The organism is Paenibacillus sp. GCM10012306, assembly GCF_042649265.1.
Lineage (GTDB): Bacteria > Bacillota > Bacilli > Paenibacillales > Paenibacillaceae > Paenibacillus_AQ.
The window spans coordinates 576,498-634,168 of sequence record NZ_JBHRYW010000001.1 but is presented as its reverse complement, the minus strand read 5'-3'; the positions used below and the strand labels follow the sequence as shown (position 1 = coordinate 634,168).

53 protein-coding genes, 1 pseudogene and 1 riboswitch (2 of these 55 cut by a window edge) are annotated in these 57,671 nt (G+C 48.0%); of the genes and pseudogenes, 15 read left to right on the top strand and 39 right to left on the bottom strand.

The genetic code is table 11. The annotated features are described in order from the left end of the window. Positions 1–249, top strand: partial view of a TVP38/TMEM64 family protein gene (locus tag ACFORK_RS02830; RefSeq protein WP_379195384.1) — the end only. The gene continues 360 nt to the left of window position 1, outside the view; the window shows 249 of its 609 coding nt (coding positions 361–609); its start codon lies off the left edge, out of view; its stop codon occupies positions 247–249. An 88-nt stretch (positions 250–337) separates the two neighbouring features. After that, on the top strand, positions 338–1,324 hold the full coding sequence (gene msrA, locus ACFORK_RS02825; RefSeq protein WP_379195382.1) for a peptide-methionine (S)-S-oxide reductase MsrA: 987 nt from the start codon (positions 338–340) through the stop codon (positions 1,322–1,324). A gap of 1,312 nt (positions 1,325–2,636) precedes the next feature. On the opposite strand, the gene ACFORK_RS02820 is transcribed toward msrA, so the two are convergent. Further along, positions 2,637–3,920, bottom strand: coding sequence for a DUF4349 domain-containing protein (locus tag ACFORK_RS02820; protein WP_379195380.1), 1,284 nt, complete (start codon positions 3,918–3,920; stop codon positions 2,637–2,639). 328 nt (positions 3,921–4,248) lie between these two features. Here ACFORK_RS02820 and ACFORK_RS02815 point away from each other — a divergent pair, with 328 nt between their 5' ends. After that, complete coding sequence (locus ACFORK_RS02815; protein ID WP_379195378.1) at positions 4,249–4,401, top strand: DUF1540 domain-containing protein; 153 nt, start codon at positions 4,249–4,251, stop codon at positions 4,399–4,401. Between the two features lie 190 nt (positions 4,402–4,591). Here ACFORK_RS02815 and ACFORK_RS02810 read toward each other — a convergent pair whose 3' ends face one another. The 8 genes from ACFORK_RS02810 to ACFORK_RS02775 all read right to left on the bottom strand — a co-directional run bounded on the left by ACFORK_RS02810 (position 4,592) and on the right by ACFORK_RS02775 (position 14,219). Further along, positions 4,592–4,816 (bottom strand): hypothetical protein, encoded by a 225-nt coding sequence (locus ACFORK_RS02810; RefSeq protein WP_379195376.1) that lies wholly within the window; start codon positions 4,814–4,816, stop codon positions 4,592–4,594. Between the two features lie 46 nt (positions 4,817–4,862). Continuing rightward, positions 4,863–5,768 carry a GNAT family N-acetyltransferase gene (locus ACFORK_RS02805; protein WP_379195374.1) on the bottom strand — a complete coding sequence of 302 codons (906 nt, stop codon included), beginning with the start codon at positions 5,766–5,768 and terminating at the stop codon, positions 4,863–4,865. Between the two features lie 357 nt (positions 5,769–6,125). Further along, entirely contained in the window at positions 6,126–8,423 is a 2,298-nt protein-coding gene (gene metE, locus ACFORK_RS02800) for a 5-methyltetrahydropteroyltriglutamate--homocysteine S-methyltransferase (RefSeq protein WP_379195372.1), read from the bottom strand. A 155-nt stretch (positions 8,424–8,578) separates the two neighbouring features. Then, a riboswitch (cobalamin riboswitch) is annotated at positions 8,579–8,784 on the bottom strand. A gap of 91 nt (positions 8,785–8,875) precedes the next feature. Further along, on the bottom strand, positions 8,876–9,742 hold the full coding sequence (locus tag ACFORK_RS02795; RefSeq protein WP_379195370.1) for an undecaprenyl-diphosphate phosphatase: 867 nt from the start codon (positions 9,740–9,742) through the stop codon (positions 8,876–8,878). Position 9,743: 1 nt separating this feature from the next. Then, positions 9,744–11,699 carry an FtsX-like permease family protein gene (locus ACFORK_RS02790; RefSeq protein ID WP_379195368.1) on the bottom strand — a complete coding sequence of 652 codons (1,956 nt, stop codon included), beginning with the start codon at positions 11,697–11,699 and terminating at the stop codon, positions 9,744–9,746. Next, on the bottom strand, positions 11,674–12,444 hold the full coding sequence (locus ACFORK_RS02785; protein ID WP_379195366.1) for an ABC transporter ATP-binding protein: 771 nt from the start codon (positions 12,442–12,444) through the stop codon (positions 11,674–11,676). Before ACFORK_RS02785 ends, ACFORK_RS02790 begins: the two co-directional genes overlap by 26 nt. Before the next feature lie 105 nt (positions 12,445–12,549). Then, entirely contained in the window at positions 12,550–13,521 is a 972-nt protein-coding gene (locus ACFORK_RS02780; RefSeq protein ID WP_379195364.1) for a sensor histidine kinase, read from the bottom strand. Next, positions 13,518–14,219, bottom strand: coding sequence for a response regulator transcription factor (locus ACFORK_RS02775; RefSeq protein WP_379195362.1), 702 nt, complete (start codon positions 14,217–14,219; stop codon positions 13,518–13,520). The genes ACFORK_RS02780 and ACFORK_RS02775 overlap by 4 nt, the downstream gene beginning before the upstream one ends. A 192-nt stretch (positions 14,220–14,411) precedes the next feature. Between ACFORK_RS02775 and ACFORK_RS02770 the strand changes: the two genes are divergently transcribed. Continuing rightward, the gene (locus ACFORK_RS02770) at positions 14,412–15,005 is read left to right on the top strand and encodes a hypothetical protein (protein ID WP_379195360.1); all 594 of its coding nucleotides are present in this window, start codon (positions 14,412–14,414) and stop codon (positions 15,003–15,005) included. Between the two features lie 59 nt (positions 15,006–15,064). Here the strand turns inward: ACFORK_RS02770 and ACFORK_RS02765 are convergent, their stop codons facing one another. The 7 genes from ACFORK_RS02765 to ACFORK_RS02735 form a co-directional block, all read right to left on the bottom strand. After that, positions 15,065–15,736 carry a YitT family protein gene (locus tag ACFORK_RS02765; protein ID WP_379195358.1) on the bottom strand — a complete coding sequence of 224 codons (672 nt, stop codon included), beginning with the start codon at positions 15,734–15,736 and terminating at the stop codon, positions 15,065–15,067. 467 nt (positions 15,737–16,203) lie between these two features. Continuing rightward, positions 16,204–17,982 (bottom strand): glycoside hydrolase family 36 protein, encoded by a 1,779-nt coding sequence (locus tag ACFORK_RS02760; protein ID WP_379195356.1) that lies wholly within the window; start codon positions 17,980–17,982, stop codon positions 16,204–16,206. A 38-nt stretch (positions 17,983–18,020) separates the two neighbouring features. Further along, the gene (locus ACFORK_RS02755; protein ID WP_379195354.1) at positions 18,021–18,911 is read right to left on the bottom strand and encodes a carbohydrate ABC transporter permease; all 891 of its coding nucleotides are present in this window, start codon (positions 18,909–18,911) and stop codon (positions 18,021–18,023) included. A gap of 16 nt (positions 18,912–18,927) precedes the next feature. Further along, a complete protein-coding gene (locus tag ACFORK_RS02750; protein ID WP_379195352.1) occupies positions 18,928–19,830 on the bottom strand; it encodes an ABC transporter permease in 903 nt (300 codons plus the stop codon). A 28-nt stretch (positions 19,831–19,858) separates the two neighbouring features. Next, positions 19,859–21,535 (bottom strand): type 2 periplasmic-binding domain-containing protein, encoded by a 1,677-nt coding sequence (locus ACFORK_RS02745; protein WP_379195350.1) that lies wholly within the window; start codon positions 21,533–21,535, stop codon positions 19,859–19,861. Positions 21,536–21,657: 122 nt separating this feature from the next. Beyond that, the gene (locus ACFORK_RS02740; protein ID WP_379195348.1) at positions 21,658–22,698 is read right to left on the bottom strand and encodes a response regulator transcription factor; all 1,041 of its coding nucleotides are present in this window, start codon (positions 22,696–22,698) and stop codon (positions 21,658–21,660) included. Continuing rightward, complete coding sequence (locus ACFORK_RS02735; protein ID WP_379195346.1) at positions 22,691–24,514, bottom strand: sensor histidine kinase; 1,824 nt, start codon at positions 24,512–24,514, stop codon at positions 22,691–22,693. The genes ACFORK_RS02740 and ACFORK_RS02735 overlap by 8 nt, the downstream gene beginning before the upstream one ends. A gap of 334 nt (positions 24,515–24,848) precedes the next feature. Here ACFORK_RS02735 and trhO point away from each other — a divergent pair, with 334 nt between their 5' ends. From trhO to ACFORK_RS02720, 3 genes are all read left to right on the top strand, one after another. Beyond that, positions 24,849–25,745: an oxygen-dependent tRNA uridine(34) hydroxylase TrhO gene (trhO, locus tag ACFORK_RS02730; protein ID WP_379195344.1), complete on the top strand. Its 897-nt coding sequence runs from the start codon at positions 24,849–24,851 to the stop codon at positions 25,743–25,745. Beyond that, positions 25,703–26,419, top strand: coding sequence for a helix-turn-helix transcriptional regulator (locus tag ACFORK_RS02725; RefSeq protein ID WP_379195342.1), 717 nt, complete (start codon positions 25,703–25,705; stop codon positions 26,417–26,419). The genes trhO and ACFORK_RS02725 overlap by 43 nt, the downstream gene beginning before the upstream one ends. A 198-nt stretch (positions 26,420–26,617) precedes the next feature. Further along, positions 26,618–26,881, top strand: coding sequence for a hypothetical protein (locus ACFORK_RS02720; protein ID WP_379195340.1), 264 nt, complete (start codon positions 26,618–26,620; stop codon positions 26,879–26,881). A 416-nt stretch (positions 26,882–27,297) separates the two neighbouring features. On the opposite strand, the gene ACFORK_RS02715 is transcribed toward ACFORK_RS02720, so the two are convergent. Further along, positions 27,298–27,708, bottom strand: coding sequence for a hypothetical protein (locus ACFORK_RS02715; protein ID WP_379195338.1), 411 nt, complete (start codon positions 27,706–27,708; stop codon positions 27,298–27,300). A 295-nt stretch (positions 27,709–28,003) separates the two neighbouring features. On the opposite strand from ACFORK_RS02715, the gene ACFORK_RS02710 reads away from it, so the two are divergent. Beyond that, positions 28,004–29,119 (top strand): AI-2E family transporter, encoded by a 1,116-nt coding sequence (locus ACFORK_RS02710; RefSeq protein WP_379195336.1) that lies wholly within the window; start codon positions 28,004–28,006, stop codon positions 29,117–29,119. A gap of 106 nt (positions 29,120–29,225) precedes the next feature. Here ACFORK_RS02710 and ACFORK_RS02705 read toward each other — a convergent pair whose 3' ends face one another. The 4 genes from ACFORK_RS02705 to ACFORK_RS02690 form a co-directional block, all read right to left on the bottom strand. Then, on the bottom strand, positions 29,226–29,630 hold the full coding sequence (locus tag ACFORK_RS02705; protein ID WP_379195334.1) for a hypothetical protein: 405 nt from the start codon (positions 29,628–29,630) through the stop codon (positions 29,226–29,228). 30 nt (positions 29,631–29,660) lie between these two features. Next, the gene (gene ung / locus ACFORK_RS02700) at positions 29,661–30,329 is read right to left on the bottom strand and encodes a uracil-DNA glycosylase (RefSeq protein WP_379195332.1); all 669 of its coding nucleotides are present in this window, start codon (positions 30,327–30,329) and stop codon (positions 29,661–29,663) included. A gap of 115 nt (positions 30,330–30,444) precedes the next feature. Then, positions 30,445–31,104 carry a ribonuclease H gene (gene rnhA, locus ACFORK_RS02695; protein WP_379195330.1) on the bottom strand — a complete coding sequence of 220 codons (660 nt, stop codon included), beginning with the start codon at positions 31,102–31,104 and terminating at the stop codon, positions 30,445–30,447. A 157-nt stretch (positions 31,105–31,261) separates the two neighbouring features. Then, positions 31,262–31,837, bottom strand: a complete 576-nt coding sequence (locus ACFORK_RS02690; protein WP_379195328.1) for a TetR/AcrR family transcriptional regulator — start codon at positions 31,835–31,837, stop codon at positions 31,262–31,264. A gap of 167 nt (positions 31,838–32,004) precedes the next feature. On the opposite strand from ACFORK_RS02690, the pseudogene ACFORK_RS02685 reads away from it, so the two are divergent. Next, positions 32,005–32,763, top strand: a pseudogene (locus tag ACFORK_RS02685) (creatininase family protein). 128 nt (positions 32,764–32,891) lie between these two features. Here the strand turns inward: ACFORK_RS02685 and ACFORK_RS02680 are convergent. The 12 genes from ACFORK_RS02680 to ACFORK_RS02625 form a co-directional block, all read right to left on the bottom strand. Beyond that, entirely contained in the window at positions 32,892–34,148 is a 1,257-nt protein-coding gene (locus tag ACFORK_RS02680; RefSeq protein ID WP_379195326.1) for an outer membrane protein assembly factor BamB family protein, read from the bottom strand. Between the two features lie 193 nt (positions 34,149–34,341). Further along, on the bottom strand, positions 34,342–35,148 hold the full coding sequence (locus tag ACFORK_RS02675) for an AAA family ATPase (protein WP_379195324.1): 807 nt from the start codon (positions 35,146–35,148) through the stop codon (positions 34,342–34,344). A gap of 54 nt (positions 35,149–35,202) precedes the next feature. Continuing rightward, the gene (locus ACFORK_RS02670) at positions 35,203–35,952 is read right to left on the bottom strand and encodes a class I SAM-dependent methyltransferase (RefSeq protein WP_379195322.1); all 750 of its coding nucleotides are present in this window, start codon (positions 35,950–35,952) and stop codon (positions 35,203–35,205) included. Between the two features lie 6 nt (positions 35,953–35,958). Further along, a complete protein-coding gene (locus ACFORK_RS02665; protein WP_379195320.1) occupies positions 35,959–36,711 on the bottom strand; it encodes a class I SAM-dependent methyltransferase in 753 nt (250 codons plus the stop codon). Positions 36,712–36,714: 3 nt separating this feature from the next. Then, entirely contained in the window at positions 36,715–38,409 is a 1,695-nt protein-coding gene (locus ACFORK_RS02660; protein ID WP_379195318.1) for a nickel ABC transporter substrate-binding protein, read from the bottom strand. Continuing rightward, the gene (locus ACFORK_RS02655) at positions 38,406–39,275 is read right to left on the bottom strand and encodes an ATP-binding cassette domain-containing protein (RefSeq protein WP_379195316.1); all 870 of its coding nucleotides are present in this window, start codon (positions 39,273–39,275) and stop codon (positions 38,406–38,408) included. Before ACFORK_RS02655 ends, ACFORK_RS02660 begins: the two co-directional genes overlap by 4 nt. Positions 39,276–39,501: 226 nt before the next feature. Next, positions 39,502–40,290 (bottom strand): ABC transporter ATP-binding protein, encoded by a 789-nt coding sequence (locus ACFORK_RS02650; protein ID WP_379195314.1) that lies wholly within the window; start codon positions 40,288–40,290, stop codon positions 39,502–39,504. Between the two features lie 26 nt (positions 40,291–40,316). Further along, a complete protein-coding gene (gene nikC / locus ACFORK_RS02645) occupies positions 40,317–41,138 on the bottom strand; it encodes a nickel transporter permease (RefSeq protein WP_379195312.1) in 822 nt (273 codons plus the stop codon). 24 nt (positions 41,139–41,162) lie between these two features. Continuing rightward, on the bottom strand, positions 41,163–42,101 hold the full coding sequence (gene nikB, locus ACFORK_RS02640; RefSeq protein ID WP_379195310.1) for a nickel ABC transporter permease: 939 nt from the start codon (positions 42,099–42,101) through the stop codon (positions 41,163–41,165). Positions 42,102–42,389: 288 nt separating this feature from the next. Next, on the bottom strand, positions 42,390–42,512 hold the full coding sequence (locus ACFORK_RS02635) for a hypothetical protein (protein ID WP_379195308.1): 123 nt from the start codon (positions 42,510–42,512) through the stop codon (positions 42,390–42,392). A gap of 169 nt (positions 42,513–42,681) precedes the next feature. Further along, a complete protein-coding gene (locus ACFORK_RS02630; protein ID WP_379195306.1) occupies positions 42,682–42,969 on the bottom strand; it encodes a Dabb family protein in 288 nt (95 codons plus the stop codon). Continuing rightward, positions 42,970–44,097 (bottom strand): DNA alkylation repair protein, encoded by a 1,128-nt coding sequence (locus ACFORK_RS02625; RefSeq protein ID WP_379195304.1) that lies wholly within the window; start codon positions 44,095–44,097, stop codon positions 42,970–42,972. Positions 44,098–44,429: 332 nt separating this feature from the next. Between ACFORK_RS02625 and ACFORK_RS02620 the strand changes: the two genes are divergently transcribed. Then, positions 44,430–44,957: an RNA polymerase sigma factor gene (locus ACFORK_RS02620; RefSeq protein ID WP_379195302.1), complete on the top strand. Its 528-nt coding sequence runs from the start codon at positions 44,430–44,432 to the stop codon at positions 44,955–44,957. Then, positions 44,932–46,545, top strand: a complete 1,614-nt coding sequence (locus tag ACFORK_RS02615) for a DUF4179 domain-containing protein (protein WP_379195300.1) — start codon at positions 44,932–44,934, stop codon at positions 46,543–46,545. Before ACFORK_RS02620 ends, ACFORK_RS02615 begins: the two co-directional genes overlap by 26 nt. A gap of 104 nt (positions 46,546–46,649) precedes the next feature. Here ACFORK_RS02615 and ACFORK_RS02610 read toward each other — a convergent pair whose 3' ends face one another. Next, complete coding sequence (locus ACFORK_RS02610; RefSeq protein WP_379195298.1) at positions 46,650–47,180, bottom strand: GNAT family N-acetyltransferase; 531 nt, start codon at positions 47,178–47,180, stop codon at positions 46,650–46,652. 297 nt (positions 47,181–47,477) lie between these two features. Between ACFORK_RS02610 and ACFORK_RS02605 the strand changes: the two genes are divergently transcribed. Next, the gene (locus ACFORK_RS02605; protein WP_175372965.1) at positions 47,478–47,696 is read left to right on the top strand and encodes a hypothetical protein; all 219 of its coding nucleotides are present in this window, start codon (positions 47,478–47,480) and stop codon (positions 47,694–47,696) included. A 223-nt stretch (positions 47,697–47,919) separates the two neighbouring features. Here ACFORK_RS02605 and aldA read toward each other — a convergent pair whose 3' ends face one another. After that, on the bottom strand, positions 47,920–49,365 hold the full coding sequence (aldA, locus tag ACFORK_RS02600) for an aldehyde dehydrogenase (RefSeq protein ID WP_379195295.1): 1,446 nt from the start codon (positions 49,363–49,365) through the stop codon (positions 47,920–47,922). Between the two features lie 176 nt (positions 49,366–49,541). Between aldA and ACFORK_RS02595 the strand changes: the two genes are divergently transcribed. From ACFORK_RS02595 to ACFORK_RS02585, 3 genes are read left to right on the top strand one after another with little or no spacing between them, the layout of a single operon-like run. Beyond that, complete coding sequence (locus ACFORK_RS02595; protein WP_379195293.1) at positions 49,542–50,291, top strand: (Fe-S)-binding protein; 750 nt, start codon at positions 49,542–49,544, stop codon at positions 50,289–50,291. Continuing rightward, positions 50,288–51,715 (top strand): LutB/LldF family L-lactate oxidation iron-sulfur protein, encoded by a 1,428-nt coding sequence (locus ACFORK_RS02590; protein WP_379195290.1) that lies wholly within the window; start codon positions 50,288–50,290, stop codon positions 51,713–51,715. The genes ACFORK_RS02595 and ACFORK_RS02590 overlap by 4 nt, the downstream gene beginning before the upstream one ends. Further along, complete coding sequence (locus tag ACFORK_RS02585; protein WP_379195287.1) at positions 51,712–52,383, top strand: LutC/YkgG family protein; 672 nt, start codon at positions 51,712–51,714, stop codon at positions 52,381–52,383. Before ACFORK_RS02590 ends, ACFORK_RS02585 begins: the two co-directional genes overlap by 4 nt. A 279-nt stretch (positions 52,384–52,662) precedes the next feature. Here ACFORK_RS02585 and ACFORK_RS02580 read toward each other — a convergent pair whose 3' ends face one another. The 4 genes from ACFORK_RS02580 to ACFORK_RS02565 form a co-directional block, all read right to left on the bottom strand. Continuing rightward, complete coding sequence (locus ACFORK_RS02580) at positions 52,663–53,637, bottom strand: alpha/beta hydrolase family protein (RefSeq protein WP_379195285.1); 975 nt, start codon at positions 53,635–53,637, stop codon at positions 52,663–52,665. A 393-nt stretch (positions 53,638–54,030) separates the two neighbouring features. Continuing rightward, positions 54,031–54,663: a carbohydrate-binding family 9-like protein gene (locus tag ACFORK_RS02575; RefSeq protein WP_379195283.1), complete on the bottom strand. Its 633-nt coding sequence runs from the start codon at positions 54,661–54,663 to the stop codon at positions 54,031–54,033. A 659-nt stretch (positions 54,664–55,322) separates the two neighbouring features. Next, positions 55,323–55,991: a beta-phosphoglucomutase gene (gene pgmB / locus ACFORK_RS02570; RefSeq protein WP_379195281.1), complete on the bottom strand. Its 669-nt coding sequence runs from the start codon at positions 55,989–55,991 to the stop codon at positions 55,323–55,325. A gap of 51 nt (positions 55,992–56,042) precedes the next feature. After that, on the bottom strand, positions 56,043–57,671 hold the 3' portion of the coding sequence (locus ACFORK_RS02565; protein WP_379195279.1) for an alpha-L-rhamnosidase-related protein. The gene runs 576 nt beyond the window's last position; the window shows 1,629 of its 2,205 coding nt (coding positions 577–2,205); the start codon falls outside the window, past its right edge; its stop codon occupies positions 56,043–56,045.

Below are 57,671 nucleotides of genomic sequence, written 5' to 3'. Positions count from 1 at the left end.
GTATTGGCCCGGCTGCTACCAATCATCCCGCAGACTGCGGTTAATGCTTACGCCGGAGCGGCAGGCCTGCCCTTCTGGAGCTTTCTGCTGGCATCGGCCTTAGGCAAAATCCCTGGTATCGCCCTGTTTGCGTATCTTGGCGGGACTGGGCTGAGCAATCCGGGCAACGCCATTGTCGCTATCCTGCTGTATGTAGTTGTGATTGGCCTAGCAGGACTGTCATTACGCAAGCGTCCAAATGGGATTTGATGGAGGCAACTGCTGGCAGGCGGCCCATATTTGTTTTATAATTAAATTGTGATCTATTTAATTGCATTATCTGAATGGAGGGATATTAATGAGTGAAGTTCACAACAATCATATAGAATCCAAGACGGAACAAGCCACTTTCGCAGGTGGATGCTTCTGGTGCATGGTATCCCCTTTTGAGGAGCTGCCGGGCATTATCAAAGTAGTCTCCGGCTACACCGGCGGCCATACAGAAAATCCTACGTATGAGCAAGTATGCTCCGAAACCACGGGTCATGTGGAAGCGGTGCAGATTACGTTCAATCCTGATATTTTCCCGTATCGCAAGCTTCTGGAGCTGTTCTGGCAGCAAATCGACCCTACCGATGAAGGTGGGCAATTCTACGACCGGGGAACTTCCTACGGCACAGCGATCTTCACCCATTCCGAGGAGCAGCGGGCCGAAGCCGAAGCTTCCAAAACCGAGCTTCAGGAAAGCGGTCGCTTCTCCAAGCCGATCGTTACGCCGATCCTCCCAGCGTCCAAGTTCTACCCGGCCGAAGAATACCATCAAGGCTATCACCACAAGAATCCGGGGCATTACATACGCTATCGTAAGGGCTCTGGCCGGGATGCTTTTATCGAACAACATTGGTCTCATAAAGAGGACGAGGAAAGCCTGAGAGCACGTTTGACTCCGCTTCAATATGAAGTGACACAAAATAATGCTACAGAGTCTCCTTTCCGCAACGAGTTTTGGGATCACCACGGGGATGGCATTTACGTAGACATCGTGTCCGGCGAGCCGTTGTTCAGTTCTGAGGACAAATACGACTCCGGCTGCGGCTGGCCGAGCTTCACCCGTCCGATCCGTGATTATTCTGTCAAGGAAAAGACCGACCTCAGCCATCTGATGGTCCGTACGGAAGTCCGCAGTAAAGAAGCCGATTCTCACCTCGGCCATGTATTCAACGACGGCCCAGGCCCTAACGGCCTGCGCTACTGCATCAACTCCGCAGCACTGCGCTTCGTGCCCAAAGAAGATCTTGAGGAAGAGGGCTACGGGGAATATCGCGTACTTTTTCCGCAAGCTTAACGTAGGGAGTAGGAGTAGGGCTTGAGCATGGTCAGGGCTTGAGTTTGAGTTTGGGCTTGAGCTTCAGTATGGGTCAGTGCTTCAGTATGGAGCCGAGCTTCAGTATGGTCTGAGCTTCAGTACGGTCTGAGCTTCAGTACGGTCTGAGCTTCAGTATGGGTCTGAGCTTCAGTATGGTCTGAGCTTGAGCATGGTCTGAGCTTAAGCATGGTCTGAGCTTAAGCATGGTCTGAAGCTTCAGTTTGAGTCTGTGCTTGAGCATGGGGCCGAGCTTCAGTATGGTCTGAGCTTGAGCATTATTCTAAGCATGAGCACAACTAAAATTTTCGACATATAAGTTCAGGAGCTATTAAGCTGTTCACAACCACCATCTAGTACGATTAGCTGATCGACCTTTATGTCTTAACAGTAGTACCAAAACAAAGCCGCCAAGCCTCACGAAACACGTGAGACTTGGCGGCTTTTTAGTCTAAATGCGCGAACCTAGGAAATCTGTGACTTTATATATGCGTATATGGATGTATAGTAATATAGATTTTCGTATTTTATTGTAGGATTGGTTAAGTGTTTGGCGAATTCATTGAGCAGGCATGAAAATGGTGAAGTGATACAGATTCAAGCTCGGGTTCGGGATACGAAATTTAGGATTCTGTATTCCGAAAACAACCTCTACTGAAGATCAGCCCCGTGCTGATGAGCTAACTGGAAATTTTCAGACTGTTGAGAAAGTTGTTGTTTTAAGAAAATCCATAATTAAACCCTTGATTAATGAACCTATCTCGAAATCAGGACTGGTTCTTGTTCCAGCTGGTAACGGACCTCAGATCCGTTATTTCCTAACAACTGACCGTCCCAGAAAATAACGGACTCCAGAGACGCTATGAGCAGAAATCGGGTGTAAAATCCACGTTTTGGGAGGAAATAGCGGCACCTGAGTCCGTTACATGTTCCAGAAGCTGCTTGATGTGTAAATAACGGCGCTGGGGTCCGTTAGCCCCCATGCATACGTCTCCAACCTTCTGAAGCAGTGGTTTTGACATGCATTGATGATGAAGCTGAGCCTGATTTATAAGGCTATTTCGCATCAACAATCGTAGAGAATGGTGTTTCTCGACAGTCTGAGTTTTTCCAGTTATTTTTCAAGTGAGCATGGTCTGATCTTTGTCGGCTAATTCTTCGTTACTGTTTTATCCCTCAGCCTGCTCTCCGTTCGGCACAACACTCAACAATGTAGCGTCTTATATTCCAACTTAGCTTCCGCAACATAAATAGCAGGTCCACGTCCCAGGTACAAATTTCTCACCCTCATACTTTACTTTTTATCCTGGTTGTCATTATCACGACTGTCAGTAGGATCAGCACCGCCCTGTGTCGATTGCGGATCTTCCGATTGCGCATGCTCTACCTTTGGCTGCGCTTGCTCCGCTGTTGATGAGGTCTGCTGAGCCTTGGGTAGTGCTTGCTCCACCTTAGGCTGTGTCTGATCCACCTTCGCTTGAGCCTGTGGAATCTCCGGTGACGGTTGCCGGATTTCCGGCGCATTCGGTTGCTTTCCTCCCAGCTGCCGATTGGCGTCTCGAATCAACTGGGATTGCTCGTCGTGGCCACGCTGTCTTCTTTTACGGAAGGCGAAGACGATTATCAGAATAATGGCTGCAGCTATCAATATGGGCAGGGCACCAGCTAGGATCACCACAATCCACTGAAAGGTGACGGACAATGCATTCAGACTGCCACTCAGCGCCTGTGATGCGCGTGTGCCAAGTGGATCCTGACCCTTTTTCTTCATCACATCTAAACTTGCGTCCGTTTGGTACAAGCGCAGCTCTACAGTTGAAAACGAAACATTCTGATCAATATAACGCATTCTCCCTTTTATCCGTTCAATCTCCTCCTGGATGGAACCCAGTTCGTTGGCAAACGCGACAAGGTCGGCGGGCTTGGTCGCTTTTTTCATAAATTCGGTGTATTGAGCTTCCATCATCTGCTTAGCCTTCAGTCGGGATTCAAGATCTACGTATTCTTCAGACACGTCCTGCCCCTGGATACTACGCTGGAGTTTCACATGCTTCACTTTCTCAAGATTACTCAGAAAAGACGAGAAGCCGGATGCCGGTACTTTCATAATGAAATTCCCACCTTGCTCGTATTCAGACATATTCTCATCAAATCCAATGATATAGCCTTGAGCAAGAGTAACCATATTTCGTACTTCTGTCTGAGCCTTGGCGTAGTTGTCCACTTCCATGTTCAGGTTGGCTTTATAGATCAGCTTCTTGTTCAATCCAGCTACAACATCGCTGCCAGTAAACCCGGCACCCGTTTTCCCGGTATCCACTGCCGAAGAATCTTCTGCGGAATCCGTACTACCAGCTCCTGATTCTCCCCCGGCTTTGACAGCCGAATCAGCATCGACACTCGATTTCTCTGCTACCGGAGATGTATCACTAAGTGTCTGACTTTCAAACTTACTCACTGAGTTAGCCGTACCCGAATCCGCAGCCACATTGTTACTCTTGTGATCAGCCGAGCCGCAGCCCGTGACGACAATAACCAGAATCAATAACCATACTCCATACAACCCCCATTTTCGCATCATCAAACCCCCATAATTTAGTAGAATACTTCTATGTATCCCTGACGATTCCAGAAGATGGAATGTTGCATGACTATTAAATGTTTTGCATATATTGATCCAGAGTACCGGGTAAAAACAAAAAAAGCAGTACCCGGATCTGGATACTGCTGTTTGCGAACAATCAGTTTGTTTGGTACAATTACGGTGTCTTAACAGACAAATAACACCAAAAACCCTCACATCCATTCAGATGAGGGCATGGTTCTGTTCGGACAAGCTCCACCTTGCCGAGCAGGGCATTCCATTTAGCGATGAAGTCATTTTACTAAAGGGGAGGTGAACCCTTATGGCAAAAGACGTAATCTGTGAAGTCAACTCCTGCACGCACTGGGCAGCGGAGAACAAATGTCAGGCCGATTCCATCTTCGTTGCTTTCCACAGCTCCAAGGAACCAACACGTGCGGAAGAAACTGATTGTAAAACATTCGAGAGCAAGTAAGCTATTCAGAAGGAACCCTCCACGGTTCCTTCTTTTCTCATTTATTCTATCAAGAATGAGAATTATTATCAAGTGTATCATTAAAAAAAGAATCCCTAATAATGAAGGTGTCCCAAACGCCAGGAGGTGTATGGTACCCCTTTTACAATCTATACAACCTTGCTTACTACTGTAGGCTCTTGCTTGTCTGCTAACTCTTGCCCACCTGATGCATTCTCTCGCTCCCCTGTTGTATGTACTCGATTGTATCTGTTCCTCGCCCACTCCATGCTCTGACTCTTCTGCTGTGCCCATACTCGCCTTCCCCTACGCCCTTACTCACCTGCTGGATGCTCTTACTCCCCTTTTTCACTCCCTGCTCACCTACTGGTGTTCTGCGAAAATAAAGTCGTAGACTGCCTCTTTTGTTGTTCAATTATCGTTTCCCGTTAGCTTAATTGGAAAAAAATAAAATTATAACGCTAAGCATGCGCTAGTACAGGTACACAGAACTTTGAATTTTTATCTATGGCAAAGTTAGCCTTAATAAATAGCATATCGTCATTATTATCCATCGGCTCATACTGAGCTTTCTCAGTGAATTGATCTGGTGTGAAATGAAATTGAATACTCTCTGTCTGTTCATTAGCAATTCGGTTAAGTAAACTATTTATATGAACATCATCTTGACTAACTATATCGTATAGATGAAGCGTATGACCTTCTTGCTGATAGACGATAATAGCTTCGTCCTCTTGCGAGTAATAAATTGATTCGGGAAACACATTTAAAGCGTAAAACATAAAAAGTCCTTGGTTATTGCTAACACCAAATTGTCCTGAAATAGGTTTGCGGGACAAAACCATTCGTTTGATAAATTCCAAGTCTTCTTCATTGGAACAATTCAGCTTGCATATGGTGGAATCCTCATTTGGAACGGGATTAAATTTCAATTTGAATTGCGATTCACCAAAGGATTCAAATCCGAATTTCGGATAAAAGTTAATCGCAGTACTATTAGCGAATAAGAAGAAGATATCACATTCTTGCTCGTAAATATTAAGAACATGATTCATCAATGCTCTAGAAAGCCCTTTTCCCCTGAAATCAGGGTGAGTAATAACTGTTCCAATTTGAATCGCTTTCTTGTTTAACCCATTAATCACTACGTCCATTTTGCTGACAGAAACATTAGCGATGACTTTACTATCTCTAAGAAATGAATAGCAGATATAACGATCATCCCAGAAACCTTTCTGATACCAAACTTCAAAGTTAATATCAAAAGCTAAAGTCGTTAGTTGATTAAAACTATCTCTGTAAGCCTTATTATCTTTGTAAGCGGAAACTAGGTCTATTCCAACTTCTATATTTTCATTTAAAAACACAAATATACCCCCTATCGTATTTATGATAAGTAGCTTCAATTTTACCACATCAAAGCACTATCGGTTACAGTAAATAACAATTATAACCAAACTCCCTATTGGCTTAATGAAGCATCGTCAGTATAATACTTTATTTCCTCCTTACAACCGGATGCTCATACTTATCCACCCAACGCCCTTACTCTCCTGCTATATGCTCTTGCTCACTTCCCGTTTGGCTAGACTCAACCAGCTAAAATGGTCTAAGCGAACCGAGCCAGTTCTAGTTCCCCAATAAAAGAAACCAGCAGGCCTCCCCACGAAGAGAGAGCTGCTGGTTTCTTTTATAGTTCTATATTGTAGCCTACAGCGCTACATTTAAGCTTTGCTTACGCTAGTCTTTGTTCTTGCGATCGAAGCAGCCTCAACCATGTTGCGCAGGGCGCTTTCGGTTTCTGCCCAGCCGCGAGTCTTGAGTCCGCAGTCCGGATTGATCCAGAACAGTTCTGGGTCCAGTACACGCAGAGCGCGGTCGATGTTGACAGTCATTTCTTCTACAGCCGGTACGCGCGGGCTGTGGATGTCGTATACGCCAAGGCCGATGCCTTTGTCGTAGTCTTGCTCCTCGAAGCTTACGATCAGTTCGCCGTGGCTACGGGAAGTTTCGATGGAGATAACGTCCGCATCCATATCGGAAATGGAATCGATCATGTTGTTGAATTCGCTATAGCACATATGCGTATGGATTTGCGTCGTATCTTTGACATCGTAAGTGGAGATACGGAACGCTTTAACCGACCAATCCAGGTAATGCTGACGGTCTTCTGGCTTCAGCGGCAGACCTTCACGAATCGCAGGCTCATCCACTTGAATCATTTCAACACCAGCGTCTTCCAGTGCCTTCACTTCATGACGCAATGCAATCGCGATTTGGTTCGCCACTTCTTCACGGCTCAGGTCATCGCGGACGAACGACCAGTTCAGGATCGTTACCGGTCCAGTCAACATGCCTTTTACCGGAAGCTTGGTGCGGGATTGTGCATAAACGCTCTCTTTAACTGTCATTGGCTCGATGAAAGCAACGTCAGCATAGATTACCGGTGGCTTCACGCAGCGGGAGCCATAGGATTGCACCCAGCCATTGCGAGTGAACAGATATCCAGCCAGCTTCTCACCGAAGAATTCAACCATGTCTGTACGTTCAAATTCGCCGTGTACGAGTACATCAAGTCCCAGCTTCTCTTGGAATGTGATGACTTCGTCGATTTGATCGCGGATATATTGATCATAACGCTCTTGGTTCCATACACCTTTACGCCATTTGAGACGTGCTTGACGAACTTCCGGTGTTTGCGGGAAGCTTCCAATCGTTGTTGTTGGCAGCAGTGGCAGGTTCCATTTCTCTTGTTGTACTTTCACGCGCTCTGCGAATGGCAGGTTACGGTTTGCAGGAAGTACAGCCAGCTTACGCACCTCTGCAGCGATATCTTCACGGCCACGCTCAGGCAGCGCACGGAAGGTAGCAAGCGCATCGCGGCTAGCTTGCAGCTCAGCAGCAACTGCATCACGGTTTTCCAGTGCAGAGCTAATCAGCTTCAGTTCAACCAGCTTCTCGTTTGCGAATGCCAGTGCGTTCTTGATTACCGATTTTACTTTATCTTCGCCTTCTACGGTTACCGGTACATGCAGCAAGCTGGAGGACGGTTGCAGGAATACACGATCCAGGCTAACATGAGTCGCCAGTTTGTCGAGCAATGCCAGCTTGGCATCCAGGTCGGAGCGCCAAATGTTACGGCCGTCGATGATACCAACGCCAAGAATCTTGTCTTCCGGCCAGCCAAGACGCTCGATCGACTCGAGGTTTGTACCGCCATCGTGCACGAAGTCCAGACCCAGACCTTGTACAGGCAGCTTGAGCAACGCTTCAAGCGGTTCAGCAGCTTCGAAGTAGGTTTGCAGGATGATGTTCAATCCAGGCACAGCTGCAGCGATTTCTGCATAAATCGACTCAAGCAAGCTGATGTCTTCATTGGTAAGCCCAGTTACAACCGCAGGCTCGTCCACTTGAACCCACTTCACGCCTTCTTGCTGAAGCTCTTGAAGCAGTTGTACATATACAGGCAGGAAACGCTTAGCGATTTCAGCTGTTTCAGAAGACTGGAAGCCTTTGGAGAGCTTCAGGAAAGTGTACAGACCGATGACAACCGGCTTTCCTTCGATTCCTGCTTTCTCTTTGGCAAAACGATATGCTGCAAGTGGCTTGTTTTCGGTCAAACGCGGCGTTTGATTGCCGATCTCCGGAACGATATAGTGATAGTTCGTGTTGAACCATTTTGTCATTTCGCAAGCAGTGGCTGTAGCATTACCACGAGCCATTGCGAAGTAAAGATCCAAGCCGATATCTCCGCCGTCGTAATCATAACGTGGAGGCACAACGCCGAACATTACGGCTGCATCCAGGACGTGGTCGTAGAATGTGAAATCATTGACCGGAATCAGATCAATGCCAGCTTCCTTTTGAGTTTGCAAATGCTCAAGCTGGATTCTCTCCATTTCGGAGCGGAATTCCGCTTCATCTTTTTGACCAGACCAGAAGGTCTCCAGGTTCTTTTTCCATTCGCGGTTCTTCCCGATTCTCGGGTACCCGAGGTTGCTCACTTTTACTGTTTGCGTCATTCCTAGGTTCCTCCCCTATCTCACTAATAATCTATATACGTCATGTTTTATACCCAAAAAAGGCGTCTCTCCCTGTAAGAAGTCAGAGGGAAAGACGCCCTAGTATTATACATACTTGTAGCTGGTCTAACACCATCCTATCTTCCGTAGGTAAAGCTGTGCTGTCGAAACAGGCAGGTCTCCTGGCTGCGGCGTCTACATCTTCAGCCGTCTTCCCGAACAGCATATGCTGCCAGTGACGAGGGTTGCTGAAGACTCTTCCGTTACAGTGGCGGGACCGCGTCGGTCTTGCACCGAACTTCCCTATTAAGCCATCCGGTATGTCTATCATCCGGCAGGCACCTGTATCCGTTATTCAGTTTCGGGAATGAATATAACGTCATGATACTGGAATACCAAGTAAACCGCAATAGATTATGAGTGTAACAGTTATACGGAATCCTTATAGCCAGTTAGAAGAAAATAATATACACCACTGCTGCTAGCACAATTCGGTAGATAGCGAAGGGCAGCAACTTAACCCGATTGATCAGTTTCAGGAAGAAACGCATCGACAATAGGGCGAAGACAAAGGCGCTGATGAAGCCAGCGATGAAGAACGGCAGCGACTCCATCGTGAAGTATTGCCAGTTCTTCATTAAAGAAATCAGTGTAGCTCCGGCCATGACCGGCACGGCCATAATGAACGTGAAGTCGGCTGCTGCCCGGTAGCTCATCCCGAGCAGTACGCCCCCGGAGATGGTTGAACCGGAGCGGGAAAAGCCCGGCCACAAGGCGAAGCACTGCATCAGTCCAACGCCTAGCGCTTGTTTGTAAGTCACTTGATCGACCGTTTCAGTCTGCACCTTCTTCGGCGCAAAACGGTCGGCACAAATCATGAATACAGCACCTATGACGAGTCCAATCAATACAGTTGCCGTCGAGAACAGATGGTCATCAATATAATTCTCTGTAAGTAAACCTAGGACCGCGGCAGGAATCAGGCCGATCAGCACCATACGAAGCTTCAGATGCCCTCCTTCACCGGAAGACTGCTGTGGCTGTCCATCCTGTATAGGCTGCATTTCTTTGCGGCTGAACCGCTTCAGACCCAGCAGATCAATGAATCTTTTCCAGAAAATAACGACAACCGCCAGGATAGAACCCAATTGAATAACTACTTTAAACGTATTCGCCGTATGTTGGCCCAGAAACGCCTGTGACTGCAGCCACATATCATCCACAATAATCATATGACCTGTAGAGGATACGGGAGCAAACTCGGTTATACCTTCGACGATGCCTAGAATAATTGCTTTAATAATCATGAGCAGGTCCATGTTACATCCTCCTTAAATTTTTATGCAGATTGCGCAGATAGCGACTTCGGATGAAGAAGAAGTAGAGTACCTGTGCGACAAAATAAACCGCCAACACCGCTCCTGTCTCCGTCACAATCGACAGGTAGAACAAACGCTGCAGCGCAATAAAAGCAAACAGACTATGCAGTATAGCCAGTCCAATTGGCACAAAGAACATCAGGGACATCTGAAATGTCACAATTCGGTCCAGTTCCCGGTCCGTTAATCCCATCTTAGCCAAGGTGGAATATTGCAGACGATCATAATCCAGATCCATGTACAGACGGAAATAAAGAAAACTGCCAGCTGCAATGAAGAATACTGTGCCCACAAGCAAAGAAGCGAACAGCATTGTACTGTACAGTGTCTTGTGGATCTCAAACAATGTGCCGCTGACCGCAATCGCATAAGGGTAATCGGCCTCGTACGCCTTCTTGCCCTTGACGGAAAGATCAGTCGCGATTCCAACTGTCTGCAGCAAATCTGCGACATAGAATCCTGTGTACTTATCTGTCTGCACGGGGTGGATAGTGTCATATAGCTCATCACTAACCACAATGCCGCTAAAGTCACCCCCGTCAACGCCGTTCAGCATCGGGAGCAGATGGTTCGCAATCGGTAATTCCTCCGTGTAGCCGATCTCCCGAATTATGCTCCCCTGCCGCAGTGTATACGTAGCCTTGACTCGTTCACTCGTCAGACTACGATCCCGCTGGGAACCGATCATAACCAGTCCGTCATGCCCTTCAAGCGGACCTTCGAACGAACGGAAGCCAGCCTTCAGCAGCGCCTGCTTATAAAGGCTGTAAGAGATCAGCGGTAGCAGCCGGGTCCGATCCGGGCCAGTCTGCGATATCACTTCTGCATATTTAATCGGAATGCTAAGTGTATCAAAGGGCAGACCACGGCCTTGGAGCTCTCTGCGAATGCTATCCAGGTGCTGTTCTGTTTCTGCCGCGCTTTCCGTACTTTTAGCCACATAGCCCACAGCCGCCGGATAATTAAGCTTCAGTTCCCGGGTCAATGTCTGAATCGAAGCAAATACACCTACAGAAGTGAAGGACACAGCCGAAATAATCGTGATGATAAAGAACATGCGTCCGTTCTCTCTCCAGCGGGATGACAGACCTGAGAGTGCGATCAGATTAATCCGATGCCAATAGAACCGCCGAGTTCTCTTCAGCAGCTTCACAATGTAAAGACTCAGTTGGGTATAGAACAGATAAGTTCCAACTACCGTAATAGCCACAACAGGCAACATAATGACATCCACCAAAGCCGCGCGCACTGTAGCAGCCATTACATACCCAACGATTAGGCAAACTGCTGACAAAAGCGCAAGCACTATAGAAGCCTTAGGTTCTTCTTCATTCTTGCCTTCACCCTGGAACAGCGGCATCGGGTCTTCAGGACCCGTTAGAGCAAACGTACACAGCGAGATCAGTCCAAACAACAGCACAAAGCTGCAAATGGTCAGCACTGGGGCCTGCCAGGGCAGATGAAAGGGAAGCGGTTGAATGCCAAGGAAGCCGGAGCCGATCATCAAAAACAGCTTGCCAAGCAGCAGGCCCAGTCCGGTACCGGTGACAATTGCCGTGCTGCCGATCATCATATTTTCCAAAAAAACCATCAGGTGCAGCTGCCGCTTCGTCATCCCGTGCATCAGCAGAATACCAAATTCCTTCTTGCGGGACTGCAGAAAAGAGCCCACCGATACAAGTACAAACACAGAACAAAATACAAAAATGGACCCTTCGGCTACCATCATTGTCCGCGTGGCGGTACTGAAAATCAGATCCTTAGACAAATCCGGGTGATAAATAAACAGAGCGCACAGAAAGAAGATCATCACCGAGAACGAGCTGCTGACAAAATAGGCGGCGTACTTCCGCTTGTTACGAATTACATTTCTATAAGCGAATTGCCGAAAGGTCATGGCCCGCGCCTCCCAGCAGCGACAGCATATCAATGATATTCTGAAAGAAGGCGGCCCGGCTGCTGCCCCGGTACATCTCGCTGTGGAATCGCCCGTCTTTGATAAAAATCACCCTGTGACAGAAGCTCGCGGCCACGGCATCATGTGTAGCCATCAGCACCGTCGCCCCCTCCGAAGCATTGATCTGCTCCAGCATACCCATCACTTCAGTCGATGTTTTGGAGTCCAGATTGCCTGTAGGCTCGTCGGCCAAAATCAGCGCAGGTCGGTGGATCATCGCGCGGGCGATGGCCGTCCGCTGCATTTGCCCGCCGGAAATCTCGTACGTCCGCTTCTTAAGCAGATGCCCGATGCCAAGTGTTTCCGATACCTGTAGCAGCCGGCTTTCCATCTCCTGGATAGAGGCTCCAGCCAGTGTCAACGGCAAGATGATGTTCTCTTCCACGGTGAGCGTGTCGAGCAGATTGAACTGTTGAAATACAAAACCCAGCTCATGACGGCGGAACAAGGCCTTCTCTTGTCTGCTGAGCAGATTAGGGTCTCGTCCACCAATCGAAATCTCACCGGAGGTAGGCTGATCGATGGTGGCGATAACGTTCAGCAAAGTCGTTTTCCCGCTTCCTGAGGGTCCCATAATACCGACAAATTCGCCCTTTTCCACAGCAAACCGGATATGATTCAGCGCATGCGTGGACACTTGGCCCTCATAAATTTTGGATAAATTATTGACTTCAAGTATGGGCAAGTGTCGTCGCTCCTTCCGTGGCCTGGAATGGTTTTATTATACAAACACGTCACAGGCGCTAGCTATTTCTGAAACTTACAGTTACCTTACACAATTGTAAGGTGGTTAGAATACAATCCGTACTGTGGTGCCTTTTCCTACTTCTGAAATGATGCTTACCTCATAACCGAGCTTGGTACAGATCTGCTTGACCAGGTACAACCCCATTCCGGTGGATTCCTGAAAATTCCGGCCATTTACGCCAGTAAAATAAGGGTCAAACACCCGCGGCAGATCGCTCGGCGGAATGCCTACCCCCTCATCACGTATATCCAGCACTACCCTGTTATTCTGCAGGTAGCCTGCAAAATGAATGACTGCTCCCTCTTTTACCGTGTATCGGACCGCATTTGTAATGATTTGGGTCAGCACAAAAGATAGCCATTTCTCGTCCGAGGTCACAGCAATATTGTCTTCTACTGTAATAGACGGATATACACGACTACGGATGAACAGTCGCTTCTGCTCTGAGGTGATTCGCCGCAGGACGGTCTGCAGCTCCATCCGCTCCACGTAGAAATCATGCTCGAACGTATCCAGTCGTGCTGTATACAGCACGGTCTCCAGTCCTTTCTTCAGACGGTCCAGCTCGTCTCCGATCGCCGTGAAGGGCGGGCCATCTTTATCTTGAATAATTAGATGAATGACAGACAACGGGGTCTTCATGCCATGAACCCATTGATTGATGAAATGAATATGCTCCTCTAACTTGTGGCGGTAGCTGTGCAGATCATTTTTATAGAGGCGAAATTGATGAGTTAGCAGCCCGCGCAGACTCTCAGCCAGCGGCGTATCCTGCGATGGCCCGCCCGTTTCATCCAGCGTGGAAGGCCGAGCAGTCATTCGTTCGTAAAAGGTCCGGTTGGAGATGTAACGGAAACCGAGGTAGACAAGCAGCAGACAAGTGCTAAGAATATCGGCATACAGACTGACACTGACGTCACTGCCACCATCCAGTCTGTACACCAGTGTAATGACTGCTAGCTGGGACAGATATACAAGGATTAACGTCTTTTGCTCCCGTAAAAATAGCTTCACTCCCCATTCCCCCAGTTCGGTGTCAGCCGGTAACCTTGGCCGCGCACGGTCTGCAAGCCGTCATGGATCTCCAGCACCGCTAGTTTTTTGCGGACACGGGTCACGTATACATTAAGCGTGTTGTCATCGACAAACACCTGATCATCCCATATCTTCTCCAGCAGGCGGTCACGGGTGACGATGGCTCCGGCTTTTTGCATCAGCTCGTCCAGAATCTTGACCTCTGTATGGCTGAGATCTATCCGGTCATCGCCCCGGGATAACACCAGCCGTTCCACATCCAGCGTCATTCCGGAGACTGTAAGACTCCGTTCATTAAGGTTTCCCGCGTAAGTGCCATAGGCGCGCCGGAGCTGACTTTTGATTTTGGCCATAGCGAGCTCGTAATCGAAGGGTTTCGTGATATAGTCGTCCGCACCGTTCTCCAGTGCCATCACCTGATCCATCTTGCCCGCTCTTGCCGAAATGAATAATATCGGACAGGTAGATACACCTCGAATCTGGCGGCACCAGTAATACCCGTCGAATTTAGGCAGATTGACATCCAGCAGCACCAGATGCGGAGCAAACGCCTCGAACTGCTCACGCACCGTCTCAAAATTGTCCACCGCCTGTGTCTCATAACCGAATTTATGTAAGTAGTCCTGGAGCAAAGATACCAGCCCCTGATCATCCTCAATAATGAATATTTTAAACATACTAATTTGCGCCTCCAATTGACCCAGACCTCTTTAGCCGGGGGTTTGCCAACTAATATATACAGCACCGGTGATGTACGTCAAATTACGCGCTATGAAATACGCAGCAATTACTTTCTATGGTATCCTATAATCACAAGTAAAATAATGGAATATCGTTGCAATTATAAATTGGATAGGAGCTTTAGAGATATGAACGCTATGAAACCAATTAAACTACTGTTCTTGGTATCACTGGTCATGTTGTTTGCAGGCTGTGAATTCAAATCGGTCCCCCAATCCGTTGATACACCCATGTACAGTGGCAAAGGCTTACGCCTGGCAGTTATAGGCGAACCGCCGATCGTGAGAGAAAGACATGTGACCTTCACTGAAATTACTTTTGATGATTTGAAAAGAGGGGCTGAGCTTGCGTCCCATTACGACGCTGTCTTTATTATGAAAGAGCATCTTCGCGAAGCCGCTGAAGGACAATATGCGAAAAAGTACGGGGAGACGAGGCTGCCCATCTTCTTCGTAGAATCCAAGCAGCCCGCCGCCTTTTTTACTGTCGAGGATCTGGAATACGGCACTTTTGACATAGATCCCGGTATGTATATTTCCGGGTTTCTTCTGCACCCTGAGGATCAACCCGGTGGAGATCCGCCAGTAATGGCGCGTCAGGATTGGGGGTTTGGACTTTACAATAACATTGTGAATGATACCAACATCAAAGATGTGTACTCGCGGGTATTCGAGACGATTGCATCCATTAAAAATCAGCAAGAGACCGGCCAGAAATTCTGACCGGTCTCTCTAATATGTCCATATCCATAGCTGACTGATGATGCAGCCCTGGTTCACATTTATCGCACATTCTGGGGATTACCCAGTGGTGTTGGCAATTTCGGCTTTGGCGCTTTCGCCAGCTTTCCTTTGCCCAGAGAGGTTGTAAAGGTAATTACATAACCTGCCACAACGACAGCCATAACCGTGTATAGCGTCTCTTTTAATGGCATGTAGAAGAGGGACAATGCTAGCACGATAACATCCAACAGGATGAAGACCGTACCGACCTTAATTCCTTTCCATTCACTGATCAGCAGCGACAAAATATCATCACCACCGCTCGCCCCGCCTGCGCGAAGCACCATTCCAGCTCCCAGACCTGTCAGTACCCCTGATAACAGAGCCGCAACCGGCAAATTATCATGCAGATTGATGACCCACCCGGAGTAATGTTCCATCAGTCCGTAGAAGAGCGTAAACGCTCCTACAGAAACACATGTATTCAAGACAAACGCTTTTCCTTTGAAGAACCAGGCAATCAGAAGTACTGGTATGTCTAGGATCAAAATAGAAAGTGAAGGCGAAATGCCCAATACATATTTACCAAGCAGCGATAATCCTACGAACCCGCCCTCGGTCAAATGGTTCTGATAATTAATGTGATAATACGTAAATGCAAGCAACAATGTTCCTAACAAAATGACTGTCAACCGCAGCAGAAGCTCTGCTCCGTGATTGTGTTTCCTCATACTGGTCTCCCCTTATCGTAAATGGCGGCTAGACGTCCCACCAACCTCTACGACGGGTTGAACCGGAGGTGTTCCTTCGCATAATGCACTCCCTTCCCTCGTACGTAGAGCGGCTTCGTCAATTAACGGTACGCGCATCTTCGACAGGGAAGCTAAGTATAAGACAGATCATAACGTTTCCAAATCGTCCTTTGGGGATTCGTCCTTCGGGGACACATGGTATCCTGATCCTTTCTTTAATTTGATAAGTTCTGTTGACATTATACCACGCGAAGAAGATACTCTAAACACCTTTGTGTAAAAATGATGATTTCGCCCTTTCTGTTTTTCTCCCATTATATTTAAAAAAACATTAAAAAATACATCGAAATGCGGTAACAATGGCTATATTTCGAGAAATACGCTACGGTTTGTTAAGCCAATGTAAAAAAGAGGGAATGCAGACATCTGCACTCCCTCTTCACCTTTTATGACTGTAGTCGGGTCAAAATAGCTACGCCAGCACGTGGCACCGACAACTCCAGCAGTCCTTCCCGCAGTTCCAGCGTCAGCTGTTTCGTGACTTGCCCACGGCAGTCCTTAATCACTGCCACATAAGCGGCAGGTTCAGACGTCCATTTGACGATCACATTGTCGGTATAGGTTCCGTTGACAATCGCCAGACGCTCAGGCGTTCCCTGTGGCGTGATGACCATTTCGGCATAGCAAGCGATTACCTGAACGTTGTCTTTGCTAGCCGTCACCAGCGGATACAGCAGTTCCGGGTGCTCCGGTAACAAGGTTCCGCTCAGGAGCACATCACTGTATTCCCGGCTGAAGCCGGTCCAGAACCGCAGCATCTCAGTCTTCTCTTCACCGATCTCTGCAAGCCTTACTGATATCTGCAGCACAGAGAACAGGCTGTTGATGAACTGCAAAGCCGAGCTGGCAGTTTCCTCATGTGGGTTGAACATGATCATATCGGAGTGCACGGCCGTATTGCCGGACAGCAGCCGAAGATCGAGTGTACGGACACGGTTCTGAATGGAATCATTCGGACAATCGCCTGCTCTGAAAATGTTACCGTACTTGCGCATTAACGGTCCGATATAGCTCTGACGGAACTCAATCAGAATATCCGGCTTGATGGCCTTAAGCGATTGCATGATGTCAGTGAACAACCGGTCTACAGCCTCCGGGATGGAACGGTAATCGCGGCCGCCCCCTTCCTGAGGAAGTTCACCTTCTCTTGGCTGAAAGCTGTCTACAAAATCCAGCTTTAGTCCATCGATGCCCCACTCTGTCACCGCCTGCTTATAGATGTGCAAGAGATACTCCCGCACCTCAGGAAAGCGCGGATCAAGCACGCCGGCATCGAGTCCCTCTTCTACCTTGATCACTTTGTCCTTGAAGGTGTTCCAGACCCTGCTCTTTCGGCCGACGAACGGTACCGAATACCAGAGCATATACTTCATGCCCAGGTCATGAACTCGATCCACATGTGCTTTCATATCCGGGATCTTGGTCTCACAAACCTCCCAGTCCCCGGTAAAAGCATAGCCGCGGTTATTATCATCCGTCTGCCAGCCATCGTCGACGATAATCGTGTCGCAGCCGATTTCACGGGCCAGACGACATTCGTCTTCAAGTGCGGAATCCGTCAGCTCCTGATGGTAAGAATACCAAGTGGAGTACATCGGACGCAGAGCAGCATCAGGAACGCTAGCGGGCTCAAGACCCGGCTGCTGCTCCCACCAACGGCTGACATCTGCTAATGCCTCATGATACGGGATATCTCGGGTATCAATCCGCAGTACCGCCTCATATACATCCAGGCTAGGCACAGGTTCTTCAAAGAGCTTCAGCGAGCACAGGAAAGAGGAATCCTCCTCATGAATCCCCGCCTTCACTTCAATCTTGTTCAAGACATCTGTAAAAGCAAATGTCATCCGGTTTTTCCCAGCAAGATTTAACAAGGCCGTCACAGGCGCCTGGGAAGAGATCCGGCTGTTAAAGCCGGAGCCCCAATCGATCTGGAATGCCCGATTCCGCTCGACGCCAGGGTGCCACATCGAATGAATATCTTGTGCGGGAATCGACCAGCTAATCGTACATACTGGCGGGGTACCGTTTCGTTTCGCCTTCAAGGTAATGCCAATGAACAACAGATGTTCCTCGGCCCGTTCAAAGGTCTTGGATATTTCAAAGAAATCTTCTTCGCTTACCACTCTCACGGTAGGGAGAAGAGCGTCAATCAAATTCGTCATAGTTCCTCCTGTTGGGTTCTCCTCTAGTGATAGCTGTATCAGCCCTTAACCGAACCAATCGTCAAGCCGCCGATAAAGTACTTCTGCAAGAACGGATAGATCAGCAAGATTGGAGCCGTTACTACAATGGTTGTAGCCGCACGTAGCGTTAGTGGCGACAAGCTGTTGAACTTCTGGTGCAGAAGCTGCTGGTCCATGATTTGCTGTGAAGCTTCTACTTCCAGTAGCAATCGGCGCAGATAAACCTGAAGCGTGTCATAATTTCCGCTGGAATTATACAGCACTACATCAAACCACGAATTCCAGTGTGCTACCGCGGAATAGATAAAGATCGCTGCGAACACCGGAAGCGACATTGGCAACACCAGGCGGATATAAATCTTAAGCTCGGTGGCACCGTCAATTCTCGCAGATTCAAACAGGGCTTCAGGAAGCTCCGAAATATAGGAAGACATCAGAAGCATATAGTACGCGCTGATCAAAGACGGAATCCAATACACATGGAAGGAGTCCGTTAAGCCCAGCTTCACCATGAGCAGGTACGTCGGAATCAATCCGCCGTTGAAGTACATCGTAACTAGAAACAACACACGGAGGAACTTACGCCCCGAGAAATGCCGGACGCTGACGATATAAGCCAGCAGACCTGTGACGAACAAACTGGTGCTCGTGCCAACCGCTACTCGAAGAGCGGACCAGCCAAAGCCCTCCAGTAGCTTGCTGTTCTCGAACAACAGCTTGTAAGCATCGAACGACAGCACCCGTGGGAAGATGTAGATACCACCACGCGCCGCGTCTGCACCGTCATTCAGCGACAGCGCCAGCAGATTGAAGAATGGATAGGCTACAGCAATACCGAATAATAACAGAACGAAGACATTTACAATATCAAATAAGCGTTGTGACCAAGGAACCGATCGTGAAGTCATCGAAGCATTCTCCTTTCTAGAAAATAGACGTTTGCATAAGTTTTCGGGACACGCGGTTGGCTGTTATAACCAAAGTTAATCCGATCAAGCTCTTCATCAAGCCGACCGCAGCACCATAGGAGTAGTTACCAAGTTGTACCCCGAACCGGTATACATACGTATCGATGACTTCATGATAATCCCTCGTGTTGGGACTTCCGAGGAGCAACTGCTGCTCAAAGCCCGCATTCAGGATACCGCCTAGCGCAAGAATGAATAATAGTACGATTGTGGCACGAATACCTGGCAGTGTAATATGCCATACCAGTCCAAAGCGCCCCAGACCGTCTACTCTGCCAGCCTCATACTGTTCCTTGTCGATCCCTGCAATAGCAGACAGGTAAATGATTGAGCTGAAACCGACGTCCTTCCACAGGTTGGCGGAAGTCAGAATCCCCCAGAAATATTTACCCTCACCGAGGAACAGAATCGGCTTGTCGATCCAGCCGAAGCGGACGAGCAAGTCATTGATAATACCGTCACTTCCCAGAAGGGTGAACAGAATGCTGGCCACCACGACCCATGAGATGAAGTAAGGTACATAAGACAGTGACTGAATGGTTTTCTTAAAAGCCTTGCTTTTCACTTCACTCAGCAGCAGTGCCAGCAGAATCGGCGCTGGAAAGCCAATTAGCAAATTCAGCATACTGATGACAAGCGTATTTCTTATAATCATCCAGAAGTCAGGTTCGTTAAAGAACCGAATGAAATTGTCAAAGCCGATCCAGTTTCCAAAAAGGGATTGCCCTGGAACATAATTTTGAAAGGCGATTACTAACCCATACATCGGATAATAGGCAAACACGAGTACCCATAGGATGATTGGCAAACTTAACAGCCACAGCTGCCGTTCGCGGGAAAATCGCTTGAGGTAATTCATAGTAGGTTTCCCTCCAAATCTCTCCTTGTTATTTCACGAGCGCGAGGTTCTTTTTATATTCCTCTGTGCGATACTGCTCGAGATCCTTCAGCCCCAGTTTGTTAGCCTTGTCACGCAGATCATCGAAGTTACGGGATGCCTCATCCTCGGACTGGGACATAATGACTTTAACAAATCCTGTTTTGATCAAATCTTCAATCTGCTGATTCTTGATCGTCAGCGGGTTGTCATTTGTGAAGCTAACACGCTGCTCTGTATTGTCATAGATCGTATCCTTGACATTATCGTTCATCAGCTTTTTCCACTTCTCATCCGCAATGAAGTTCTGATCGAACCAAGCGGTGCTCTTGTTGTCATCGCTCAACAAACCTTGCGGGTACGCGAGCCAGAAAGAGTTGCTGCCGTTAGCTGTCTCTGTTTTCTCAAAATCCAGCTTGCCGTCCAGAAGCGTTTGCTTCTGTTCCTCATTGAAGGACCATTTGCCATCACCTTCATAGTTCCAATAGGATTCCGGCAGGTTCGGAATACCCCAACCCATCAGACGAGTACCGATCGGTGAAACTGTGAAATCGAGGAACTTGATAATTTCTTCAGCATTTTTTGCTTTATCTGTGATTACCGTGTAATTCCAGCCATGTGTATTCTTGGCGGATAGATAAGCTTTCTCTGCGTCAGGAGCTTTGAATGCCATTTGTACGAAACGTTTGTCTTCTTTGTAATCCGGATCTGTTTTTTGCCAAATTTCATGGCCGGCATTCCAGGATTGCCACCATGGGCCGATATGACCGGCGATGCGCTCGTTGGAGAACTTGATTTTCCAGTCGTCGAACTTATTGATAAATGCATCTGGATCCATCAGACCATCGCGGAAGAAACGGTTGTAGTAGAGAAGACCTTCCTTGCCCTCTGTCGTGTTCAGCCAGTGAGTCAGGTTGTGATCTCCGTCCTCTTTAAAGCCATCTTTTAAGCCCCAGAAGCCGAGAGCGCTGTCAATTCTAACATCGCTATTCCAGGACAAAGCATAGTTCTTCTCACCCTTGTCATTGGTAGGATGCTTGGCTACGATCTGTTTCAGAACATTGTAATAATCATCAGGCGTTTTGATCTCTGGAGCACCAATCTCCTGATACCAGTCCCAACGGATGTGAGCGGTAAAATCAGGAATAGGCAGATATCCCCAACCACGAGGAAGTCCCCACAGCTTGCCATCTGCGTCAAGATAGGTCTCATAACGGGATCCCAGCTCTTTCTTGAGATTCGGTCCGTATTTATCTACCAGCGGGGCCAAGTCGATGATTTTGCCCTGTGCCTTCCACTGGGAAATCTGGGAATCATCCATGGCCGCAATGACCTCTGGGTAATCACCGGATACCAGCATCAGATTCAATTTTTCTTTAGGATCGACATCCAGAGATGATCGTTTGATATCTACATTGAAGTTCGTCAGCAAATAATCATGGAAAGCTGCTTGCTTCTTGTTAATCTTATCTGGATTTCCTTTCTCTGCTTGGAAAAAGTGAATCTGCGTTGTTTTCTGTGGCAGCTTCCAGCCGAACTCGTTAACCTTCTCCACCGCCGGTGTTGTGCTATCACCCTCGCTAGCAGAATTACTGCTATTGTTGCCGGATGAATTGCCACCACAAGCAGATAACAGCATTACGGATGCCAGCATGGCCGTGCCCAAGACACTACCTTTTCTGCTCATCAAAATTCCCCCTCTTAGTTGTATTTCTTGTCTACATCGTTATTGTAGAGAATTGTCTGGGGCAAAAAAATGGAGATTTCATTTCACTATGGTCTTTTCATCACTGAGTGTTAGCGGTTACATTATTGTTGCATCCGTTTTCTAAATTCTGAGGGCGAAAGGCCGATCATCCGCTTGAAACGCTTCGTGAAATGGGAATAATCGGGATAACCGCAGCGCTGTCCGACCTCATATGTTTTCAGCGAAGTGCCTGTCAGCAATGCTTTGGCATGCTCCATACGAACATGAGTCAGGTAGGCAATATAGGACATCCCTGTCTCTTCCATCAGCAAATGGTAAAAATAAGTCGTGGAAATATCCAGCGTTTCAAGCACTTTCTCCAGACTCAGCTCACTGTCGGAGAAATGCTGATTAATATAGTCCATCGCCTGCTGGGTGGCACTGCGTCTTCCCCAATTCCGCTTGTCCCGGGTCTCTGCCAGCTTCCGTTCCAGCCAGTCTCTGAATGATGACTCCAGTGTGGTGTACCCTGGTTCATCGTAGGGAATTTCCCATGGGCTAATCAAAAGCCGCTCCTCCAGCTGATTCTGGATCAATGAGGCTGCATTTTCCAAAAGCGTGCGCCGCTCCTCATAGGAAAGTTCCTGATGCCCCAGCAGCTTCAGCAGATTATCGATTTCCAGTGAAAGAACAGGTGCATTCGCTGCCCAGAGCGCCGTGGCAATTCGTTCTGCAGCTGATATAACCGGGGCTAAAAGCTGATTTTTTACCATTGCCTTCTGGCGCGTGCTGGCAAAACGCTGGAATAGTTGACCAACCAGCTCTACAACCAATTCCTCCTTCAGCGGTTTCAGCAGATAATCTACTACCCCATGGCGCAGGGCGGCCTGGGCATATTCAAACTCCCCATACCCCGACAAAATGATAATCTCACCATCATAGCCATCCTGCCGCATTCGCTGGATCAGCTCGATCCCATCCATTACAGGCATACTGATGTCTGTAATAATTAGATGAGGCTGTTGAAGCCGTATCAGCTCAAGAGCTTCAGCCCCATTAGCGGCTTCACCGGCAATTTGGTATTGAGAACTGGCCGAAGTGAGAATTTTATCCAAACTTTTTCTGCTCATGGATTCATCATCCACAAGGACGATTCTATACATCATGCATGCCTCCTTGTTGTTCCTGCTCTAATTCCGCGATGTGCGTAGGCAACAATATATCGATACAAGTCCCATCTGGACCAGAGGTCGAAATAAACAGACCATACGGCTCACCAAACAGCAGCCGCAATCTGGAATGGACATTCAGCAAGCCGATCCCTTTCTGCTTGTTCTCTGCTTCCAGTTCCAGTAATTCATCCTCGGATAGATCAAAGAGGCGATTATAGCGCTCCATAGTATCCGAAGACATGCCACCGCCCCCATCTTCAATCGATATTAAACAGCCGGCTGCGACCTGCATTTCCGAAATGCGAATGTAATTGGGGACGATTTTATATTTATCAAATCCATGCTTGAAGCAATTCTCGACGATCGGCTGCAGCATAGAGTTGATCGCTGAGGTCTGCGCTCCCGCCTTTTCAGAGATTTGAATAAAGCAGGAGAGACTTTCGTAGCGTTCGGCCTGGATCGAGAGATAGGCAGACACATGTCCAATCTCCGAGGCAAGCGTGACCCTTTCATTCGGGTTTCTTACGCTGTATCGAAACATATCCCCAAGGGAGACGATCATCCGGCTAATCTTCCGGTTGCCCTCTACAATTGCACTGGCGTTGATAAATTCCAACGTATTATAGAGAAAATGAGGGTGGATCTGAGCCTGCATGGCTAGAAGAAGTGCTTCCTTCTGCTTCACCTCCAGCTCTTTCTCCCTCAGCTTAGCCCGGTGCACCGTATCGATGAGTATCTGGATTTCATCAACCATCTTATTGAAGCCTCTGTACAAGCTACCTATTTCTGCGGTTCGGTTCTCCGGTGCCCTAACGCCCAGCTCACCTAGCTGAGTTCGCTTCATTACCCGCAATAGTGTCAGCAACGAATTACTAAGCATGTACATCACCCCGCTGACTATAATCATGATCAGCAGGAAGATCAGCAGCAAGACAATAGTAGAAATTCTGCTGATTTGCAGTAAAGGCCCATTCAATTCAGCAAGTGGTACCTCCGCGAACAGTGACAAGCCCGTGGCATTAGAATGAAAGAACATGACAAGCTTGTCTCCCGATTCACCAGGCATCGTCAGTGTTCCCTGACGCTTATCGCCCATAGCCTTGGCATAATCAGCAGACAATCCCTCATTGGGATGACTGCCAGGCCGATAAATCGCACTGCCCTTGCTATCCGCAATCCAGACGTACCCCGTTTTGCCAATCCGCACATTCCGGGCAATCTGGATAACCTCATCCAGTTTCAAATCTATAATCAACAGTCCGCTGTTGGTGCTATAATTCGTGCTGTTGAACTTCAGTGCAATCGATAGAAAAGGTGGGCTCCATTCATCCTGTTCCAAGCCCATGACTTCAAAGACACCGGTCTTCGCAATCTTAGCGTTATATTCCTTATATCTCCGCTCTGCGGAAGAGAAACTTGAAGATGATACCGCCCTCCCCTCCCCATTAACCAGAGAGATTCCCCGAATGCCTTCGCGGTTGCTTGTTAGCGGATTCAAAAGCTCTCGCTCGATTCGGTTGGAACGCAGAAAACGATCATAGGAACCGCTTACAGAATCATTTAAAAATTGCAGTGTTAGCTCATTCACCAGGATCGGATACATTTGATGCTCAATGTCCTGAAAATACGTGTCAACATATCTATTGACCTGTTCAACCAGCTGATAGCTTGATTCAATGGTATTTTGCCGAATGACCTTATGACTTTTTTCGTACCAGAATTGACCTAGCAGCGGAAGCGGGAGGTACAAAATCAGCATTAACAGTATTATTTTTTTCTGAAGAGAGAGGTTGGCTATCAATTTCATGGTGTTATTCTCCTTCTAAACTAGGTAAATTAAGGATCACAGCCCAGAGCTCACTCCATGATTACCCTTCATCTATTTTCTAAGTATAATCTTTTTTGCAGTTACGCAATGGTTTCTTCAAGATGCAGTGAATAAATCCCCATATTTGTGATGATTCTGACATATCCTTTACACTGTTCTTCTCGTCAGATTCCGCGCTATAACCATACCGCTTCAAGAGTATCTCTTGTCAAGCCTTGATAATATGTTACAATACTTTTTATAGTTAAACATTTACTTAGTAGTTAAAGTACCGTGCACGTGAAGTGTAATTCTAATGAGACAGGTGAACTAAATGAAGCCACAATCGGAATATGCAATTCTGCTTTACTATAAATTCGTAAAATTGCCGGACGCTGAACAATTTGCACAAGAACATCTGGCATACTGCAAAGAGCTGGACGTAAAAGGACGGATTCTTATCTCTGAGGAGGGCATTAACGGAACATTATCCGGTACGATTGCCCAAACCGAACAATATATGAAGGATTTGCGCGCGAACCCACTGTTCAGCGACATCGTCTTCAAGATTGATGAGGCTGATGAGCATGCCTTTAAGAAGATCTTCGTGCGTTATAAAAAAGAGCTTGTAACCTTCCGCGTCGAGGAAGAACTGGACCCTAACGTAATCACTGGCGAGCATCTGGCTCCAAAGGACTTCCACGAAATGCTACAGCGCGACGATGTTATCGTTCTGGACGGTCGTACTGGTTACGAATACGACCTCGGTCATTTCCGCGGCGCGATCCGGCCAGAGGTGGACAGCTTCAAGGAATTCCCGGATTGGATTCGCGAGAATATGAGCGATATGAAGGATAAGCACATCCTCACTTACTGTACAGGCGGGATTCGCTGCGAGAAGCTGAGCGGCTTCATGATGAAGGAAGGCTTCCAGAATGTATATCAATTGGATGGCGGGATTGTCACCTATGGTAAAGACTCTGAGGTACAAGGCCGACTGTTCGATGGAAAATGCTATGTGTTCGATGAACGGATCTCCGTTCAGATCAATCATACCGACGAGGATATCGTGGTTGGTCGTTGCCACCACTGCGGCAAGCCGGCTGACCGTTTCATCAACTGCGCCAACGATGCCTGCCATCTCCAGCATATTTGCTGTGAGGACTGTGAAGCAGAGCACAGCGGTCATTGCTCGGACGAATGCGCCGCGGTTACGAGTGCAGCGCGCTAAATAAAGGTATAGACAAGGGCGGTGAGCTAACCGTGCAACCCAAAGAGGATTTGTCCACTCGTGAGACGATATTGCATCTGCTAAAGACCAATGATGAGCTGACAGCCAAAGAGCTGACTGATCGACTTAACATCACTTCCATGGCGGTGCGTCGCCATATTGATGTCCTGGAACGCGATGGATTTATTGAAGCGCGGACCATCCGGCAGCCCATGGGCAGGCCAACAGCGACCTATCATTTGACAGAGCGCTCCAGTGTGCTTTTTCCCAATAAATATCACGCCGTAGCCCTGGATCTGCTCGATGAGTTGGTACAGGAGACCGGTGAGGATATGGTAGAACGGCTGTTTGAACGCCGGAAAGAGAAATTGTTCAAGAAATATAACGGTGCTATGCAGAATAAAAGCTTTCATGAGAAGGTAGAGCTGCTCGCCAGCCTTCAAAATGAGAATGGATACATGGTGGAATGGGATCAAACCAGTGAGGACGAGTATACGTTAATAGAATACAACTGTCCGATCTCCCAAATCGCCAACCAATACAATCACGCCTGCCGATGCGAGTTACAGCTATTCGAATCATTGCTGGAAGCAGAGGTATCCCGGCCGGATTGTCTGGCTGAAGGCGGACGCAAATGCCTCTACAAGATTCAACGACGGGTACAAGAATCATAGGTTAAATAAAAGGTGGCGCACAGGGTATTCTCTGTGCGCCACCTTTTATTATAGACGAGGCGTTCTGGGGGCTTCATCTGAATTATGATGGATACGCCGGATGCCTTCACTTGTTTAAAATTACGTCCAAATCGCCTATTTCCCTATCGCACCTCACGACATATTTTATAGTACATTAGAGAAAGCGGGTGAACGAGAATGCCCACGAATAGTAATGGAAATAGCTCCAATAATTCCGGAGGTGAAGGTGTAGAGGCTAACGAGCTAAGCGCCGAAGATTATGCCATCATCGGGGCCGGACTTACTGCCTTGGGCGACTTCTTCGCCTTTTTGTCACTTGTCAAAGCCAAGGAGATCACCAAGGAGACCGGAGGTCAGACCGGTGTTACCCCGCTTGCGATCATCAGATCTTATGAAAAAGTCCTATCCAGAAAAAAAAATCAACCTCGGAGAAGAAGATAAAACGACTCGTTCTGCTTTTATCTGGAGTAACAACAAATTAGGCTATCTCCTTGTGCAAGAGCAACACTAAATGTCCTTCTTCGGCATGTATAGTATATGACATCCACCCTCTACATGGTGAGCTCAAATTCCCCTTATAAATAAATCGTGATTCCTTTCGTCACGGCATCCCCGCGCTGCTTCAGCTCAGTATGGTCTGGCCGTTAGCACCTGTTGGGTGCAGGGCAATAGCGGTATTTAGGTAATAAAAATCAAGCCGTTATGTGTGTACAAGCAATGAGGGAATATATTTATACAAATATACATGGGGTATACTTGCTATTACTTAAATGGTGAGATCATTCGGCACTGGGTAGCCCCTCTCAAAAGAAAAAACCTTGAAAAGGCATATTGCCAATCAAGGTTTCTGCACTATATTACTTCATTCTAAAATAAGGGTCTTCGACATGTCCATCTAGTTCAGCAACAGTTTCTTGAATAACGATTCTAACTTCATTTTTCACATTATCATTATTTAATAAATTTTCCAGATGCTTATAAACTTTTACTAAACCTAGTCTACCGATAATTGATGCGATCAACTCAATTTCATTTATTGATTCTTTATTACAAATACCAATTATCCATGTTTCAATTTCACTTTTCACATCAGAGTCCAATAACTCATACGTATGCCATTGCCTGTCCGATAATTCAAACAATGACTCTAAGGCAATTTCTACATCAATAGTTCGTGAACTAATTGAAAATAAAAATTCTTCAAACAGTTCTATTAGTTGAATTGTAGAAATGTAATCAGGTAACGATTTATAATAATCCAACAACATTTTTTTACCTCCCAAAATCAACAGGAATGTGGGTAATATTGCTTGGATTTCTATAGAATTCACCGTCTTGCCCAAGCACTTTGTTTCCGATTTTTATTTGTGCAGTCCAGTCACTTACAGAATTGATAATTCCCAACCAAAAATTGTAAGTATACGAATTTATCACAGAACCTTTTATTCTACATTTTACAAACTGGTATTTATATTATCCCCCATGCGTTACCCCTACCATTTCTGTTTATAAATATAGAATCGGGTCAAGTATAGGAATAGAACGTAATCGGGGGGTGCTGCCATGCAGCAAAGCAAGTATTTTCGGACAAGCGTGGCTATTATTGCTTTTTTGCTAATCTTGTATTTGGGCTCCAAGGTCTTCTTCCTGTTCACTCCACTGTTCGCGATTCTCAAACTACTATTGGTGCCAATGATGCTGTCAGGCTTTATGTATTATTTGCTCCGGCCACTGGTGAACCTTCTGGAGCGGCGAAAATTGAACCGGATGATCTCTATCCTGCTGATTTATCTTGTTTTTATTGGCCTGTTCGTGCTCTTCTCGGTACTCGTCTGGCCTACGTTGCAGGAGCAGATTCAGACCTTCATCGACAACACACCGCAGCTTGTGAGTGGCCTGCAGGATCAATTCAACGACTTGCGGCAGAATCCAATGTGGTCCCGCTTTTTCACAGGAGAATCGGATCTGGCGGCACGTTTGTCCGCTTATCTGAACGATGCAATTAATTGGGTATCGAATTCCGTTAGTAATCTCATCGGGGTCATTTCCAATATTGTCGTTATCATTGCCACGCTGCCCATTATTCTCTACTATATGCTCAAAGACGGACACAAGCTGGCGCCGATTCTACTACGTCTAGTTCCGCGAAGATTTCGTAAGCCTGGTCAAGAAATGCTACGCGAGATCGACAGTGCCCTCAGCAGCTTCATCGTAACTCGTGTCCTGCTGAACGTCGTTTTGGGGATCATGCTGTACATAGGATTTCTGATTATCGGCCTGCCTTACTCACTGCTGCTGGCTGTTATTGCGATTCCGCTCAATTTCATCCCTTATGTCGGGTCTCTGCTCTCGGCTGTGCCGGTCATCATCGTCGGTTTTATCGAATCGCCTACGATGGCGATCTGGGCCACAGTTGTGATTGTGATTGCCCAGCAGATTCAAGATAACCTGCTCTCGCCAATTGTGTATGGGAAGTCGCTGGATGTGCATCCGCTAACCACAGTGCTGCTGGTGCTGATCGGCGGGGATTTTTACGGGATCATCGGTGTGCTGATTGCACTCCCGGTGTATATGATCCTCAAGATTATTGTACGGCGGCTATACGGGATTATTATTGCGGAGCGAACCGGCGACTCTAACTCTGCCAAGGAACCACAGATTAAAGAAGAACAGATGTAAGGTGCTGTCCATGAAAAAATCGCTCCCGGCTGGATTAAAGGACCTGTCCTCTTATCCGCCAGGAGCGATTCTATAGTTACATATTGAGCCTGAGGATAGCCTCGTCTCAGCCCCGCAAGGAGCGCACTACAAAGATGTGATTGCCCTTCATCAGACTTTGGCCATCCTCCAGCATCACAGAGCCTTTCGTATGTGACACTATGGTGGTATTGAGAGCAATCAGCTTATCGCCCTTCCAGACGGTCACCGCCGACTTGAAATAGACCGCGTTATCGAACTGTTGTCGTTCCCGCATGACATATCCGACGGCATGAAGGGCAGGGGGCAGCGCTCTCTCCTTGGGCGCCAAGGCTTTGATATATACAATATCCTGAAAAGGCACCGTAATCTCCTGATGGCCGATTACAGCAATCCGCAGGGAAAGGTCCCATTTGCGGAGAATCCCCTTCATGATCGTGTACGGCTTCTCACCGCAATACATTATGACTGGTCTGCCCACCCAATGGCGCATGGCTCCACCCCCTTCGCTGTGTCCGAATCCCTACAGATTCGGTATGGTCCAATCAATCCCCTGCAACCCGTGGGATTCCAGGTACCGGTTCGCCTGCGTGAACGGGCGGCTGCCCAGGAACCCGCGATGCGCCGAAAGCGGACTCGGATGCGGCGACTGGATCACCAAATGCCGGTTCTTATCGATAAAGGCCCCTTTCTTCTGAGCATGACTACCCCAAAGAATAAAGACCATCGGTACAGTTCTCTCATTTAGCTTTGCCATAATAGCATCTGTGAAACGCTCCCAGCCCAGACCTTTATGAGAATTGGGCTGACTCTCACGGACAGTCAATACCGCATTCAGCATCAGCACACCTTCCTCCGCCCAATGCTTCAAGTAACCGTGGTTTGGAATTTGCATCCCAAAATCCTCATTGAGCTCAGCATAGATATTTCGCAGCGAAGGCGGAATCCGTACGCCAGGCATCACCGAAAAGCTAAGTCCATGGGCTTGTCCCTCTCCATGATAAGGATCCTGTCCAAGAATAACTACACGAGTCCCTTCATAAGGTGTAAGCTTCAGTGCAGAGAACAGGTCCTCCTTGGGCGGATAGACAGTGTGAGTCTTATACTCCCGTGCCAAGGCATAACGCAGTTCATCAAAATACGGTTTTTCTACTTCCTCTTGCAATACTTTATCCCAATCGTTGCCGAACATGAGTTGTTCCTCCTGCTACCATGAATGATACTTTGCTAACTTCTTTATAATCCTATTATAAAGCCGTGGCCGAGCCGATGATAGAAGAATCATCATTTAAGGTAGACCTACTCCGCTACTTCCGACCGTAATCCGCCTTAATCTCGCCCCATTCGCGGGTCTGCCACTTCAGCAGCTTGTTATCATAGGTATTACTCTGGAGCCAGTGCACTGCCCGATCAATCAGTTGCCAGATTTCTTCCGTTGAAGCATCGCGCGGCAGAGTCGTTGCTACCTTCTTCTGCTTCACCCATTTGATGGCATTAACAGAATCACTGTAAACCGTTCGATTGCTACCTTGCTTCTTCAAGTAGGCAAGGGCATGTACAATCGCTAAAAATTCACCAAGATTATTCGTTCCCTTCCGAATCGGCCCACAGGAGAAAATAACATCGCCGGTCTGCGTATCGACACCCTTATATTCCACTGGACCGGGATTGCCTCTGGTCCCGACATCCACCGAGATACTATCGTAGTCGATCTCCTCCGAGGTCTCCACAGCGGCGCTGCGTTTGAATGGATTACTTGCTTTAGGCTTGGCTCCGCCTGCTGTAGCACCTGTACCCCAATTGCCTTTCCAGCCCGCCTTGTAGGCGGCGTCCGCAGCCGCTTTGGATTCATAAGATTTATATTTCGCTCCGGTGTAATGATCTGTCTGGGCTTGGCATTCCGCCCAGGTACCATAGACTCCAGGCTGCTTGCCTTCCCATACTACATAAAATTTCTGCTTAGCCACTTGGGTGAATCTCCTTTCAACGTTGCTCAAAGCCTTATTGTAATTCATTCGCTTCCGTTGTTGAAGCCATTAAATTGCAGGATACATTTTTTTGCCAAAGATCAGGATAATAACTCTCCTGTGCATCCATACTAATTCAAGTGACAGGCAGGCTCGCTCAATCCAAAGCAGTCAACGTAATATCCACGATTTGCTCCAGTCTAGAGAGGTCCAGCTCCGTTTTGACCATCACTCGCAGTCCTACCAGCGCATTATGCAGATAAGCTGCTAGGGCTGGGGCCTCCAGCCGCCGGGAGATTTCCCCGCTCTCCTGCCCGTTTGACACCAACTTTTCCAATAGTCGTTCAGAAGTAAGAAAGCTCTCCTGTACAAGGGAATCAACCTCGGGATCATGCAGCGACAGTTCCACCGCCGTATTAACCATCAAGCAGCCTTTGGGCTTCCCTGTGTCGTTCCGGATCACCATCTCAAACAAGCTACGAATCGCCCTCTTCGCTGTAGGCTGTGCCCCAGCCTGCTCCTTCATTCGCTCGGCAACGTTTCTTTCATACCGTTCCACGGCTTTCATATATAAGGAATGCTTGTCTCCAAAAGTATCATACATACTTCTCTTATGAATCCCCATCCCAGTCACAAGGTCCTGCATGGAGGTCTTCTCATAACCTTGCTGCCAAAAGAGGTTCATCGCTTTTTCGAGAACATCGTCAATCTCAAACTCTTTGCTCCGAGCCATAATCATGCTCCTTTCCAAGACTATTTTAGCATTTGTAGAACGAACGGTAAATATTCATCACTTTCTTAGTACTCACCGTATGTGGGTAATTTTTATAACCTGCTATCCCACAAGAATCCATATTATGGTATATTTAAGATTACAAACTATAGAATTAGGAGATACATATGCTAAATTATACAAACACAACGGCTGAGATAGCCAGCAGTGGGATTGACACCGTAATTATACCTATAGGAGCTACCGAACAGTTCGGTCCTTTTCTTCCAATGCATTTGGATACGCTTATAGCAGATTTATAAGCCGAGGCATACGGTAAAGCATTAAACGCATACGTGTTACCGACACTCCCCTTCAACACTTCCGAAGAACATGCTAACTATAAAGGTACAGTGACCGTAAGTCCAAATATCTTAACAGCAATGATAGAAGAAATAATAGTCAATTTGGCAAAACAAAATTTCAGCAAATTTGTGGTTTGTACCGGGCACGGTGGTGCCTACTGGGAAGCGGCTTTTATCAAGCATATTAATTATAAATACCCACATATTCTTGTAATTGCTCCAAATCATAATACTCATAACGCTTGGGAAGAAGCTATACATACGGCCGGATTTCAAGGCTTAAATGAGATGCATGGTGGGCTATTGTCTGTATGCACGGCGATGTGGCTCTGTCCTGATCTTGTTAAAAAAAGTTCTATGGGCTCAGACGTTCCTCAGGAGAATCGTATTTATGCTGATTACATGGGTTGGGATAAACTTACGGAAGATGGCTGTTGGGGCAAATTTGAAGAAGGAAGCTATACGGATGAGGAATTGAGCCAGCGAGGTCAGACATTCTGGGAAACGTTTATTCAGAAGAGATCCGAAGGGTTAAAACAAGTGCTTGACGAGGCTTACGATAGAAAAATGTCTTCATCATAACAAAAAGAGGGGTTCTTTGCCCCTCTTTATTCTTTCCTATATAATAGCTGCGATTTATTCCGTATTAAAAAGCAAACTGCACTCCGAATGTTCAGCTTATGCTACACCTTCTCATGCCAGCTGCCAGCTTATTTCCCAGCTTTCACAGCTAATTTGGTCAGCTTACCATCCGCTGAGGAGGCATATACAGCATTGTCCCCGTAGGTTGTCATCAACGGATTAAGGTTGTCATTGTTGAAGGAGAGAATCACATCCAGCGAAGCCGGATTCAGCAGATACGTATTGTCTTTCAAGTTCAGACTTAGCTTACCGTCACCTGTTTGAGCAATTACTGTATACTTGCTTTCTTCCTCGTCAAAAGTACGAGTGGCTGTGTTACGCTCCAAATCATACAGGGTCAATGTACCGCCGGCAAATACTACATAACCGTTGCCTGTCGATTGAGTAAGCGCACTGCCCGGGATGCTGCGCTCCCACAGCAGGCTACCCTGCGAATTGAACGCCACGAGCTTGTTCCCTGTTCCATTGACGTTAGTCCGTAGAATCACCGTACCGTCATTCAATACCATCTGTCCGGGACTGCCGTCTCCGTAAATATTGGAGCCAGCTGGCACCTGATAGCTATACAGCGACTTGAAAGACAGATCATAAACTTCCAGACGCGGGTTCAGCTTGTCCAGCCAGATGCCAGCACTGTTCTTGACAAGTGGGCTGGTGGACATAATAATCCGGTCGCCTTGGGCGGTGAGCAAATTCCCTGGCAGTTGCTGACGTTTGGCCACTTTACCACTGCCGTCAAATTGAGTGAACGTGGTCTTGATGATCCCTTTGCTGTCCACTGCACCAGGAGATGCCACCAGAATGGAGCCATCCTTCAGCAGAGAAATCGAGGATGGTCCGGTCAGAGACTGCACCCAATTCAGCTTGCCAGAGCTGTTCACCGAGTACAACCGATAGGTCTTGTCCGAGAAGGCCTGATAGACATAGGCCGTTCCGTTGCTGTTAAAGACCGAGCTGCCAGCAGTTGTATAAGGTCCTTTGGAATCATGGAATACATATTCCCAGTTTTGCTTACCGGTATCAGCGTCGAGTGCTTTCAACGTATCCACATACCAGAGCTGCTTCGTCTTGCTGGTAGTATTCGGTACATTCTGTCCCATATGTACGTACACCTGCTTCTTCGCAGGAATGGCCTTAACGTCATGAATTACGGATTCGGCATCCTTCGGAACCAGAACCGAGGACGTGAATAGAGACGCTGAAGTCCAGCTTGGCTTCAGTCCGGCTTGAAGCGGCGCGCCGAAGGCCTGCGCGGTCAGGGTCAGGCTGAGTGCGCTGGTCAACAGCACCGCGGCTAATTTACTGTATTGAGTTGTTTTCTTCACTGCAATTCCACCTTTGTTCATTTATACTAAACTACTATCTAACCATTGTATAATAGGAAGAGTGTGGAAAAGGTCACAAAAGTGTATTCTTTTTCAGCTATAAAATGTAACCCAATTGAAAGAAACCTCTCCAGAAGGGGGTTTCCCTACTGTAAAGGCTTCTTTCAGGTAACGCTATCGTAATGGCAGGTTGCTAATGGACAGCCGGATTATACTCGTCATAAGAGCGCGAGACATGCTGCCAGCACAGCGGGAGGCCTGCGATAATCGCTTTACGCTTGGCTTTCAGAATAATCTGCTCGATATCGGCAAAGCTGCAACCAGTCAACCGCTGACAAGCGAGCTCAGCCAACCCCTCCTCCTGTCCAAATTCACCGATCAGCAGCTTGATATACTGCTCTCTACTCTCGTTATCGGGGAGAGAATAAGTCATTTTGGTGTCAAAGCGCCGCCAAATAGCGCGGTCGAGCTCTTTTTCCAGATTGGTGGCTGCTACAAAGATACTGTTATCTCCAAAGTCATCCAGACATTGCAGTAGCGTATTTACTGCCCGCGCCATCTCCTTAACTTCATCCCCACTCTCCCGGGTCCGGGCAATGGCATCAAATTCATCAAGGAAGAGGACGCAGGGTGACAACTTGGCATACTCAAAAATTTTGCGGATATTGCTGCCGGTCTCACCCAAATGGCTGTGAATAAGCGCATCGAGCCGGACCAGAATGAGCGGAAGCTCTAGCATTTTCGCAAGATGAAAGGCGGTCAGCGTCTTCCCGGTACCCGGGGGACCGTACATTACTATCTTGTTCGGAATAGGAACACCGTGTTCCTCGAAAGTCTCACGCATGCCAAGGATCGTAATAAACTCCTCCACAATCTTCTGGTTCACCTCAGGCAAGACGAGGTGCCGAACTTTTCTAGCACATTCCTTGGGCATGTAGCAGGTTGCCATGTCTATTCCTTTGGCCCTCGGAAGCCGTCCGGCAGAATTGCTTTTGTTCATTATATAAGAATGCTCCTTTAACTGATAAATTCGTTAGGTCTGTTGCCACCAAGATTATTTCTCCGCGCACACCATGAAAACCGGGGTGGAACGGGTCAGGAGCTGTTCCTTCTCATCCATCACCCTGGATGACAGGTTCTCCTTACTGTACACCTTGGCGAAGCCTTCCTTCTCCAGCGTCAGCACATCCCATGCTGGTCGCCATTCCGAGGTCAGCGGCAGAAGTCTGCTGAGCCTGTCGGACTCCTCCCAGTCTATGTGACGTGATGGGCTGCCCCAGCCTTTCGCTTCATAGTCTCGATGATCCGCTTCACGCTTCTCCTTCATCTTGTCATCCACTAGATGACGATTCCAGTTAGCGTCGAAGACCAGCAGGCGCCCACCCGGCTTCAGCACTCTTTTCCACTCCTTATACGCCGCCTCAGGATCAGCCAGACTCCAGGTGACGTTCCGACATACCAGAAGATCGAAGCTGTCATCTGCAAAATCCAATACATGTGAGTCCATCTTCCGGAATGTAACCGTAACGCCTTCACGATCGGAATGGCTGCGCGCCTCCTCCAGCATATTGTCCGTACAGTCTATCCCAGTGACAAGATGACCCGCGCTCGACAGGATCACGGAGAAGAAGCCTGGACCACAGCCGATATCCAGCACCTTCAGGGTCTCTTTCCGCGGGGCATGCTCCAGAATAAGATCCAGCCAGGCCTGTCTTTGAAAACCATTCAATTCCTTACGAATGCCTTCACTATATAACTCGGCCTCGCCTTCCCAATAGGTCTTTACTTCTTGCTGTATACTCATAGACTTCTACTCCTTTGTGGCAGTTATCATGAAACGCTGTACGTTCTGAACTCCATATTTCAAATGATGCAGCGGCTGCCGCCGGGCGGGAATGAAGTTGCGGCGAATGCCGATACGCTTGAATCCAGCTAGTCGAAGAGCCGCTTCATCCGCTTCAGGCCGGAGGACATTGACGAACGGCAGTTCACGAAGCAAATCTGTGTCGTCACTACTGCGACGTCGAACTCTTTTTTCCGTGAGTAGAATCAACGTCCAGGACAAGGCATACCACAGCTTATGGAACAGAGAATGCTTCTCCTGATACAAATAATTTCCGTCAAAAACAATCAGCACTCCGCCCGGCTTCAGAATCCGATGCCATTCCGCATACGCCTGCTGCGGCTCCGGTAATGTCCACACCACATCCCGACAGACTACCGCGTCAAAACTGTTGTCGGCGATCCGCTCCAGGTTAGCTGCATCCCCGACAAAGGCTGGCACCTTGTATCCGAAGCGGTCAAAATTGGCCATAGCCCGTTCAATCATCCCTGGCGAAGCATCCACTGCGGTCGGCTGATGCCCCATCTGCGACAGCAGCAGGGAGAAGAAACCGGGGCCTGTACCCACATCAAGCACCCGCTGTTTCTGCCTGCCTTGCAACCCTTCAATCAGAAGTTCCTTCCAGATGGTCACCGCTTTGGGACTACGGAATTGGGCACGGATGACCTTGTCATACCCCTCGGAGCTGACGGTCCAGTACTTGGAAATCTCTTTAAGCATTGATTATTCACCCACGTTCAGCAGATTCCAGAAGACCGGAGTAAAGGTGGTGTAGCCCAGCTTGAAGTTCTTCACTCTGTTATTGACGACAAAAATATCATCCGGGAAGTACACCGCGGCGAACATCGCCTCCTGGTACAACTTATTGAAAATGTCATCGTAAGCGGACTGCCGCTCCGTCAAGTCTGTCGCACCTACGGCCTTGTCAATCAGCGCTTCCAGCCCGGCATCGGACCAGACAACAGCAGGAGCATCCCCTGTCTTATGGAATAGCGACAAAAGGAAGGCATGCGGATTGTACGCATCGTCATACGTACGGTAGATGATCAGGTCATAATCTTTTGTTTTCCACAGCGCATCGTAATAGGCATTCGGTTCCAGCACATGAAGCTTCACATCAATGCCGATGTCCTTAAGCTCCGACTGAATCAACTCCCCGATGGATTTCCATTCTGGGAATTCGGACTCCTGCAGCACAAAATTCAGGGTCATCGGAATTCCAGCTTTGTCTACAATTCCATCACCGTCAGTGTCGCTATACCCCGCTTTAGCTAACAGCGCCTTGGCCTGCTCCGGATCGAAGCCGTACCAGGTGCTATTATCTTCTGTCACATAAGGAACGGTCTGCGGGAACAACCCTTTGGCTTCCTTACCTATTCCACCCATAAGATCCTGAACGATACTTTTCTTGTTGATCGCCAAATTGATTGCTTGACGTACTTTCACATCCTGAAGGACAGGATTGTTGCCGTTGAAGGCGAGGAAGTGGGAGTTCGTACCCGGCGCCTCTTGTACGCTCAGCGTAGAATCGTTTTGCAGGACGGGCAGGCTCTCCACCGGGATTTTACCTAGCTGACCGCCAGCGAGATCCACGCTACCGTTCTGCAGCGCAAGCACTCTGGACTGTGGATCAGGAATCACCTTCAAAATAATCTTGGACAGCTTCGACTTCTCCCCCCAGTAGTAAGGGTTTCTGACGAGCACCGCTTCTTGATCGGTTTTATAACTCTCCGTCATCCATGCCCCGGTTCCAATTGCCTTCACAAACTTGCCACTCGGATCTCCGGCAGGCTCGACTGCGGAAGGACTGATGATTCGAACGGGTCTTGCAAAGGACAGCTCCGTCAGGAACGGATAGTAAGCTTTATTGAAAGTCATTCTGATTGTCAGGTCATCCACGGCTTCAAGTGACTTCATGGCCGTTGCGATATTCAGGGAATTCGCAGGGTCCTTGATCCAGCGCTCGAAGGAGAATTTGACCGCCGCTGCATTCAAATCCGTACCATCCGAGAACTTGACGCCCTTACGCAAATGGAAGGTGTAGACCTTCCCATCCTCCGAAATCTCCCATGATTCCGCTAGTGCCGGCAAAATCTCACCTTTCTCTCCGTATTCCACCAGCCCATCATAAATCATGGCATGTACATTCATTGAACCTTTATAGGCACCGGCGTCCAGCTGATCCATACCAGCATCCGCGGCTATTGCCACAGTAATCGATTTGTTGTCATCACCGGTGTGATTGACAGGTTGTGTTGCTTCATTCGCCGCTGTTCCATTAGCAGCATTGCTGCTATTATCCTTGTTGGCAATGCTGTTGTTGCTGTTACAGCCGGCTATAACCAGAACTGCCGTCGTCACCGCGGCCAGAAATACTTTGCTCCATCGTGCATCTTTTCTCTTTGCCATCTTGCTCATATCATTTGTTCCTCTTCTCTATTCAAAATAAGGCTACTTATTCTCCGCTCCCTCGACTCTACAGCTCCTCGTCTTAACCTAGGATCCTGAATTGGAACGGACTCCAGCAGAGAGCGTGTATAGGGATGAACAGCATTCTGCAGGATGAAGTCTCTACGCTGCTGCTCAACAATCTGCCCACGGTTCATCACCGCCACATGGTCACAGAAACGATCAACCAGTGACAGGTCGTGTGTAATGAACACATAGGATAAGTCCAGCTGTGATTTCAGATCCAGCAACAGATTCAGCATTTGTCTCCGCAAGGTCGCATCCAGACTGGAAAAAGGTTCATCACAGATCAGCAGCTCCGGCTTGAGCACAATGGCTCTGGCAATCCCAACCCGCTGCTGCTGGCCGCCGCTCAGTTCATGCGGATATCTTCGCATATACTGGCTGGATAGGCTCACCCGTTCCAGGCTGTCCAGCACCTTCTCCCTACGTGCTTCAGCAACTCCCTCTCTGTAATTTCTCAGCGGCTCACCAATAATCTCTTCCACGGTGAACCGCGGGTTGAAGGCGGACAGACTATTCTGGAACACCATCTGCATCCGGTGTCGGACACTCCGCATCTGCTTTAAGCTAAGACCCGTAATATCCTGTCCCCGGTAGAGCACCTTGCCTGAGGTGGGCTTGTCCAGACCGAGCAACAGACGGCCGAGCGTGCTTTTGCCAGAGCCACTCTCTCCAACCAACCCGAGGGTTTCGCCTTCTGCCAGATTTAGCGATACATTATGTACAGCCTGCATCGCAGGGGCCTGCGTGGTGAACCACCCCCGCTCTTTACTGTAGGTTTTGCTAAGTCCTACAGCCTCTAGCAGTTTCATTGTGCAATGTCCTCCTCTGTCTCGCAGTTTCAGTTACAATTCGCAGAACCACGTATAGTGTATAAATGCGAGGAGCGTTCGAGCATTCGAGCATTCAAAGCCTTCGGACGTTCGCATTCAACCGATCTTTTTCCCGGTCTTTCCCGTCGTTTCGCTCCTAACTCTCCTACCGCTCCAAGCCTTGCATGTCTCTCCTCTATAAATTCAAAAAACATTTTAAACGTTGTTATCTGCTATTTATTAGCTCTCGGGTGTAGGGATGCTGTGGATTCTCGAAAATATCAAATACATTCCCGGACTCCACAATCTGCCCCGACCTCATCACATACACTTCATCTGCTAATTCGGCGACAACGCCCCAATCATGGGTAATCAAGAGAATTCCAATATCCTCCTCCACCCTGATCCGGTCCAATTCCTTCAGGATTCCGGCCTGCACTCTTACATCAAGCGCCGTCGTTGGCTCGTCGGCAATAAGTAGACGAGGCCGGGACACCAGCGCCAGCGCGATCATCACCCGCTGGCACATTCCACCGCTGATCTGGAACGCATATTGCGTCATCAGCGTATCCGGGTCTCGCAGGCCGACCCGGGTTAGCTGAGCCCGGGCCAGGCCCTTCGCCTCGGCCCGGGACACCCGGCGGTGCAGCCTGATCGTCTCGATCATCTGCGCACCAATGGTCAGCACCGGGTTCAAGGCGTTCATGGGGTCCTGAAAGATGACCCCCATCTCGCTGCCCCGGAGCGCGCGGAGCCTGCGCGGCGTGCATTCCCGGAGATTGACGCCGCCGAGCCAAATCTCGCCCTGCTCCACCACGCCCGGCGGGTCGACCAGACCAAGAATCGACATGGCCGTGACGCTTTTGCCACTGCCGCTTTCACCGACCAGGGCAACAACCTGCCCCCGCTTCACCTCCAGGCTGACGCCATCAACAGCGGTAACGACCCTGTCCGGTGTATAAAACCGGGTAGTAAGCGCCGTGACTCGCATTACGGGGGACGTCTCTTTTGTCACCTGTCATCCCCCTCTCCCGGAATTTATTAATGTATTCGACCATTTGTTTTGCGCAGCCCTTCGCCCAGTAGATTAAAGCCTAGAACGACGAGCAAAATAACGAGACCGGGAAAGAGCATCAACCGCGGCGCAGTCTGAATATAGGTTCGGCTGTCATTCAGCATCACGCCCCATTCCGGTGTTGGCGGCTGAGCGCCAAGTCCGAGAAAGGACATTCCGGCCAGCGACAGAATAATCGTGCCCACCTCCATCGATGCCAGAACAAGAATAGGGCGAGCAGCATTGCTCAGAATATGCCTCACCATAATCTGTAGATGCGATGAACCTGCTGCTCTGGCGGCCATTATGAAATCGCGCTCCTTGATCTGTAGCACCATGCTCCGGATAATCCGCGCATAACCTGTCCACCAGACAGCTGCAAATGCAATCAGTAAGTTCACGGGACCCGGGCCCAACATTCCTGTCACCGCTAGTGCAAGAATAAGACTGGGGAAAGCGAGCAGCACATCAATAATCCGCATAATCAGCTGGTCCAGCTTTCCTCCGACATAACCGACGATCAGGCCGACAGGAATACTGATGGCAAATACGACACCCAATACAAGCAGGGCATAGTATAGAGAAGTACGCGTGCCATAGATCAGACGGGACAAGACACACCGGCCCAGATGATCGGTGCCGAGCGGATGCTGCCAGGAGGGCAGGCTCAGTCTGTGATCCATATGAATCTGCAGTGGATCGGCTGGAGCCAGATAAGGAGCGAAGATTCCAATCACTATAAATATCAATACAATGCTGCCTCCGACCAGGGCCGCACGGCTTCCCCTAGGCAAGTGCAGATGAATCATTTGCAACTTCTCCTCTCACCGGCTTTATCGCAGCCTGATCCTTGGGTCTAGCAGCAGACAGCTTACATCCACCACCAGATTCACCAGAACCACGACAACAGCCATTAATAATACGTACCCTTGAATAACGATATAATCCTTGGCAAAAATCGCCTCAACGGCATACCGGCCAATACCCGGCCAGGCGAATACGGTCTCCACAATCACCGATCCACCCAGCAATCCGCCAATCTGGACACCCAGCAGGGTAAGACTGGGCAGTAGAGCATTGCGCAGTGCATGTCTGCCAATCACGGACCATTCCTGCACACCTCTGCCCCTAGCCGCTTTAATATACAACTGATCCAGCGCTTCCAGCATGCTGGTGCGGATCAGCCGAATGTAGATGCCAGCCATTCCAAAGCCCAGTGCCAGCGAGGGTAGAACCAGACTGGAGCCTCCTTCCATTCCCAGCACCGGGAAAAGTCTCAGCTTAACCGCGCCATAGTATATTAGCAGCAGGCTAAGCCAGTAACCCGGCATGGATACGCTAAGCAGCGCGAAAACTCGACCCAACCGGTCGATCAAGCTGCTCGGATAGAGTGCCGAGAGAATCCCTAACGGCAGCGCCAGTAGTAAAGCGACGGCGAGACCGCATAAAGCCAACAGCGCGGTAGCCGGAAAGCGGCCCAGCAGCTCCGTCAGGACAGGTCGTCCACTGCTATAGGACGAGCCCAAATCCAGATGCAGCACACGGCTAAGCCAATGCCCATACTGTATGTATACCGGACCGTCGAGACCCAGTGTATGACGGGTAATCTCGATCGCTTCTTTCGTGGGCTTGATGCCGTCTGCCCGCAGCATAATCTCTGCGGGATCGCCCGGCGTCAAGTGCATCAGAGTAAAGGTAATGCAAGAGATGCCGAGCAGCACCGGAAGGATATGCAGAAGCCGCTGAAGCAGATAGCGTATCAATGTGCTCACATCCCATTTCGTTAATCGTAATGTTTACGATTATAACACAATCTTTTAAAATTAATAGTCTCAAATATAAATATTTTGTCGAAATATGAGTGACCATAATAAAGAGGCTCCCCCAGCCATTACCGGCATTCGGGGGAACCTCTCACTTCAGAGCTATTTAATTAAGGGCCTACCTCAAAATCAGTCCGTTGCTTTGTTGCTTCGTCAAGCAACAAAGCAACGGACTCCAGAGGCGCTATTGCCAATAGATCCAACCGTTCAGAAGGGTAAAGGACTCCAGTGACCTTATCAGTAAGGCAGCTGGTCAAAATCCACGGTTTGGATGAAAATAGCGTCATCTGAGTCCGCTTCATGCTCCAGAAGTAGCATTATGCGCAAATAGCGGCTATACGGTCCGTTAGCCCACTGCATGGAGCTTCACCCTCCTGTCCTTGCTGTTTTAAACAGACAGAAGGGTGGATTAACGACGTTGCTTGGATAACGTTGTTTTGATGACGTTGTGCTAGCCAGGTTGTTTTAGAGAAATTGCTTTGGCAGGCACAGATCATGACATTGAGCCATAGTTGGAGTAATAATTGATTCAGGACTCATAACAAACAGAGGAGCCCGTATCGATTACACTTCCGATATACTTAACTACCTCTACATGAACGGGATGCACCGAATAAGCATCTAAACCAGCCATTGAATCGTACTGAGTTACAAACATCAGATCATAAGAAGACTGCTCGTGACGAATATTTACGTACACTTTCACGTCGCGTAGAGTCTCGATCTGCCCCCTCATGCTGAGGAGAACCTCTCTTGTCTTCGCAATATTCTCGGGACTCCGGTCTTTCAGCTTAATCATCATGTTATTCGTAATCATCTATACTCCTCCTTCTACTTTTTCGGGTAATTCCAGCTTAATTTGGGTGGTGGCAGCTTCGCGTCCATTCACCAAGAGCGTAATTAGATGCTCGCCCGGATAATGACGGCGGGTCGTCAAGTCAGCCCAGCGGTGGGTGCGCGTACCAGCCAGCCTTGTCCCGCCAGGAACAGTCTTGTCGGACAGCAGGAACAGCTTGCGGGACGTCTTCCCGCTCGCTTTTACAAAGTCGATCCCGTATTCGATGCGAATACGTACAGGATCTCCTTCACGGACCCGCAGCTCGTAGTTCAGCTCGCTGCTGTCCCCAATCGCCAGCGCTTCTGGCGCAGCGGTCAGGGAAGCGCCAATCACAAGCGGCGCCGAATCCTCCGATTCGGCGTAGCCGAACAAGGCCATCACCCCGGGATCAGCCTTGCGGATCAGCGAGCGGCAAGCATGCCTCACGATCCAGTCCGTGTCGGGATGCTGACCCTTCCAGCGCTGAGCAATCTCCAGCACCAGCGCCGGGTGGTCCTTGGCGATGTCGTTCAGATTGTTAGCGACGCTTTTGCGCACATAAAGGGATGGATCAGCCTTCAGCTCCTCTAGCACTGGCAGCACAGGTGCCGGATCGCGCTTGAACATCGGAAGCGCCTGCCCCCATGGCAGACGTGGCCGACAGCCCTCGCTGGCGAGCCGCCGAACATGCTCGCTCTCATGCCTGGACCAGATCAGCATTTGCGCCATCATCCGCTCCGGCTCGCGCAGCAGAAATGGCCTTACGGCGAACTCTGCCGATGATTTTGACGTGAACCGCTCCAGCGCTGCCATGGACAACTCCCAATGCTCCGGGGCTTGTCCATACACTTCGATAAAATCGGGAAAGATCAGGTACGGGAACCCGACACACTCCTTGTCGATCTCATATAAAATCCGCAGTGCATCTTCGTAGCCCGAAGGTAGATGTTCTCCCAGCGACTGTGTAATACGCCTCATCCGTGCCTTCAGCTCCAATTCCACCCACGGCTCCGCCATCGCCGCAGCGATGAAGCTCTCCGTGTCAAACGACGAATAGGCGCGCTGCACTTTCTCGCCGAAGCTGCTTAGAAATTCCTTATTGTACATGGCTTTTAAAGGCTCGGCCATTCTTTTGCCCCCCACAGAATTTATAACTTGTCCGCACTCCGGCATGAACGTCTAGTCCATCCATTATGCCCATTGGAGACATTGTAGCATACGTAACTGGACAGCCTTATGTCAGGTTAATCACCGCACCACTATAGCAACGAACGGGATCACTTCTACTTCGCCAAGAGGATCTTTCAGGCATGACAAGCAGTGCCTCCATGCAACTCCTCTTACAAGTTCTGTGAGCCTATCCGATAAAATAGTTTCGACAACCCTATAAATAAAATGAACGATTGCATTCTATTATCTGTCTTATTGATGAGAACAACATAAAAAGGGGGTGCAGCAGAATGACTGACCGGGAAATTTTCGAACTCTATAAAGAACAAGTCTATTATTTTTGTTACTATTTGATGAAAAATCAGGCAGATGCTGAGGATGTATGCCAAGAAGTATTTGTCAAAGTGATCTTGGCGGATCGGTCAAAGGTGAGGGATCTAAAATCGTGGATCTTACGCATTGCTTCGAATGAGTGCAACAGCATTCTTAAAAGGCGCAAAACAGGATTCATGAAAGAGGTACGCAATTATTTGCTCTCCAGGTCTCAAGATTCCAACCCTGTAGAAGAGAGCTTATCTCAACGTGAAACTAAAGAAGAACTACAAGGCTTATATAGTAAACTCCCCGACAAAATCAGAATGGTAGTAGTCCTCCGTTATATTAATGAATTGACTGTACCTGAAATCTCTAAAGTTATGAACATCCCTGAGGGTACTGCCAAATCCAGACTAAACAAGGGGCTTAAACTGCTTAATGGTATGGCTAAACCTCAACTAAAGGAGATGAGTAATAATGAGTCAGTATATTCAAAAGGATAAGCATGTTCCTCAGCCGAATTATGATTCCATGTGGACAGCCATTGAAAAAGAAGCACACAAACGCCAAGTAAATCTGCAGCCGCCACAAAATACGCCTAGAAATCGTATGAAGCTTGTTCCCATCAGTATCGCATTCTCCTGTTTCTTGCTTGTCGGTATCCCTGTATTCGCGGGTGTGACGATAAATTGGAATAAAATTGGCGGCCTTGGTGTGACCACTGCATTGAATAACGGTATCGGCCAGCAGTATGATCTGAAAGCTTCCAGCTCAGGAGTTACCATGAATTTGAACGGTGTGGTGTCTGACGGAGAAAAAATGAAGATGCTCCTCTCTCTGGATACCAATACGGACCTAAGCCATTATATTGGATTTGCTACAGAGAAAAATACCATAACTAGTGAATCTGGTGCCAAAGCAAAGGTATGCGGTTATCTAGAATACGATTCTGATAGCCATAAACTCATTGGTATTTATGAAACACCTGATACATTAAAGGATGCTAAAAAGGATTACAAGTTTGAAGCACAGAATCTTATTTTTTACCGTAATCGAGATATTCCCTTAAAATCAAATCTGCAAGCTGGAGATACGATTGTTACCGGTGCTACCCAGTATCCCACCATTCATATCGTGTCCGTCCGACAAGCTGCAAATCAAACCATTATCCGTTATAGAGTCGCTGCATCACCATCTGATTCGGGACGGGGTAACCCCCATTTGGTAATTAGTATTGGTGGTCAAGAGAAAGACGCCATTCCAACCCTTATGCCTAGCGAAGGTCCAGACTTGTTGCTTGAACAGGTATTTGATATGACCGAACCGGACTGGAAGGATGCTGGTCTGCATTTAAGCTATATTGAAGAAGCTAGGCGGATTTCGGGTACTTGGGCGTTCGATTTTCAAGCCGACGGGAAAAAAGCAAGTGAATCTATTTACACTAAGGCACTGCATACCAGTCCTGAATTTCAAGAAAAAACAGGGGTAACTTTAGATCAGTTGGTGGTTACTCCGCTAGAGATCCAAATTCTTATAGATGAAGAGGAGTCGCTACCAAAAGGAATTGTCCACTATAAAACTGCGCAGTTAGTTATAGGTGATACTACAATCACCGGGGGGTGGAATTTGAGAGGCGACAATCCCGAGAGCTATCAGCATTTATTTCAATTTGAATCTCCAGAGTGGTATAAGAACTGGTCAGATGTTCCGATGAAACTTTTATTAAAAGATGCCGTGATTGAGAAACGTGATCCCTCTAAAAATTGGATTACCCTTAATAAACCTGCGAAGGAAAAGCAGTTCACCAAACTTGATGTAGACGGTTTTGAAATTCAATTCGCGTACTATACTGAAGGCGGAAAATTGATTGTCGAATCAAGTTCCAAGTCTCCTGGCTTCAAGGGCGTTAATCAAACTACGTTACGTATTAATGGCAAAGAAGTGGTGCCTGAAATTACACCTAAGGGAATGATATCTACAGGAACTAATATTGATAGCTACACAGATATCCCTTTTGACAGAAAAATTGAACTGAACCCTGGTATCTATAAATACAGCGATCCAAGCCGGGACGTAGAAATTAAACTCTAACACATGGAGCTCGTCTTTAATCATGTTTACCCGCCCCTTTAGCCAGTTCTGAGGGCGGGTTTTTCGATTGGATATTCGTTGAAAATACTATAGCTACGGGTAACCTATTCCAGAAAAACAGCCGGATACCTCAGCTCGCCCTTCACGGCAGCCAATCGGCCCTCTATGCACTCATGAACCATGAACACATCATCAGGTACTTCGAATTGCTTCAGTTCCAATCCATAAGGTCTGGCCGGCTTGAAGCCCAGTTTGGGGTAATAGCTCGGGTGTCCGATCAGCAGCACCAATCCGTAATCCAGTGCCTGGCATCTGCGGAGGCCTTCCCTAATCAGCGCCTGACCTACTCCTTGCCGCTGTGAATCGGGATGAACCGCCACCGGGGCCAGCACAATGACAGGATGCTCTATGTCCCTATCGATCACACTAGCTTTGCTGAACAGCACATGACCGATAACATTTGCACTCTCCCCCTCATCCTGAATCGCCACAATGGACAGCTCCGGGATACTACCCTCCGAGCTCCTGATCCGTTCCACCAGCCTGGCTTCGTCTTCCCTGTTCTCGAATGCAACAACATTCAAATCGTATACCTGGCGATAATCCTGTACAGTCTCCGTTTTAATCTGCATCATTCATACCCTCCCGTCAGTATCATTTAATTCATAATCTCTTCGATTGAATCCAGATTCTGCTTGGCCCTTTGGTTCAGCCGCCCCGGTGCATATCAGGCAAGCTGCCACAGTATTCCATGAACAACGCTTTCACGCGCTCCAGTTGATCGTTCATTTCACATTCCTCATCTCTTGCTGACATTTGGCTTCCAATATATCCTACCATATCACAAAAGTGGCGCTACTCATGCTATTATATTAGAACGAGCAACACCACACGGTTTAGCCGAATTACCATTTCAACGGAGGAAGAACGTTATGCCACACACTTTGGTTAAAAATATTGATTTTTTCGTAGCCGCCCTGTCCCAGACCTTTGTCTCCGCCTTACAGCTCGATCCTGACGGAATGTATGCCCGGGTAGGCTTTGGCCGGATTGACAAGTTCTCCGAAGGTTATGTCCGCCTTGTTGGGTTCGATGGTTCGATCTCACATTATGACCGGGAAACAACCAAGTTCCAGCGGGACAAAGGATAACAAAGGCCTAATATTTTCTTTTTTTAAAAAGAATACCTGTTAACAGCAAGGTGCGGTTCCCGTGCCTCTTTGCCGTACAATAAACAACGGGCACTTTCTACTATAGCAAGATACCCGTTGTTCTCGTTGTATACAAAGAAAGACCAGCCAGAAGCGTCTGGCTGATCTATTCATCCGAAATACGGCCTTTGCGGACCGTATCGGTTACTTGCATAAAATATTTTTAATTGATCGATTTATCGTACTGCAGATACACTACTTGCGTCTGCAAATATTCGTTCAAGCCGTGTTTGCCATCCGCTCCACCGATGCCGGATTTCCGCCAGCCCGCATGGAAGCCTTGCATCGCTTCAAAGTTCTCCCGGTTAATATAAGTTTCACCGTATTTGAGACGCTTGATCACTTTCATCGCAACGTTTAAATTTTGAGTATATAGAGATGAGGTCAATCCAAACTCACTGTCATTGGCAAGTGCAATGGCTTCATCTAAGTTAGCAAAAGAAATGATAGGAATGACCGGTCCGAAAATCTCCTCCTGCACGATTTCCATCTCATTCGTAGCATCGGTAATGACCGTTGGCTCAAAAAAGCTGCCGGTTCCCTCGACCTTTTTACCACCGAAAGCGATCTTGGCGCCTTCTTGTACTGCACGGTCAACCTTTTGCTGCACGGATTCCTGAGCCGCCTTGTTAATCAACGGCCCCATATGAATATCCTTATCTTTCAACGGATCACCATACTTCACCGCTCCCATTGCCTCAACCAGACGGGTGGTGAATTCATCCTTGATCTTCTCATGGACATAGACCCGCTCCGCACAGTTACAGACCTGCCCTGTATTAATCACCCGGGAATCCACAATCGCTTTGACGGCCAAGTCCAGATCGGCGTCATCCATAACAATAGCAGGGGCCTTGCCGCCAAGCTCAAGACTGACCTTGATAATATTTTCAGCTGCCGCCTCCATCACCTTTTGACCTGCCGGCACACTGCCGGTTAGACTGACCATGCCAACCTTAGGGTTGCTGGCCAATTCATTGCCAACCTCTCCGCCTTTACCAGTCACAAGGTTGAATACTCCTTTAGGGAGACCCACGTTGTCAACAATTTTGGCAAAAGCCACCGCATTGTTAGGAGATTCGGCGCTAGGCTTGACTACAATCGTATTTCCGGTGATCAACGCCGGAGCCATTTTTCTAGCGATCAGAAAGAACGGGAAGTTCCATGGCAGAATGCCTGTTGTCACCCCGATTGCTCGTTTAAATACAAAGATATTCTCATTATCACGATCACTCTGAACGATTTCCCCTTCATAGCGTCGTGCCCATTCTGCCATATAATCCATATAATCTGCTGTAAAGTTAACCTCTACTGTGGATAATTCCAAGGTCTTACCTACTTCTTCGGAGATCAGCCTAGCAAGAATATCAACCTCAGCCCGAATTCCGTCGGCAATGGCATGAAGGTACTTTCCTCTTTCAACCGCAGGTGTTTCTTCCCAGGCTGACTGGGCTGCTTCCGCTGCGTTAATAGCACGTAACACATCATTCCTTGTAGCTTTGGGAACCTGTGAAATCACTTCATCTGTTGATGGGTTGGTTACATTCATCCACTCTTTGCCTTCTGATTCTGTAAACTGGCCGTCGATATACATTAAATGCTTTTCCACTGCCTCTCCCCCTCAAGGTTGATTATCCATTTCTCCTCATTGATTGTAAACGCTGTCAACTTTTCTTGTCAACAACATTCAACAACATTCCACTGTTTTTAATTCATTTTGTGTTGTTTTTCATTGACTTTTTGAGTTAAGCTATACACATCAAGGTTGCCATTGGAGGGATCGGATTGAAAGTCAGTATATTCTCAACTTGTTTAGTTGACCTTATGACTCCGAATGTCGGAATAGCTATGGTTGAGGTTCTCGAAAGGCTGGGCTGTAACGTCGATTATCCTGCTTCTCAGGTGTGCTGCGGTCAGCCTACTTATAATAGCGGCTATCTGGAAGATTCAAAGCTTGCCATGAAGAATATGATACTTGCCTTCGAGAGCTCCGATTATGTCGTGGGTCCTTCCGGCTCCTGTATCGCTATGTTTCATGAATACCCTAAGGTTTTTAAAGGCGATCCAGAATGGGAATTGAAAGCGGTTGCTTTAAAAAATAAATCTTATGAACTTACCCAATTCATTGTTAAAGTGCTAGGCATTACCGATGTCGGTGCAACCCTTGAGGGAACCGCCACCTACCACCGTTCCTGTCATATGACAAGACTTCTGGGAGAAAAGGAAACCCCCTACCTGTTGCTTGAGCAGGTGCAGGGACTCCAATTGGAGCCGCTCAAGAATAGCGATAATTGCTGCGGCTTTGGCGGAACCTTTTCCGTGAAAATGCCTGAAATCTCCGAGCAGATGGTGGATGAAAAGTGCGGCTGTGTCCTGGACACGGGGGCGGACATTCTGATCAGTGCGGATATGGGATGTCTGCTCAATATCGGTGGCCGCCTGTCACGCAAGGGAGAACCCATTAAAATAATGCATATTGCAGAAGTGCTGAACCATCGCCATGCTACCGCTGCCAAAGGAGGAACATACACATGAGCCTGCAAACGGATAAACGGAATTTTAGCGAACGGACTACAGAAGGCCTCGGGGATCTCTTCATGAGAAGCGCGGTAAGTTCAGCCCAGGACAGCTTGAAGACCAGACGTCTGTCAGCGGCGACCGCTCTTGGGGATTGGGAACAGTGGCGCTCAATCGGCCAGCAAATCCGTCAGCATACGCTGAAGAACCTGGATTATTACTTAGAGCAGTTGGCGGATAACGTAGAGAACAAGGGCGGTCATGTCTATTTTGCCAAAACAAAAGAGGAAGCCAGCAATTATATTCGGGACATCGTCATACAAAAAAAAGCTAAAAAAATCGTCAAATCCAAATCCATGGTTACCGAGGAAATTGAAATGAACCGTGTCCTGATGGATGCCGGCTGTGAACTGATCGAGAGCGACCTTGGCGAATATATCCTGCAGATTGATGATTGGGACCCGCCTTCACATATTGTGGCACCTGCGCTGCATAAAGACCGTACACAAATACAAAGAGTGTTCGAAGAGAAGCTTGGGTACTCGGGAGATGAACGTCCAGAGAGCCTGGCCTCCTTTGCAAGAACGGTGCTGCGGCAAAAGTTTCTCGAAGCGGATGTCGGGATTACAGGCTGCAACTTTGCCATTGCCAATCTAGGTGCCATTAATCTGGTTACCAATGAAGGCAACGGTGATCTTACCGCCGCCATACCGAAAACGCATATTGCTGTGATGGGGATGGAACGCATTGTGCCTACGCTTGAAGAGATGGAAGTGCTGGATAACCTGCTCTGCCGAAGTGCTGTAGGGCAGAAATTGACCAGCTATATTACCGTGATGGGCCCCTCAGCGGCCGGGGAAAGTGATGGACCTGAAGAGTTTCATTTAGTTGTAGTGGACAACGGCCGCTCCGATATTCTTGGAAGCGAATTTAACGAAGCCCTGCAGTGCATCCGCTGCGGCGCCTGTCTTAATGTGTGCCCGGTCTACCGTCATATTGGCGGTCATGCCTACGGATCAATCTATCCAGGTCCGATTGGAGCTGTAATTACGCCGCTACTGGGCGGATATGATGACTATAAAGAGCTTCCTTTTGCCTCTAGCTTGTGTGCAGCTTGTACGGATGTTTGTCCGGTTAAAATCCCGCTGCACGAGCAGTTGATCTTGCATCGTCAAAAAATCGTGAGCGAAAAAAGAACGGGGAGCGTGGAAAGAATCCAGATGAAGGCGGCAAGCCGTCTCCTCTCTTCCCCGATTTTGTTTGGCAAAGCACTGAGGTTTGCGAATCCGGCAAGCCGCTTGCTCAGCAAGCATGGACGAATTGTCAGAGGACCGGGAATTATACACGGCTGGACCAATGTTCGTGATCTTAAACAGCCGGTCAAGCAGCAGGACAGCTTCCGGACCTGGCTTGATCAACGCAAAGGAGGGACTGACCAATGACGGTATCAGGCAAGGAAGCTTTTCTAAATACAATCGCCGCCAAGCTTGGGCGGGAACGTGTCTATGACGTACAGCGACCCGACTTGCGAGCGCAGTTCCCTAACAGCTATGGCAATCCATCCACCGACGAGTTGGTAGAGATCCTTAAAGAGCAGTGCTTCTTTATCCACACACAGTTGATTGAATCGAATCCAGAGCTTTTGCAGGCAACATTAGATGATCTGATCCATGCGAATGGTGGGGGAATTACAATCACTTCGGGGGATAGCCGATTTAGCGATTACGGGCTGACATTCCCTAATTCGTTCGTATGGAATGAAGCGGCGGGAAGAGAAAAGAATCTGCTGCAAGCGCAATCCGCCAATACGGCTATCGTCTTCGCTGATTACGCACTGGCCGAATCAGGCACAATTGTTGTAGAGAGTCGCCCGGATCAAGGCCGCTCCCTCCACTTTCTGCCTACCCACTACATTGCGATTATTGAAAAAAAGCGGCTTGTGCTTCGTTCCACTCAGGCAGCAGCAGATCTCAACCTGCGAATTGAAGCAGGCGAGCCTATCGGCTCAGCCATCAATTTCATCTCTGGACCTTCCAATTCAGCCGATATTGAGATGCAGCTCGTTGTCGGAGTACATGGTCCCTTGAGTGCATCTTATGTACTTATTTAGAGGCTGAAAAGCAAACTTAAAAGATGAATCCTCATGCGTGAAGATGCTACGGGTTCGAAGGATTCTTACGATCGCTGTTAAAGTCTGATTTCTGAATTGGAAAAGAATTAGCGGTTGAAATCTGGCTTTAAAGGAGACCACTGTGTTTCTTCAGCATCCCGTAGGCCCTCCGCTACCCACAGTGGCGCTACTCCCACACAAAAAGAAACGGGTACCATCCTCTTCAGGAAGATACCCGTTATTCTAATAATCCTCTTCCACTATATTTATGACTGGCTCCTACTGTAGGGCAAATGATTTGGGCACGCCATACGTATGTAGCCATTGCGTCACTTCTTGGTTCCTCTGGTCTTGATACTTGTCCGCTAACCCATGCCGACCATCTGGGTACAAAACAAGCTTCACAGTTTTACCTGCCTCTTCCAAATCATCTGCAAAATCTTGAACGGTTTGCCAAATGAGGCTCTCATCGGCAGTCCCTTGCAACAGAAGTACCGGGGCCTTAATGTCGGGAATTCGATCCAGTATCCAATAATCCCCTTTTGATTCAGGATTGGCATTAATCAGGCCAAATCTTACATATTCAGCCGTCTTTCTATTCTCCTCTACAATTTTAGGTGAAGTCGCATCTGGGTGATCATATAGCCAGCGTAAATTTACATCCCAGCCCACAAAAGGACTCACACCGACAACAGCTTTTACGTCCTGCCGCTCAGAAGCTAATCTTAAAGCCACGCCGCCACCCATCGATGCACCTAGCAGGTATACCGAATTCGGTTTTACGCTTCCGGTGGACATTGCCACTTTAATTGCATTCTCTGTATCCCGTGTATTCTCCGCAATGCCTTGCACATGGCCATCGCTCTCCAAATATCCACGATAGAGGGGATACAAGTACACCACTTCGTCACTCATATATTTAAAGCCGAACGTAAAGCCAAAATCGTAATGAGAAAGTTCCTTCCGTTCAAGAGCGTATCCCCCATGAAGATGAACAACCAGTGGATACTTTCCGGTAGCCTTGGGAATCGTCAGGTAGGCTAGAACTTTGATATCATCACTTTTATAAAATACCTTGTATATATCAATATTCGGATTTTGACCAGGCACTTCTATTAGTTCTTTAGAGATGATCTCTATATCGCTATCTGGTGGATCAGTTGCTTGACAGCCGGATAACGTGACTGTATTCAATATAATTATAACTAGAATCAAAAAAAATGCTCTGTTTCCCCGATAACGATAATATTCCAATTCCTCACACCCTCCTAAATAATCCTAGTACCGATCCCGATCCCATCCTTTACCAACTCGTTGAATTTCGAGAAATTTACTCTTCAGATTGAGCATCTAAAAATGAACTCGGTTCATCCACAATATAAATAACATATTATCAAAATAAAACCAATTATAGAAATCAACTCTTCAATGCTGCCGCGTTATATATTAAACTGTTGACTCATTGGCAGTTAGCATACTGTCTGTGATTGTTAGATTGCTAGCTAGGCACTTCGTATTTACAAATATGTATAAAAAGTTCACGCACAGACGATACAACAATCTGCGCTACTCCCTACATAATAAGAAACGGGTATCTTCCACTTCAGGAAGGTACCCGTTGTTATTGCAACCATCGTTCTACAACCCTTATTCCAGCACCAATTCTCCAAAGCTCGCACTTAGATGAAAATTGGGCGTCACAGAATCCACCTTGTTCCAAGAGCCATAATGAGGAAGCTCTGTCTCATCCCCGCACTTGTAGAAGTTTCCGCGCAGAATTTGCCCCGAACTGGCCGTAAAATCCGGGAACAATTCCGTCAGCCAATCGAAGGGAATAGAGAATTCCAGCTCCCAACCGCCCCCTTCAGGATGTGAATCTTCTTTTGCATAAGAGGTTTGAATCTCAAAAAGCGCCGGCGATGCATCCTCCAAATACTTCCGATCCCGCCCCTCACCAAGCTGAAGCAGCAGTGTCCCTGCCGCGTTCAGTTCAAAATTCAGATACCGGGCATCGCTGCCGGGCAGCGGCTGCACGAAAAACTCAACACAACTATCCGTATATACCGGATCATTCGGCTGATGGTAGCGAACCAACGGCTGACCCTCATCCACCTGAAACTGTACATGCAAACGCTCGGAGGTGTAATATGCTCTAACTTCTACCTTAGGTGCATAGCCGTTGTCCAGCCAAAGGTATTGATCTACTTGGAGTGCGGGAACTTCAGACCAGTTCGTTCGTGTTGCGCTTGCGTTAATCTGATAAGAACGATCGCTTGCCATGTAAGAATCTCCTCTTTTCACATGTGATATGGAGCTTTAAAACTCTCATTTCCGGGTTTCATTTATTGTTATGTATGCAGCAAACTGTTCAGCCCTGGCAATATTGAATTCTACTTTCCCATTACCTTGCTGATATGTTTATATAGAACACATTAATAATTATCGAAAGTGCAATTAGCGGCATTTTTGTACCTTAATTATTCTGCAGTTACAGGTTAGTAGCAATTAACGGCAATATTGCACCTTAAATCTTCGATAATAGGCATTTCAGCGTATTTTTTCGAAAATAAGATACAAAAATGCCCTTAATTGAACTATTTACCCATATTCGAGCAAAATAAGGTACGAAAATGCTCTTAGTTGGGGAGTGAATCTATTTTTTATCATTTATAAGACGAGGACTTTTATTAAATTATAGGGAACGAAAAATTCACCTTCTAGAGCGTTATTTTCAATAGAATTCATCAGAATAACTCTATCAGTATAATACCATATTTTACTTGTTCCTCTCAGCTCAATAAATTGTGATGCTAAACGAATTTCCCATTAACTTTTCCAAAAACAAAAAACCAGCAAGCCCCCTCAAGGAGACTTGCTGGTTTATATGAATTCTCCCGCCACGCGCTCATAGGAACACTGGTGGCTTGCGGATGTAAGTCTTAACCTTCTAGCACTTTGTTCAGGAACGCCAGGCTCAATCCGGTCGTATCCGGAAGCACTACATCGGCTCCAGCCGCTTCAAGGCTTTCACGTTCGCCGATACCGACAGCCTTCATGCCAGCAGCTTTAATGGCTTCAACGCCTGCTGTAGCATCTTCGACGCCGATACAAAACTCAGGATTAGCACCAACCTTCTCTGCCCCAGCCAGGAACAGATCCGGTGCAGGCTTACCGTGTTGTACGGAATCTGGTGGTACCACGTACTGGAAGAAGCTATCCAGTTCCAGGGAACGAAGGATTTGCGGCGCGTTTTTGCTCGCAGAGGCGATAACAGCCGGAATGCCTTGTTCTTTCAGCTCTTTCAGCAGCTCAGCAATGCCAGGATAAGTATCCGCCGGCGTAAGATCTACCAGCAAGGAGACGTAATGTTCGTTCTTTTGATGAGCCAGCTCAGCCTTTTGTTCAGGCGTAAAGTCGTTTTCTTTACCGCCCAGACGCAGAATCCGCTCCAGGGATTCGCCGCGGCTGATGCCCTTAAGAGTCTCGTTGAATTCGCGCTCGAATGGGATTCCGATGGACTCCCCAAGCTTTTTCCAAGCTACGTAATGGTATTCTGCCGTGTCAGTAATGACACCATCTAGGTCAAAAATAACAGCTTCCAGTTTCATTATTCTCCATCTCCCAGCTCTATGTTCTTGTCTCTTTATATAGGTTATAGGTTAGTTTGCGGATAGTTCCAGTTCAATATATTTCTCACTGCTAGTTACCGTCTTACCGTTCCAATCTAGGGTTACTTTCCAACCCGCTTCATTATGGATGACCGCCTTCAGCGTACCATCAGTTTGTGTCAGCGTAAGATCGAATTCTGCATCAGCAACTACCAAACGCTCTAGCGAGCAAGCTTTGCCGTTCCAAGCAGTAGGCAGTTGTGGTTTGATTCTCAATTCTTGATTAGCAGCAAAAGGCTCTGCGCCGAAGAAATGACGTATAAACGGTACCGCGATCGCATAAATCGTCCAAGCCTGCACTACACAACCGTAATCCGGTGACATCTCGGAAAAAGAACCCGGCATTACGCGTGAGAAACTCCGTTTCATCCGGTTCAACAGATCAAGCGCTGCGTCCGGATTGCCGTTCGCAACTTCCGCTACAGCGTGCACACCTGTTGAAATCGTCATCGTTCCTTGCTTATACATACCAGACAAGTACGTACCGTATTCTCCGATGAAGGTATCATTCCGCATGTTGTCCAGCGCCCGGCGAGCTTTATCAGGCTCAGCGATGCCAGCTTCCATTGGGGTCACTATAACCCAGTTCTTGTTCAGCAACCAACCGCGGTCAGCAGATGCATCCTCACCGGAAGCAGCCAGGAGTCCGTCTACGTATTCACGGTAGTCGTTAATCCCTTGTCCTTCTGCCAAGGAGACCATGTAGTCTACTTTTGGCGCAACATCAGAGGCTGGAGCGACTGCATCGGCATATAAGCCCTCTTCTTCCTGCCAGAAGTACTTGTTCACGGCATCTGCACAACGCTGAGCCAGCTCACTGTATCTTTGCTGTGCTTCACGATCCTGCAAATATCCGCTCATCTCGGTCATAGCCTTCAGTGCTTGTGCTGTGTACACTGCGCTATCGATCAGTTCCATATTCAATCCGGCAATTTCAATAATGCCATAACCAGAAGGGAACAGATCGCCATCCGGGTCCATTTCACCCAGTAGCCAGTCGATGCCTTTAACACAATATTCGTAGTGGCGGCGCAGCAGTTCTTCGTCCCCGGTCCAACGGAACAGATCCCATACGAAAGCAATGTAATGAGCTGTTTCTTGTGTATTCCCCTTGTTCGATACGGCTCCAAGCGTCGTCACTTCATGAATGAAACGACCGTTACCGTTAACTTCTTCCGACTTTTGCAGCAACAGATTCAGTGTGTCCTTGGCCAGCTGTGGATCACCAATCGCCAGTACCCCTTGCAAGGAATACGTATTGTCACAGCCGAACCACCATGGATACGTCGGTCCACCCGCTGTCAGCGCACGTCCGATACCATCCACCTTTTGGATCAGCCATTGGTTGTTCCATTTTGCCCAGGTAAAGGCTTCGTTCCACTCGGTTTCGCCTTCAATTGTCAGCTTCGCCCGATCCGCAATCGCGCTATATACCTCACGCTTCTCAGCCAGCAAACCTGCATATTGAGCCGATAGATGACGATAAGTCTCCTCAACCTCTTCACGGGAAGTGTGGGACCCAGCGACGAACAAATTGAAACGGCGCTTCTCGCCAGGAGCCAGTCTAAGCTCGGTACGGAACGCGATACCGCATCCTGCTCCAGCTGTAAACTCAGGTCC

Bases quoted from the DNA above. Each gene is read 5' to 3' on its own strand.
- msrA (WP_379195382.1), top strand. From the start codon at position 338: ATGAGTGAAGTTCACAACAATCATATAGAATCCAAGACGGAACAAGCC.
- ACFORK_RS02820 (WP_379195380.1), bottom strand. From the start codon at position 3,920: ATGCGAAAATGGGGGTTGTATGGAGTATGGTTATTGATTCTGGTTATT.
- ACFORK_RS02815 (WP_379195378.1), top strand. From the start codon at position 4,249: ATGGCAAAAGACGTAATCTGTGAAGTCAACTCCTGCACGCACTGGGCA.
- metE (WP_379195372.1), bottom strand. From the start codon at position 8,423: ATGACGCAAACAGTAAAAGTGAGCAACCTCGGGTACCCGAGAATCGGG.
- ACFORK_RS02795 (WP_379195370.1), bottom strand. From the start codon at position 9,742: ATGGACCTGCTCATGATTATTAAAGCAATTATTCTAGGCATCGTCGAA.
- ACFORK_RS02790 (WP_379195368.1), bottom strand. From the start codon at position 11,699: ATGACCTTTCGGCAATTCGCTTATAGAAATGTAATTCGTAACAAGCGG.
- ACFORK_RS02775 (WP_379195362.1), bottom strand. From the start codon at position 14,219: ATGTTTAAAATATTCATTATTGAGGATGATCAGGGGCTGGTATCTTTG.
- ACFORK_RS02770 (WP_379195360.1), top strand. From the start codon at position 14,412: ATGAACGCTATGAAACCAATTAAACTACTGTTCTTGGTATCACTGGTC.
- ACFORK_RS02765 (WP_379195358.1), bottom strand. From the start codon at position 15,736: ATGAGGAAACACAATCACGGAGCAGAGCTTCTGCTGCGGTTGACAGTC.
- ACFORK_RS02760 (WP_379195356.1), bottom strand. From the start codon at position 17,982: ATGACGAATTTGATTGACGCTCTTCTCCCTACCGTGAGAGTGGTAAGC.
- ACFORK_RS02755 (WP_379195354.1), bottom strand. From the start codon at position 18,911: ATGACTTCACGATCGGTTCCTTGGTCACAACGCTTATTTGATATTGTA.
- ACFORK_RS02750 (WP_379195352.1), bottom strand. From the start codon at position 19,830: ATGAATTACCTCAAGCGATTTTCCCGCGAACGGCAGCTGTGGCTGTTA.
- ACFORK_RS02745 (WP_379195350.1), bottom strand. From the start codon at position 21,535: ATGAGCAGAAAAGGTAGTGTCTTGGGCACGGCCATGCTGGCATCCGTA.
- ACFORK_RS02740 (WP_379195348.1), bottom strand. From the start codon at position 22,698: ATGTATAGAATCGTCCTTGTGGATGATGAATCCATGAGCAGAAAAAGT.
- ACFORK_RS02735 (WP_379195346.1), bottom strand. From the start codon at position 24,514: ATGAAATTGATAGCCAACCTCTCTCTTCAGAAAAAAATAATACTGTTA.
- trhO (WP_379195344.1), top strand. From the start codon at position 24,849: ATGAAGCCACAATCGGAATATGCAATTCTGCTTTACTATAAATTCGTA.
- ACFORK_RS02720 (WP_379195340.1), top strand. From the start codon at position 26,618: ATGCCCACGAATAGTAATGGAAATAGCTCCAATAATTCCGGAGGTGAA.
- ACFORK_RS02715 (WP_379195338.1), bottom strand. From the start codon at position 27,708: ATGTTGTTGGATTATTATAAATCGTTACCTGATTACATTTCTACAATT.
- ACFORK_RS02710 (WP_379195336.1), top strand. From the start codon at position 28,004: ATGCAGCAAAGCAAGTATTTTCGGACAAGCGTGGCTATTATTGCTTTT.
- ACFORK_RS02705 (WP_379195334.1), bottom strand. From the start codon at position 29,630: ATGCGCCATTGGGTGGGCAGACCAGTCATAATGTATTGCGGTGAGAAG.
- ung (WP_379195332.1), bottom strand. From the start codon at position 30,329: ATGTTCGGCAACGATTGGGATAAAGTATTGCAAGAGGAAGTAGAAAAA.
- ACFORK_RS02690 (WP_379195328.1), bottom strand. From the start codon at position 31,837: ATGGCTCGGAGCAAAGAGTTTGAGATTGACGATGTTCTCGAAAAAGCG.
- ACFORK_RS02675 (WP_379195324.1), bottom strand. From the start codon at position 35,148: ATGAACAAAAGCAATTCTGCCGGACGGCTTCCGAGGGCCAAAGGAATA.
- ACFORK_RS02670 (WP_379195322.1), bottom strand. From the start codon at position 35,952: ATGAGTATACAGCAAGAAGTAAAGACCTATTGGGAAGGCGAGGCCGAG.
- ACFORK_RS02665 (WP_379195320.1), bottom strand. From the start codon at position 36,711: ATGCTTAAAGAGATTTCCAAGTACTGGACCGTCAGCTCCGAGGGGTAT.
- ACFORK_RS02660 (WP_379195318.1), bottom strand. From the start codon at position 38,409: ATGAGCAAGATGGCAAAGAGAAAAGATGCACGATGGAGCAAAGTATTT.
- ACFORK_RS02655 (WP_379195316.1), bottom strand. From the start codon at position 39,275: ATGAAACTGCTAGAGGCTGTAGGACTTAGCAAAACCTACAGTAAAGAG.
- nikC (WP_379195312.1), bottom strand. From the start codon at position 41,138: ATGATTCATCTGCACTTGCCTAGGGGAAGCCGTGCGGCCCTGGTCGGA.
- ACFORK_RS02635 (WP_379195308.1), bottom strand. From the start codon at position 42,512: ATGCAGTGGGCTAACGGACCGTATAGCCGCTATTTGCGCATAATGCTA.
- ACFORK_RS02630 (WP_379195306.1), bottom strand. From the start codon at position 42,969: ATGATTACGAATAACATGATGATTAAGCTGAAAGACCGGAGTCCCGAG.
- ACFORK_RS02625 (WP_379195304.1), bottom strand. From the start codon at position 44,097: ATGGCCGAGCCTTTAAAAGCCATGTACAATAAGGAATTTCTAAGCAGC.
- ACFORK_RS02620 (WP_379195302.1), top strand. From the start codon at position 44,430: ATGACTGACCGGGAAATTTTCGAACTCTATAAAGAACAAGTCTATTAT.
- ACFORK_RS02615 (WP_379195300.1), top strand. From the start codon at position 44,932: ATGAGTCAGTATATTCAAAAGGATAAGCATGTTCCTCAGCCGAATTAT.
- ACFORK_RS02610 (WP_379195298.1), bottom strand. From the start codon at position 47,180: ATGATGCAGATTAAAACGGAGACTGTACAGGATTATCGCCAGGTATAC.
- ACFORK_RS02605 (WP_175372965.1), top strand. From the start codon at position 47,478: ATGCCACACACTTTGGTTAAAAATATTGATTTTTTCGTAGCCGCCCTG.
- ACFORK_RS02590 (WP_379195290.1), top strand. From the start codon at position 50,288: ATGAGCCTGCAAACGGATAAACGGAATTTTAGCGAACGGACTACAGAA.
- ACFORK_RS02585 (WP_379195287.1), top strand. From the start codon at position 51,712: ATGACGGTATCAGGCAAGGAAGCTTTTCTAAATACAATCGCCGCCAAG.
- ACFORK_RS02575 (WP_379195283.1), bottom strand. From the start codon at position 54,663: ATGGCAAGCGATCGTTCTTATCAGATTAACGCAAGCGCAACACGAACG.
- pgmB (WP_379195281.1), bottom strand. From the start codon at position 55,991: ATGAAACTGGAAGCTGTTATTTTTGACCTAGATGGTGTCATTACTGAC.